Source organism: Corynebacterium uropygiale (genome assembly GCF_021568315.1).
Lineage (GTDB): Bacteria > Actinomycetota > Actinomycetes > Mycobacteriales > Mycobacteriaceae > Corynebacterium > Corynebacterium uropygiale.
In genome coordinates this window covers 228287-285129 of sequence record NZ_JAKGSI010000002.1, presented here as the reverse complement: position 1 = coordinate 285129, position 56843 = coordinate 228287, and the positions used below count along the sequence as shown (strand labels likewise).

At 65.3% G+C, this 56843-nt stretch carries 53 protein-coding genes and 1 pseudogene (2 of these 54 running past the window's edge); 30 read left to right on the top strand and 24 right to left on the bottom strand.

The features are described 5' to 3' along the window. The 4 genes from dxs to dut form a co-directional block, all read right to left on the bottom strand. Positions 1-1856, bottom strand: partial view of a 1-deoxy-D-xylulose-5-phosphate synthase gene (dxs, locus tag L1O03_RS04810; protein ID WP_236118302.1) — the 5' portion only. It extends 64 nt beyond the left edge of the window; 1856 of the gene's 1920 nt are visible here — the first part of the coding sequence; it begins with the start codon at positions 1854-1856; the stop codon falls past the left edge of the window. Positions 1857-1939: 83 nt separating this feature from the next. Beyond that, complete coding sequence (locus L1O03_RS04805) at positions 1940-3199, bottom strand: class I SAM-dependent RNA methyltransferase (RefSeq protein ID WP_236118301.1); 1260 nt, start codon at positions 3197-3199, stop codon at positions 1940-1942. A 32-nt stretch (positions 3200-3231) separates the two neighbouring features. Further along, complete coding sequence (locus tag L1O03_RS04800; protein ID WP_236118300.1) at positions 3232-4023, bottom strand: DUF3710 domain-containing protein; 792 nt, start codon at positions 4021-4023, stop codon at positions 3232-3234. Positions 4024-4086: 63 nt separating this feature from the next. Beyond that, entirely contained in the window at positions 4087-4521 is a 435-nt protein-coding gene (gene dut, locus L1O03_RS04795) for a dUTP diphosphatase (protein ID WP_420830291.1), read from the bottom strand. 57 nt (positions 4522-4578) lie between these two features. Here dut and L1O03_RS04790 point away from each other — a divergent pair, with 57 nt between their 5' ends. Next, positions 4579-5094 (top strand): DUF3093 domain-containing protein, encoded by a 516-nt coding sequence (locus L1O03_RS04790; RefSeq protein WP_236118298.1) that lies wholly within the window; start codon positions 4579-4581, stop codon positions 5092-5094. On the opposite strand, the gene L1O03_RS04785 is transcribed toward L1O03_RS04790, so the two are convergent. Then, the gene (locus tag L1O03_RS04785; RefSeq protein WP_236118297.1) at positions 5091-5378 is read right to left on the bottom strand and encodes a DUF4193 family protein; all 288 of its coding nucleotides are present in this window, start codon (positions 5376-5378) and stop codon (positions 5091-5093) included. The genes L1O03_RS04790 and L1O03_RS04785 overlap by 4 nt on opposite strands. A gap of 64 nt (positions 5379-5442) precedes the next feature. Beyond that, complete coding sequence (locus tag L1O03_RS04780; protein ID WP_236118296.1) at positions 5443-6279, bottom strand: inositol monophosphatase family protein; 837 nt, start codon at positions 6277-6279, stop codon at positions 5443-5445. A gap of 29 nt (positions 6280-6308) precedes the next feature. Here L1O03_RS04780 and ppgK point away from each other — a divergent pair, with 29 nt between their 5' ends. Together ppgK and L1O03_RS04770 are read left to right on the top strand one after the other, a co-directional pair. Beyond that, entirely contained in the window at positions 6309-7070 is a 762-nt protein-coding gene (ppgK, locus tag L1O03_RS04775; RefSeq protein ID WP_420830290.1) for a polyphosphate--glucose phosphotransferase, read from the top strand. 232 nt (positions 7071-7302) lie between these two features. Continuing rightward, positions 7303-9048, top strand: a complete 1746-nt coding sequence (locus tag L1O03_RS04770; protein ID WP_236118294.1) for an RNA polymerase sigma factor — start codon at positions 7303-7305, stop codon at positions 9046-9048. 124 nt (positions 9049-9172) lie between these two features. Here the strand turns inward: L1O03_RS04770 and L1O03_RS04765 are convergent, their stop codons facing one another. The 4 genes from L1O03_RS04765 to L1O03_RS04750 form a co-directional block, all read right to left on the bottom strand. Next, positions 9173-10480: a DUF418 domain-containing protein gene (locus L1O03_RS04765; RefSeq protein ID WP_236118293.1), complete on the bottom strand. Its 1308-nt coding sequence runs from the start codon at positions 10478-10480 to the stop codon at positions 9173-9175. A 3-nt stretch (positions 10481-10483) separates the two neighbouring features. After that, the gene (locus L1O03_RS04760; RefSeq protein ID WP_236118292.1) at positions 10484-10999 is read right to left on the bottom strand and encodes a hypothetical protein; all 516 of its coding nucleotides are present in this window, start codon (positions 10997-10999) and stop codon (positions 10484-10486) included. Between the two features lie 107 nt (positions 11000-11106). Then, entirely contained in the window at positions 11107-12846 is a 1740-nt protein-coding gene (locus L1O03_RS04755) for a DEAD/DEAH box helicase (RefSeq protein ID WP_236118291.1), read from the bottom strand. Further along, positions 12843-13100, bottom strand: coding sequence for a DUF3039 domain-containing protein (locus tag L1O03_RS04750; RefSeq protein WP_236118290.1), 258 nt, complete (start codon positions 13098-13100; stop codon positions 12843-12845). The genes L1O03_RS04755 and L1O03_RS04750 overlap by 4 nt, the downstream gene beginning before the upstream one ends. A gap of 72 nt (positions 13101-13172) precedes the next feature. Between L1O03_RS04750 and L1O03_RS04745 the strand changes: the two genes are divergently transcribed. The 6 genes from L1O03_RS04745 to galE all read left to right on the top strand — a co-directional run bounded on the left by L1O03_RS04745 (position 13173) and on the right by galE (position 18609). After that, positions 13173-13685 (top strand): DUF3099 domain-containing protein, encoded by a 513-nt coding sequence (locus L1O03_RS04745; RefSeq protein WP_236118289.1) that lies wholly within the window; start codon positions 13173-13175, stop codon positions 13683-13685. Continuing rightward, positions 13686-15275 carry a DUF7782 domain-containing protein gene (locus L1O03_RS04740; protein ID WP_236118288.1) on the top strand — a complete coding sequence of 530 codons (1590 nt, stop codon included), beginning with the start codon at positions 13686-13688 and terminating at the stop codon, positions 15273-15275. 1 nt (position 15276) lies between these two features. Next, a complete protein-coding gene (gene dtd / locus L1O03_RS04735) occupies positions 15277-15714 on the top strand; it encodes a D-aminoacyl-tRNA deacylase (RefSeq protein WP_236118287.1) in 438 nt (145 codons plus the stop codon). 89 nt (positions 15715-15803) lie between these two features. Beyond that, on the top strand, positions 15804-16802 hold the full coding sequence (locus L1O03_RS04730; RefSeq protein WP_236118286.1) for a sigma-70 family RNA polymerase sigma factor: 999 nt from the start codon (positions 15804-15806) through the stop codon (positions 16800-16802). A gap of 130 nt (positions 16803-16932) precedes the next feature. After that, positions 16933-17613 carry a metal-dependent transcriptional regulator gene (locus tag L1O03_RS04725; protein WP_236118285.1) on the top strand — a complete coding sequence of 227 codons (681 nt, stop codon included), beginning with the start codon at positions 16933-16935 and terminating at the stop codon, positions 17611-17613. A gap of 9 nt (positions 17614-17622) precedes the next feature. After that, positions 17623-18609, top strand: coding sequence for a UDP-glucose 4-epimerase GalE (gene galE, locus L1O03_RS04720; RefSeq protein WP_236118284.1), 987 nt, complete (start codon positions 17623-17625; stop codon positions 18607-18609). Here galE and L1O03_RS04715 read toward each other — a convergent pair. Beyond that, entirely contained in the window at positions 18606-19667 is a 1062-nt protein-coding gene (locus L1O03_RS04715; RefSeq protein ID WP_236118283.1) for a DUF4192 domain-containing protein, read from the bottom strand. The genes galE and L1O03_RS04715 overlap by 4 nt on opposite strands. 237 nt (positions 19668-19904) lie before the next feature. Between L1O03_RS04715 and L1O03_RS04710 the strand changes: the two are divergent. Further along, positions 19905-20885 (top strand): annotated as a pseudogene (locus L1O03_RS04710) (PAC2 family protein); the annotation flags it as partial. A 230-nt stretch (positions 20886-21115) separates the two neighbouring features. Continuing rightward, positions 21116-23671 (top strand): DEAD/DEAH box helicase, encoded by a 2556-nt coding sequence (locus L1O03_RS04705; protein WP_236118282.1) that lies wholly within the window; start codon positions 21116-21118, stop codon positions 23669-23671. 136 nt (positions 23672-23807) lie between these two features. Here L1O03_RS04705 and ahpD read toward each other — a convergent pair whose 3' ends face one another. Beyond that, on the bottom strand, positions 23808-24332 hold the full coding sequence (gene ahpD, locus L1O03_RS04700) for an alkylhydroperoxidase, AhpD family (RefSeq protein WP_236118281.1): 525 nt from the start codon (positions 24330-24332) through the stop codon (positions 23808-23810). After that, the gene (locus L1O03_RS04695) at positions 24332-24928 is read right to left on the bottom strand and encodes a peroxiredoxin (RefSeq protein ID WP_236118280.1); all 597 of its coding nucleotides are present in this window, start codon (positions 24926-24928) and stop codon (positions 24332-24334) included. The genes ahpD and L1O03_RS04695 overlap by 1 nt, the downstream gene beginning before the upstream one ends. Positions 24929-25084: 156 nt before the next feature. Here L1O03_RS04695 and L1O03_RS04690 point away from each other — a divergent pair, with 156 nt between their 5' ends. Both L1O03_RS04690 and hrpA read left to right on the top strand, forming a co-directional pair. Further along, positions 25085-26035 carry a hydrogen peroxide-inducible genes activator gene (locus L1O03_RS04690; RefSeq protein WP_236118279.1) on the top strand — a complete coding sequence of 317 codons (951 nt, stop codon included), beginning with the start codon at positions 25085-25087 and terminating at the stop codon, positions 26033-26035. Between the two features lie 90 nt (positions 26036-26125). Further along, positions 26126-30052 carry an ATP-dependent RNA helicase HrpA gene (gene hrpA / locus L1O03_RS04685; RefSeq protein WP_236118278.1) on the top strand — a complete coding sequence of 1309 codons (3927 nt, stop codon included), beginning with the start codon at positions 26126-26128 and terminating at the stop codon, positions 30050-30052. 44 nt (positions 30053-30096) lie between these two features. Here the strand turns inward: hrpA and nrdR are convergent, their stop codons facing one another. Both nrdR and L1O03_RS04675 read right to left on the bottom strand, forming a co-directional pair. Further along, on the bottom strand, positions 30097-30555 hold the full coding sequence (nrdR, locus tag L1O03_RS04680; protein WP_236118277.1) for a transcriptional regulator NrdR: 459 nt from the start codon (positions 30553-30555) through the stop codon (positions 30097-30099). A gap of 48 nt (positions 30556-30603) precedes the next feature. Then, entirely contained in the window at positions 30604-30966 is a 363-nt protein-coding gene (locus tag L1O03_RS04675; protein ID WP_236118276.1) for a hypothetical protein, read from the bottom strand. Positions 30967-31194: 228 nt separating this feature from the next. Between L1O03_RS04675 and lexA the strand changes: the two genes are divergently transcribed. Together lexA and L1O03_RS04665 are read left to right on the top strand one after the other, a co-directional pair. Continuing rightward, positions 31195-31896: a transcriptional repressor LexA gene (lexA, locus tag L1O03_RS04670; RefSeq protein WP_236118275.1), complete on the top strand. Its 702-nt coding sequence runs from the start codon at positions 31195-31197 to the stop codon at positions 31894-31896. Between the two features lie 242 nt (positions 31897-32138). Then, positions 32139-32918, top strand: coding sequence for a DeoR/GlpR family DNA-binding transcription regulator (locus L1O03_RS04665; RefSeq protein ID WP_236118513.1), 780 nt, complete (start codon positions 32139-32141; stop codon positions 32916-32918). Between the two features lie 99 nt (positions 32919-33017). On the opposite strand, the gene ptsP is transcribed toward L1O03_RS04665, so the two are convergent. Continuing rightward, positions 33018-34718, bottom strand: a complete 1701-nt coding sequence (ptsP, locus tag L1O03_RS04660) for a phosphoenolpyruvate--protein phosphotransferase (RefSeq protein WP_236118274.1) — start codon at positions 34716-34718, stop codon at positions 33018-33020. 227 nt (positions 34719-34945) lie between these two features. Between ptsP and pfkB the strand changes: the two genes are divergently transcribed. The 3 genes from pfkB (at position 34946) to L1O03_RS04645 (ending at position 38391) form a co-directional block, all read left to right on the top strand. Further along, the gene (gene pfkB, locus L1O03_RS04655) at positions 34946-35917 is read left to right on the top strand and encodes a 1-phosphofructokinase (protein ID WP_236118273.1); all 972 of its coding nucleotides are present in this window, start codon (positions 34946-34948) and stop codon (positions 35915-35917) included. An 11-nt stretch (positions 35918-35928) separates the two neighbouring features. Next, positions 35929-38019 (top strand): PTS fructose transporter subunit IIABC, encoded by a 2091-nt coding sequence (locus tag L1O03_RS04650; RefSeq protein ID WP_236118272.1) that lies wholly within the window; start codon positions 35929-35931, stop codon positions 38017-38019. Between the two features lie 102 nt (positions 38020-38121). Continuing rightward, positions 38122-38391: an HPr family phosphocarrier protein gene (locus L1O03_RS04645; RefSeq protein WP_236118271.1), complete on the top strand. Its 270-nt coding sequence runs from the start codon at positions 38122-38124 to the stop codon at positions 38389-38391. 87 nt (positions 38392-38478) lie between these two features. Here L1O03_RS04645 and L1O03_RS04640 read toward each other — a convergent pair whose 3' ends face one another. Beyond that, the gene (locus tag L1O03_RS04640; RefSeq protein ID WP_236118512.1) at positions 38479-39720 is read right to left on the bottom strand and encodes a uracil-xanthine permease family protein; all 1242 of its coding nucleotides are present in this window, start codon (positions 39718-39720) and stop codon (positions 38479-38481) included. A gap of 187 nt (positions 39721-39907) precedes the next feature. Here L1O03_RS04640 and L1O03_RS04635 point away from each other — a divergent pair, with 187 nt between their 5' ends. From L1O03_RS04635 to L1O03_RS04620, 4 genes are read left to right on the top strand one after another with little or no spacing between them, the layout of a single operon-like run. After that, positions 39908-40657, top strand: a complete 750-nt coding sequence (locus L1O03_RS04635; RefSeq protein WP_236118270.1) for a GntR family transcriptional regulator — start codon at positions 39908-39910, stop codon at positions 40655-40657. Continuing rightward, a complete protein-coding gene (locus L1O03_RS04630; protein WP_236118269.1) occupies positions 40650-41093 on the top strand; it encodes a PTS sugar transporter subunit IIA in 444 nt (147 codons plus the stop codon). The genes L1O03_RS04635 and L1O03_RS04630 overlap by 8 nt, the downstream gene beginning before the upstream one ends. Positions 41094-41123: 30 nt before the next feature. Further along, a complete protein-coding gene (locus tag L1O03_RS04625; protein ID WP_236118268.1) occupies positions 41124-41405 on the top strand; it encodes a PTS sugar transporter subunit IIB in 282 nt (93 codons plus the stop codon). A gap of 21 nt (positions 41406-41426) precedes the next feature. Then, positions 41427-42824: a PTS ascorbate transporter subunit IIC gene (locus L1O03_RS04620; protein ID WP_236118267.1), complete on the top strand. Its 1398-nt coding sequence runs from the start codon at positions 41427-41429 to the stop codon at positions 42822-42824. A gap of 61 nt (positions 42825-42885) precedes the next feature. Here L1O03_RS04620 and hflX read toward each other — a convergent pair whose 3' ends face one another. Then, positions 42886-44379 (bottom strand): GTPase HflX, encoded by a 1494-nt coding sequence (gene hflX, locus L1O03_RS04615; protein WP_236118266.1) that lies wholly within the window; start codon positions 44377-44379, stop codon positions 42886-42888. 66 nt (positions 44380-44445) lie between these two features. Between hflX and L1O03_RS04610 the strand changes: the two genes are divergently transcribed. Together L1O03_RS04610 and L1O03_RS04605 are read left to right on the top strand one after the other, a co-directional pair. After that, a complete protein-coding gene (locus tag L1O03_RS04610; RefSeq protein ID WP_236118265.1) occupies positions 44446-45198 on the top strand; it encodes a hypothetical protein in 753 nt (250 codons plus the stop codon). 24 nt (positions 45199-45222) lie between these two features. Next, entirely contained in the window at positions 45223-45729 is a 507-nt protein-coding gene (locus L1O03_RS04605; RefSeq protein WP_236118264.1) for a hypothetical protein, read from the top strand. Positions 45730-45751: 22 nt separating this feature from the next. Here L1O03_RS04605 and dapF read toward each other — a convergent pair whose 3' ends face one another. From dapF to L1O03_RS04590, 3 genes are read right to left on the bottom strand one after another with little or no spacing between them, the layout of a single operon-like run. Then, positions 45752-46645 (bottom strand): diaminopimelate epimerase, encoded by an 894-nt coding sequence (gene dapF, locus L1O03_RS04600; protein WP_236118263.1) that lies wholly within the window; start codon positions 46643-46645, stop codon positions 45752-45754. A gap of 11 nt (positions 46646-46656) precedes the next feature. Next, complete coding sequence (gene miaA, locus L1O03_RS04595) at positions 46657-47586, bottom strand: tRNA (adenosine(37)-N6)-dimethylallyltransferase MiaA (RefSeq protein ID WP_420830288.1); 930 nt, start codon at positions 47584-47586, stop codon at positions 46657-46659. Then, positions 47583-48257, bottom strand: a complete 675-nt coding sequence (locus tag L1O03_RS04590; protein ID WP_236118262.1) for a hypothetical protein — start codon at positions 48255-48257, stop codon at positions 47583-47585. The genes miaA and L1O03_RS04590 overlap by 4 nt, the downstream gene beginning before the upstream one ends. 153 nt (positions 48258-48410) lie before the next feature. Between L1O03_RS04590 and L1O03_RS04585 the strand changes: the two genes are divergently transcribed. Then, a complete protein-coding gene (locus L1O03_RS04585; RefSeq protein WP_236118261.1) occupies positions 48411-49826 on the top strand; it encodes a DUF349 domain-containing protein in 1416 nt (471 codons plus the stop codon). Beyond that, the gene (locus L1O03_RS04580) at positions 49823-51025 is read left to right on the top strand and encodes a GNAT family N-acetyltransferase (protein ID WP_236118260.1); all 1203 of its coding nucleotides are present in this window, start codon (positions 49823-49825) and stop codon (positions 51023-51025) included. The genes L1O03_RS04585 and L1O03_RS04580 overlap by 4 nt, the downstream gene beginning before the upstream one ends. Here L1O03_RS04580 and L1O03_RS04575 read toward each other — a convergent pair. Further along, positions 51022-51714, bottom strand: a complete 693-nt coding sequence (locus L1O03_RS04575; protein ID WP_236118259.1) for an Rv2732c family membrane protein — start codon at positions 51712-51714, stop codon at positions 51022-51024. The genes L1O03_RS04580 and L1O03_RS04575 overlap by 4 nt on opposite strands. A 27-nt stretch (positions 51715-51741) precedes the next feature. Further along, complete coding sequence (gene miaB / locus L1O03_RS04570; RefSeq protein ID WP_338026125.1) at positions 51742-53265, bottom strand: tRNA (N6-isopentenyl adenosine(37)-C2)-methylthiotransferase MiaB; 1524 nt, start codon at positions 53263-53265, stop codon at positions 51742-51744. Between the two features lie 245 nt (positions 53266-53510). Between miaB and gluA the strand changes: the two genes are divergently transcribed. The 4 genes from gluA to L1O03_RS04550 are packed head-to-tail and all read left to right on the top strand — an operon-like array spanning position 53511 to position 56784. Continuing rightward, positions 53511-54239, top strand: a complete 729-nt coding sequence (gene gluA / locus L1O03_RS04565) for a glutamate ABC transporter ATP-binding protein GluA (protein WP_236118509.1) — start codon at positions 53511-53513, stop codon at positions 54237-54239. A 19-nt stretch (positions 54240-54258) separates the two neighbouring features. Then, on the top strand, positions 54259-55131 hold the full coding sequence (locus tag L1O03_RS04560; protein WP_236118258.1) for a glutamate ABC transporter substrate-binding protein: 873 nt from the start codon (positions 54259-54261) through the stop codon (positions 55129-55131). 28 nt (positions 55132-55159) lie between these two features. Beyond that, entirely contained in the window at positions 55160-55846 is a 687-nt protein-coding gene (locus L1O03_RS04555) for an amino acid ABC transporter permease (RefSeq protein WP_236118257.1), read from the top strand. Beyond that, on the top strand, positions 55846-56784 hold the full coding sequence (locus L1O03_RS04550; protein WP_236118256.1) for an amino acid ABC transporter permease: 939 nt from the start codon (positions 55846-55848) through the stop codon (positions 56782-56784). The genes L1O03_RS04555 and L1O03_RS04550 overlap by 1 nt, the downstream gene beginning before the upstream one ends. A 1-nt stretch (position 56785) precedes the next feature. Here the strand turns inward: L1O03_RS04550 and L1O03_RS04545 are convergent, their stop codons facing one another. Beyond that, on the bottom strand, positions 56786-56843 hold the end of the coding sequence (locus L1O03_RS04545) for a regulatory protein RecX (RefSeq protein WP_236118255.1). 560 nt of this gene lie beyond the right edge of the window; 58 of the gene's 618 nt are visible here — the last part of the coding sequence; its start codon lies beyond the right edge, outside the window; it ends in the stop codon at positions 56786-56788.

The following is a 56843-nucleotide window of genomic DNA, read 5'->3' as shown; positions in this document are numbered from 1 at the left end:
CCAGGAGCGTCGAGCTCGAGTTCCGCCATGAGCTCGGAGCGAGAGGCATGCTGGGGGAACACCCGGGGGAAGCCGCAACACCGTCGGGGAACGTCGATGCCTGCGGCGTCCATCGCCTCGCTGAGCAGGCTGCCCACCCCACCGTGGATAAGCCCATCTTCTGCACAGACGACGAGGTCGTGTTCCTGCGCCAGCTCGAGCAGCGAGGGGGCGATGGGCACCACCCAGCGCGGATCCACCACCGTGACAGTGACGCCCTGAGCGGCGATGTCCCCCGCGATCTCAGCGAAATCCCCCGCGCAGGTGCCCACGCCCACGAGGAGCACAGAGGGGGCCTCGTGGGTGTCGACGGGTGCCTTCTCCTGAGCCAGCACGTCCACACCATCCTCATAACGGTTGAGGGCCGGCTGCTCCGTGGGTAAGCCGCCCTTCGGGTAGCGGACGATGCTCGGCCCGTCGGTGATGGCGAGGGACTCGCGGAATTGCTCGCGGAGCTGTTGGGCATCGCGAGGGGCTGCGATGCGGATGCCGGGCACCACCGAGGTGAGGGTGATGTCCCAGATGCCGTTATGGCTGGCTCCGTCGGAGCCCGTGATGCCGGCCCGATCAAGGACAATGCTCACCGGCTGCTTGAGAAGCCCCACGTCCATGATGAGCTGGTCAATGGCCCGGTTAAGGAAGGTGGAATAGAGCGCCACGACGGGCTTCATTCCACCCAGGGCGAGGCCCGCCGCGGAGGTGAGGGCGTGCTGCTCGGCGATGCCGACGTCGAAGAAGCGGTCCGGGAAACGGTCCTTGAAGGGCAGGAGTCCGGTGGGGCCGGCCATCGCCGCGGTGATGGCGACGATGTCGTTGCGCTCGGCGGCGGCGTCGAGGAGCTCCTCGGTGAAGATCTCCGTCCATCCGGGGCTCGCGGCGGACTTAGGCTCGCCGGTGATGGGGTCGATGATCCCCGTCGTGTGCATGAGCTGGTCGGTATCTGCCTCAGCAGGCCGGAAGCCGCGTCCCTTCTCCGTCACGACGTGGACGATGAGCGGGCCGGAGAAGTCCCGTGCGTAGGTGAGGGCCTCCTCCACGGCGACGAGGTCGTGCCCATTCACGGGGCCCACGTACTTCATGCCGAGCTCGGGAAACATCTCGCTAGGCAAGACTGTGGACTTGACCCCCTCTTTGAAGGCGTGGAGGGCCTCGAAGGTTCGGCGCCCCACCCATCCCATGTTGTTGAGGGTGTTCTTGCCATGCTCCATCACGCTGTCATAGACCGGCTGCATCCGCAGCTGCGCAAGGTTTTCCGCGAAACCGCCGATCGTCGGCGCATAACTCCGGCCATTGTCATTGACGACGATGACCACGTTGCGGTCATGATCTGCGGCGATGTTGTTGAGCGCCTCCCAGCACATGCCGCCGGTGAGGGCGCCATCGCCGACTACCGCCACAACATTGTCCTTGTGGTGCCCGCTGAGGGCTTTGGCCTTGCTGAGGCCGTCGGCATAGCTGAGAGCCGCGGAGGCGTGGGAGGATTCCGTCCAATCGTGTTCGCTCTCGGAGCGGCAGGTGTAGCCAGAGAGTCCGCCCTGCTGGCGCAGGTGATCGAATTGATCGGCCCGCCCCGTGAGGATCTTGTGGACGTAGGACTGGTGGCTCGTGTCGAAGATGATGGGCTCGCGGGGCGAGTCGAACACCCGGTGCAACGCGATGCTGAGCTCCACAACCCCGAGGTTGGGGCCGAGGTGTCCCCCGGTCGCGGAGACCTTCTCGATCAGAAACTGCCGGATTTCCGTCGCGAGCGTCTCCACTTCAGAAGCCGAGAGGCGGCGCAGATCTTCGGGGCTGCGAATCCCTGCGAGAACATCCATCGAGTGTTCCTCAATCCTTCCTGCCGAATGCTTGAGGGAGAGTCACAGCCGCCCCAGAGGAAGGGCGGCACGCTGCTCTCATCCTACCGAGAGTCGTCCTGGGTCCGTGCGAAGAGGCCGAGAACCTCGAAGTGGTGCGTCCCGGGGAACGCGTTAACGAGGGTGAGCCTGAGCGCCTGGTACCCCTCCTCGGACCATTGGCGTACATCGCGCGCGAAGGTTGCCGGATCACAGCCGATATGGATGACCAGCCCAGGACCCGCCGAGGCCACAGCGCTAATCACCTGTGCACCTGCTCCCGTGCGCGGCGGGTCGAGTACGACGACGTCCGGACGCTCCAAGCCCGGGATCGCCTTCTCCACGGACGTGCTGTGGAAGGTGACGTCATAGTCAGCCAGATCGGGCTGCTCGTGGCGCGCGGCGCGGGAGAGCTCGACGGAATCGATATGCGCATCCTCGCCGAGGGAGTCCCCCAGCACCGGGACGAACAACCCCACCCCGCCGTAAAGATCCCACGCGACGGGCCGCTCCCCGTGAAGCTCGAGGTCCTCGATCTCCTCGTAGAGCCACGTCCGAATGAGCCCGGAATAGCATCCGGCGGCGTTGCGGTGCGCCTGCCAGAAGGCCGTCGCGGGGACGTGGAAGGTCCGACCCAGCACGCGCTGCACAGCAATGCCGCTGCCCTCGATGACGTCCTCCACCCGCTCGACGCGCTTGCCCCGGCCGCTCTTCTTGGACTCAACAATGTGGCGCTGCCCCTCGCTATCCCCCGCGATGATGAGTTCAGACCCCGGCTGGAAGCGCCGGCCATCCGGGCACAGGATGTCCGCGCACAGCTCCTCAGGGATTTGGGAGGAGGGGTAGCCGGTGATGATCTCGTTGGAGCGAGCAGCACGGAAGCCGGCGCGCCCCTCCGCGTCCACGCCGAGGCGCACCCGCGTCCGCCAGCCGTCGGCGGGGGCAAGGTCGATCACCTCGATGGGCGGGAGCGAGACCCCCCGGGCCATCCTCGCGAGCTGGTCCGCAAGGATCTCCTTCTTGAGCGGGGCTTCCTTCGTGGGGTCGAGGTCACCAAAGTCCGTGCACCCTGCTCCCGCCGCGGTGGCGGGACAGCGCTGGGGAACACGAGAGGGCGAAGGCGTCACAATGTCGACGATCTCCCCGCGGGCAAAATTCTTCTTCACCTGGCGGAGTTCGACGCTCACCTCGTCCCCCGGATACGCGCCCCGCACGAAGACCACGCGGCCGTCGAGGGTGCCAATTCCTTCGCCGCCGTGGGCCATCCGCGTGATTCTGAGAGTGTGCTGCTCCCCAACCGCCGGGGCCGGCTTCTCCTGAGGCATTCCTTGAACTCCTTGGGTGTGTCTCGGTAGGGCTAGTTCTCGGTGGGCTGGGGGCCTGCCGGGGTAGCCCCTTCCCCACCAGCGGGCGGCTGGGCGCCATTCTGGCCATTCTGCTCAGCCTGGGCACGCCGCTGCATCTCCTGGCGGACCTGGTCAGCGAGGAGATTCGGCAAGACCACCGGGAGCGAGCTTCCCGCCAGGATGGCGTTCTCACCACGATAGACGAAGGTCCGCGCGGCGATCTCGCGGCTGAGTTCTGCGAGGTTCTCGGCGTGCTCCGCCGGGGCAGCCGTCGTGAAGCGAAGGAGCCACCGCGGGCCGTCGATACCGATGATGCGTACCTGGCCACCCTCGTTATCCGCCACGACCTCCCGGCCCCACGGGCCCTGCTCGATGCGCGGCTGGAGGCCCTGCTCCCGCATGCCCTCGCGGATCTCGACGGTGGATTCTCGCCACATCGACTCCGAGCGCGGCTCGGCAAAAGCCACCGGAGTGATCCGCCCGTAGCGGGTGACGATGTGAATCATGCGCGGACCCTGCGGCCCCATCTCCACCTGCACCTGGGATTCCTTGGGAAGCGGGATCTTCAGGCTCGAAAGGTCAAGGACCGCGTCGGAGAAGTCCGAGAAGTCGAATTCCTCAATGTCGACGGTGTCCCCGTCAAAGGGGCCGACGGCGCCCTCGGGACGCGGGGCCGCGTCCTGGGCTCCGGCCTCTTCCGGTGTCTCTGCCTCGGGGGCTTCTGACGGCTGCGGAGTAGCGGCCTCCTGCGCCTGATCGTCCTGCGGTTCGTCCTTCTTCTTCGATCGTGAAAACCAGCCCATGCTGTGCTTTTCCTCCGTGCGTCGTGGTCGTTCTTCTACTGGCTACTACTACGTCTACTGGGTCTACTGGGTCCCGGTGGAGCCGTACCCGCCGGTGCCGCGCTCGGTGGCGTCGAGCTCAGTGACCTCCTCGAAGGAGCAGAGCTCCACCTTCTGGACCACCAGCTGCGCAATCCTCATCCCGCGCTCGATGGTGATGGGCCGAGAGCGGTCAAGGTTGATGAGACACACCTTGATCTCGCCGCGGTAGTCGGCGTCAATCGTGCCCGGGGTGTTGACGATGCTCAGGCCCTCCCGCGCGGCCAGGCCCGAGCGGGGGTGGATGAGCCCCACGGTGCCGAGCGGCAGCGCAATGGCGATACCTGTGCTCACGAGGACCCGCTCCCCCGGGGCGATGGTGACGTTCTCCGCGGAACGGAGATCGACGCCCGCATCGCCGCGGTGCGCGCGTTCGGGCAGGGGAAGATCGGGGTCGAGCCTCTGAATCTTTACGGTCACATCACTCACGCCTTCCCACCCTACGGTCTTTCGGGCCCATGAGTACACTGACATCCTGTGAGTGCCGAAGATCAATCGTCGACCAGAACCCTCTACCACGAGCGCCAGTGGGTCCCCTTCTACTGGTGGATCCTGGGCGCCTGCGTCGTGGCGCTGATCAGCGGGCAAATTGGTCACAACCGCTCCGTGATGTGGTACATCATCCCCGCCGTGGTGCTGGGGGTGCTGCTGATCTGGTGGCTGCTCAGCATGTCCTCCACCAGGCTCACCGTCGCCGAAGATGCTCGGGGCACCAGGTGGCTGCACGTCGGCCAGGCCACACTGCCCTCGACAGTCGTCTCCCGCTGCCTCGCCGTTCCCCCCTCGGCCCAGCGCAACGCGATGGGGCGGCAGCTCGATCCAGCGGCCTTCGTCGTCTCCCATGGCTGGGTGAAAACGATGGTCATGCTCGTTCTCGACGACCCCCAGGACCCCACACCCTACTGGCTCATCGGGGCCAAGAACCCCGATGCAGTCCTGGCGGCCTTCGTGCCCGATCTCGCCGCGAAGGCATCCACGGCAAAGGACGCTTAGGCGCAGTCGCGGCAGATCATGCTGCCATCGCTCTCGACGTGCGCAATCATGCTCTTCTTCTGCACGAGGAAGCACTCGGAACAGGTGAACTCGTTGGACTGACGCGGCTTCACCGTGAGGTTGATTTCCTCATCGCTCACGTCGCGGGGGTCGAGCTGCAAAGGCTCAACGACATCCCCGTCTTCATCCATGACGGTGCTGTCAGATTCGGATGCCTTGAGCCCCTCGAGGGACACGGTCTCTTCGCTGCTCATCCTTTGTTCCTCCTCTGCTGTTGAGGTCATCGGGAGGGATCATAGCGAGCCATAAAAACCTTGTCATCCGAGCAGCTCACCGGCCATTTTCCCGCTATCTCTGGCGCAGCGGCGCAAGCGCCCCCTCGGCCTCCATCGCTGCCCGGAAATCCTCAGCGACGCTCGGCGCCGCCGCCCACACCAGATTCCCCTCGGAGCCCGGGGCAGACAGGGCCGGAGTCTGAACCCTCGCCCCCGCTTCCTCGGCAATGAGCGCGCCCGCCGCATAATCCCAGCAGTTGATCCCGTGCTCGTAATAGATGTCGACGCGACCCGCCGCGAGAGAACACAGGTCCAGCGCGGCCGAGCCTTCGCGTCGAATATCCCGCACGCGCGGCAGAACCGAGCTCAGGATCCTCGCCTGCGCCTCGCGGCGCGCGGAGGTATAAGCAAATCCGGTGGCCACGAGGCTCTCCCCCAACGATCGGGGCGCATTCACCCGGAGCTCGTGCCGCTCACCATCCACGTCCACGAAGGCTCCGCCACCAGCCACCGCGTGGTAGACAGCGCGGCTGCTCACGTCGATCACTGCTCCCGCGATGACCTTCCCGTCCCGCGCGGCCGCCAGCGACACCGCGAAGTGCGGGATCCCATAGAGGAAGTTCACCGTCCCGTCGATGGGATCGATGATCCAGGAGATCCCCGAGCCCGAGGTGTGCCGAGACCCCTCCTCACCGATGAGCCCATCCTCCGGGCGCCGGCGCCCCAGCTCCCCCGCGATGTACTCTTCCGCAAGGGTATCGACGACGGTCACCGGGTCCACGGCGCTGGATTTCGTCGTCGCATACTCTCGGATGTCCCCCAGCGCGCGGCGCTTCTCCACGATGATCTCCGCCGCTCCCCGCGCAATATCGACGGCCAGGTCTCGCAATTCTTCAGCCAGATCAGTCATGGCTCCATTGTGCAAGCTCTCTCGGTACGATGCGTGGTATGAGCACAATCAGCTTCGGAATCGACGTCGGTGGCTCCGGAATTAAGGGAGCGAAGGTCGACCTCGACACTGGCGAGTTCATCGGGGACCGCATCAAGATTCTCACCCCTCACCCTGCGACGCCGGAGGCTGTCGCACAGACAGTCGCGGAGATCATCGACATCGCGGAGTGGGATGGGCCCGTCGGCATCACACTCCCCTGCGTGATCCGCGATCACGTGGCCCGCAGCGCCGCAAACATCGATCCGAGCTGGATTGGCACGAACGTGACGGAGCTCTTCGGCGCGCACCTCGGGGACCGCCCCGTGAGCGTCCTCAACGACGCGGATGCCGCCGGCCTCGCTGAGGCGCGCTACGGAACCGACGCCGCCCGGGAGGGCGCTGTCATCTTCCTCACATTCGGGACCGGCATCGGTTCGGCCTTCCTCATGAACGGCCACCTCTTCCCCAATAGTGAAATTGGCCACATCGAAGTGGACGGCAAGGAGGCCGAGCACCGCGCCTCCTCGGCGGTCAAGGAGAAGAAGGACCTCTCGTGGAAGAAGTGGGCCAAGCAGGTGAGCAAGGTGCTCATCGCCTATGAGAAGCTCTTCTCCCCATCCCTCTTCATCGTGGGGGGAGGCATCTCCCGCAAGTTCGACAAGTGGGTGCCCCTCCTCACCTGTGAGACACCCGTCGTGGCCGCCGAGCTGAAGAATCGCGCGGGCATCGTCGGCGCGGCCATGGCGGCGAACGAGGAGTTCCAGCCTTAAGGCCGACGGCCAAGCGGTGGACACTGTGCACCCATTCCCTGGGAATCCTCTACAATGGTCCACCGTTCCTTAGCCGCATGACCCACTCCTCGCATCAGAGCGGTTCCGTTGACGTCACCACAACACACGTGAACGGCTCTACAATTGCTAGGGTGGGTCCCGTTTGACCGCGAAGAACGCGGTGCCGGTAGGACCGTATCGTGAGGATACGTCCCGGTGCGGCTTCACCCCAATGAGTACGAGTACATGCGAAAGGGCGTACGTGGCAGCCACTGAATCTTCCGAACAGGGTCTCGCTCACGACGAGGGCGGTACCGCTGTGCCTCGAGCTAAGTCCGTAGCGAAGAAGAGCACCGCGAAGAAGACGGCGCGAAAGGCCTCCCGCTCAGCAACAGCTCGGAAGCCCCGCTCCGCGGCATCGTCGAGCTCGGCAGAGGCCGCGTCGTCGGCGAACTCTGCGGCCAGCACGCCCGCCTCCTCCTCGTCCTCCGCTGACTCCTCCGCCGAGTCTGCGTCGGCGTCCTCCTCCACCGCGAAGAAGAGCGCCAATAAGTCTGCGAAGAAGACGGCCAAGAAAACCGCGAAGAAAACCGCGCGCAAGTCCACGGCAAAGAAGACAGCCAAGAAGAGCGCGAAGAAGACGACGAAGAAGTCCACGCGGAAGTCCACCGCCAAGAAGGCGACGAAGAAGAGCACGGCCAAGAAGACGTCCACGCGCTCCACGAAGGCAAGCACCTCGAGCAAGGCGACGTCTCCCGAGAAGACCTCTGAGAATCTCGACGACGAGCTCAACGAGGAGCTCCACAACGATGAGGACTTCCTCAACGAGGACGTCGACTCGGAGGATGATATCGACGGGGTCGCCGATGTCGACGAGCTCGATGAGGCCAGCGACGAAGACGACTACACCCCTCCGCTGGGCGAGGACGATGACTCGGACAGCGATGACGAAGAGGATGACTCTGAGGAGGAGTCCTCCGTCTGGGACGAGGACGAGTCCGCCGCCCTGCGCCAGGCCCGCAAGGACGCGGAGCTCACCGCCTCGGCGGACTCCGTGCGCGCCTACCTCAAGCAGATCGGCAAGGTCGCGCTGCTCAACGCGGAGCAGGAGGTCTCCCTCGCCAAGCGCATTGAGGCTGGCCTCTACGCCACTTATCGCATGGAGGAGATGGAGAAGGCGCTCAAGGCCGGCGATAAGAAGGCCAAGCTCACCCCCATGGTGAAGCGCGATCTTCGCACCATCGCCCGCGACGGCCGCAAGGCGAAGAACCACCTCTTGGAGGCGAACCTCCGCCTCGTTGTGTCGCTTGCCAAGCGCTACACGGGCCGCGGCATGGCTTTCCTCGACCTCATTCAAGAAGGCAACCTCGGCCTCATCCGCGCGGTGGAGAAGTTCGACTACACCAAAGGCTACAAGTTCTCCACCTATGCCACCTGGTGGATCCGCCAGGCCATCACGCGCGCGATGGCCGATCAGGCCCGCACCATCCGCATCCCCGTGCACATGGTGGAGGTCATCAACAAGCTGGGCCGGATCCAGCGAGAGCTTCTCCAGGACCTTGGCCGCGAGCCCACCCCGCTCGAGCTCGCCAAGGAGATGGACATCACGGAGGAGAAGGTCCTCGAGATCCAGCAGTACGCCCGCGAGCCGATCTCCCTCGACCAGACAATCGGCGATGAGGGCGACTCTCAGCTTGGGGACTTCATCGAGGACTCCGAGGCGGTCATCGCCGTCGATGCCGTGAGCTTCACCCTCCTCCAGGACCAGCTCCAGGACGTCTTGAAGACCCTCTCCGAGCGCGAGGCCGGCGTTGTGCGCCTCCGCTTCGGGCTCACCGACGGGATGCCGCGCACCCTCGACGAAATCGGCCAGGTCTACGGCGTAACAAGGGAGCGCATCCGCCAAATCGAGTCCAAGACCATGTCGAAGCTGCGCCACCCCTCCCGCTCCCAGGTGCTGCGCGACTACCTCGATTAACCCCGAGCGCCGAGCCCCTCATCAGGCCAGGATCGACGCCGACGCCCCGCTGGATCACTCCCAGCGGGGCGTCGGCACATATCTGGAGGCGTCGGGGACGTCAGGGACGCTCCTCAGATCAGGCTCACGGTGACTCATTCCCGGGATAGACGAGCGCTCGCTCCCCCACCGGCGGCTCCACCGGCCCCTCATAGCGCGGGGGCAAGCCTTGACGCCCATACGCCAAGTGACGGTGGAGCCACTCCAGAGGACCGGGCTTGCCCAGAGCCTCGCACAGGCACGCACCCAGGAGGGTGAGGAACCAGACGAGGATGGCCATGAGCGTCACCTTCCACGCCCCGCTATCACGCGTGAGACCCAATCCATAACTGGTCACAAGGATGCTAAAGAGGACGGATTGCCCCACGTAACCGCTCATGGAGCGCTTCCCCAACGCGGCAAAGGGCCAGAGGGCACGGGGAATGCGTGGGTGCTCGCCTCGCGCCTCGGAACGGGCGACACGACGCTGCAGCGGGTCGAGGGCCAGCGCCAATCCGGCCACGATGCCCGGGCCGGTGAGGACGCCGAAGCTCTGGTTGAGCATCTCCCACTGGGCAGCCCCGCCGATCACCCCGATTTGCGCGAGGCCGAGGGGCAGCCCCACGCACAGGATGACGAGCAGCGCCACAATGACCCACGCCCACAGCAGCTTCCGGTGCGCCTGGATGTTGTGGATAATCCCTCGCTTCGCAGCGAGGTAGCCAAGCACAATGGGAAGCCCGAGCAGGACAACCTCCATCGGGAAAGAAATGACCTGAGCCAGGGCAATAGCCAGGCCGCCGCCGACTTGCCCCAGGTAACTATGCGTGGTCAAAGACACATCGCCCGCGCTGCCGAAGAATGAGGAGGCGTCCCCTCCCACGTCCGGATCGGGTATCAGCGAGGCGATCACCGTCAGCACCAGGCTCACCACCCACACCAGCGAGCCCAGGAGGAGGAGCACCTTATCCCGGAACCCAATCATCAGCGCAAGAAGGATGCCCGCCAGCCCGTAGAAGCACATGATGTCTCCCCAGAAGAGGAAGACAGTATGCACGACCCCGAACAGGGCCAGGAAACCATAGCGGCGAATGAGGAGCCGACGCGCAGCGGAGCGCGGATATCCTCGCCGCATGAGGCTCACCGTGATCATGCCGAAGCCGATGCCGAGGAGCGTCGAGAACATCGGCAGACCACGCACGTGGAAGAACAGGCAGCCCACCACCACGGCGATCCGATCCCACAGGCTGTCGCCGTACACTCCCCCGTAATCGCGCGCCATGCTCGCCCCCTGGGTGCTGACCCAGCCTTGGGTCGCATTGGCCCCGGCGATGCCCAGGAGCATGAGCCCCCGGGCAACGTCGGGGAAGTAGAGGCGTCGAGACGCTGCACTAAAACGCGAAGAAGACATCATGCCTTAGACGTTGGACTCGCCGCGCTTTTCCAGCTGCTCCTGAATGCACTGCTCAAACTGGGTCGAGTCATTCTGGTACTGCAAGCAGGAGTCGGTGGTGTCCGCAATCATCCCGGCGAAGGAGATGATGACGATCGACACGATCGCGGAGATGATGAGCGCGATGATCGACACCACGAGCCCCGCGATGGCCATCCCCTTCCGGGCCAGCAGCGGGTGAAAGTTCTTCGCCTTGGTCAGGCCCAGCGCGGAGACGATAATGCCGGCGATGGACACGATGAATGCCAAGGGCGCGGGAATGACGAAGAAGCTCAGCACGATGGCGATGATCCCGAGGATGAGCCCCCACAGCGCGAGGCCGTTCTTCTTACCATTCGGGACCGTCGCACCGGGAGCCGTCGGGTAACCCGTGGGCTCCCCGTTTCCCGGGTAGGCGTGCTTGCCGGCGGACGGGTACTCAGGATATCCCTGACCGTTTTCATCAATGGGACTGTCATAGTCTGGGTACGAGGATGACATAGTCACCTTTCATTCGTTGTTGTGAACTCACACGTCTCCCCACACGTTACGGGAGGCGGGCGCCAAGGGCTACCCCTCGCGCCCGCCGAGCACCCCACTGTAGGCTCCTACCAGCGGCGCAGATAGGCGATGCGGTCACGCAATTGCTCCGCGCTACACAGGGCGGTTGGTGGCCCGCCGCAGGCCCGGCGCGCCTCATTGTGAATCGCCCCGTGGGGACGCCCCGTCCGCCCCGCGGTGATCGACACGAGCGTGTTGAGCTCCTTCCGGAGCTGGGGGATCTCCTGGCTCGCGACTCCCCCGCTCTCCTCCTTCGGATCCCGCGTCCCGGACTGCGCGGCGGCCGCGGGAGCCTTCGCCGCCTCTGCCTCCGCCTCCTTGGCGCGCTTGGCCTCTGCATCGCGGGCGTCGAGCTGTTCCTCCTGCCGCTTACGCAGGAGCGCCTTCATCTGTTCGGCATCGAGCAAGCCAGGAAGGCCGAGGTAGTCGGCCTCTTCATCGGAGCCGGCGAAAGTGGCCGTGCCATAGGTGGAGCCGTCGTAGATGAGGGAGTCGAGCTCCGCATCCGCTCCGAGGGACTCGTAGCGGGGCGCCTCGTCGGGCTCGTTCTCCTCGCGGTTGGCCTGCTGGAGCAGCTCATCATCCCAGCCGTCTTTGTCTCGGTGCGGTTTGCCGAGGACGTGGTCGCGGCTCGTCTCCAGCTTGGCCGCCAGGTCAAGGAGGACAGGCACGCTGGGCAGGAAGACGCTCGCGGTCTCTCCGGGCATGCGCGAGCGCACAAAACGCCCAATGGCCTGCGCAAAGAAGAGCGGCGTGGAGGCCGAGGTGGCGTACACGCCGACGGCCAGCCGCGGGACGTCCACACCCTCCGAGACCATGCGCACAGCGACCATCCACTCATCCCGGCTCGCTGAAAACTCGGCGATGCGCTCGCTCGCTCCCACCTCGTCAGACAGGACGACGGTCACCGGGGTGCTCGACAGCGTGCGGAGAATCTTCGCGTAGGCGCGGGCTGTGGTCTTGTCCGTCGCGATGACGAGGCCGCCGGCGTCGGGCATGTTGCGTCGAAGCTGCTGGAGCCGGGTGTGGGCGGCCTGGAGCACGGCGGGGATCCATTCGCCCTTGGGATCCAGCGCTGTCTTCCACGCGCGGGCCTGCTGCTCGGGGTTGAGAGGCTCGCCGAGGCGGGCGGCGTATTCCTCCCCGGCGCTATCACGCCAGCGGGCTTCTCCCGAGTAGGCCAGGAAGACGACGGGCCGGACGACGCCATCGGCCAGCGCATCCCCGTAGCCGTAGGCGTGATCAGAGCGGCTGACCAGGTGTCCTTCCCCGTCTTCCTCGTAGCGGACGAAGGGGATGGGGGAATCGTCCGAGCGGAACGGGGTGCCCGTGAGGGCGAGGCGGTGTTCGGCGTTGCGATAGGCCTCCCGGATGCCATCGCCCCAGCTCTTGGCGTCACCTGCGTGGTGGATCTCGTCGAGAATCACGAGGGTGCGCTTGTTGCTCGTGAGAGCATTGTGCTTGAAGGGGTGCATGCCCACCTGGGCATAGGTGACGACGACCCCGTCATAGGAGGGGTTGATGGCGTCGGTGTTTTTGAATTTGGGGTCCAGGGAGAGCCCCACGCGCGACGCCGCCTCCGCCCACTGCACTTTGAGGTGTTCGGTGGGGACAACAACGAAGACCCGCTCCACACTGCGGTCGCGGGTCAATTCGGTGGCCACCCGGAGGGCGAAGGTTGTTTTGCCGGCCCCGGGCGTCGCTACCGCGAGGAAATCTCGCGGCTTCGTGGCGAGAAACTTCTGGAGGGCCTCACGCTGCCAAACTCGGAGATCCTCAAAACTCACTTCTTGCGTAAACCTCGGTAGATGCGTTCACAATCGGGACAGACGGGGGATCCGGGTTTTGCCTGCTTGCGCACCGGAAATGTCTCCCCACACAGCGCCACCACCATGGTGCCATTCACTGCGGACTCGACGATGCTGTCCTTCTTCACGTAGTGGAAGAACTGTGGGGTGTCATCCCCCGTGCTCGTCCTTTCCCGAGTGTCAGGGCGCTCGATGGTTTTTGTGGCCGTACTGCTATTCACGACGTCCATCATGCCGTACCTCCCTTTCTCTCCGTGCGCCAGGGTTCTGCTTCCCCTCTTACTCTAGGACGCTACCCTGAGAGCATGAGTGAGGAGACTATCGACGGTACTCCCGAGGAACCGCAGGGGCACATCCGCCCAGCTCGTCGCTGGTGGCGCCATGGGATTCTCGGCCGCCACCGCGCGCAGCTCATCACTGATGCCCGACGCTCCCCCGTGGAGGATCTCCATCACCGGGAGCGCGTCTACGCGTGGATCCAGGCCTCACGCATCCCCCTCATTATCGTGGCCTTGCTCTTGTATTGGTGGTGGGGAAACATCTGGCTAAGCGGCGGGATCTTCTTCATCTCCATCCCGCTGCCCTGGATTGCGGTGGTCATCGCGAATCTTCGGGGAGAGCCGCGCGATCCCCGGGCCCCCAAGGTGTATAAGCCCGCCCTGGCGCGCGAGCAAGCGGAGTGGGAGCTCGAGCAGACCCGTGCCGCGGCCCTCGGCGCCGCGCCGGACGAAGCAGACAACCTCCCCGATGTCATCGATCACTCCGATCCCACAGCCCCCTCCGACCCCTCCTCGTCTTCATCGAAAGGGACAGACTAAGTGACCTCCTCGCAGGACCACACCACCCTCGGCGACGACGCCGAGCGGTGGGTACCCGCCCTCGTCGCCCGCTTCCGCGCTGATGGTTATGACTCCGACGGCCTCCTCGACCTGTTAGGCCCCACCACCATGGCCACCCTCCACCGCGGCGAGCCGGGCGCCGTCCGGTACCGCTGCGCGCGCCGCCTCCGCGAGGACCCCTCCCTAAAGCGCCGCGTCCAGTGGGTGCGTCTTCTCATCCTGGGTGATTCCATGGCATCCGATGAGCTCGTCGCCCTCCTCGGCGAGGAGCTCACCGCCGACGTGCGCGCAGCCACGATCCTCCGCCCATCCCCCGAGGATCCTTCCTCCCTCCAGGCCGGCATCGACATCCGACCCCACATCATCGACGGTGCCCAGCACTGGGTGTTCTCCGACCGCGATGCCTCCTTCACCCGCCACGTGCCCGGCCGGGATCACGTCCTCGGCGTGGGGGCCGCCAGCCTCTCCCTCCTCGACGCCACCCCCACCACACCGACCGGCCGCGTCCTCGACCTCGGCTGCGGTTCGGGGATCCAGACGCTGGGCCAGTGGCGCTGCGCCCGGGAGATCGTCGCCACCGACGTCCACCCGCCCGCCCTCGCCTTCGCCCGCGCGACCTGCCTCGCCGCGCCCCAGGAGGACGCCCCCTCGCTCTCCGTGCGCTGCGGCTCCTGGTTCGAGCCCGTGGCCGGCGAGCTCTTCGACCGCATCGTGGCCAATCCGCCTTTCGTCGTCGCGACACCCACCGTGGGGCACGTCTATCGCGACTCCGGGTTCGACCTCGACGGCGCAACCGAACGCGTCATCCAGGGCGCCTGCGAACACCTCGCGGAGGATGGACAGGCCTTCCTCCTCGGGGCGTGGGTGGATACGGAGAGTACCCCGTGGCAGCAGCGCGTCGCGTCGTGGATGCCCGAGCAGGGAGTTACTGCCTGGGTGATCCAGCGGGACCTCGTCGACCCGGAACTCTACGTGGGAACGTGGATCGCGGACGAGGGCCTCGATGTCCGCGACCCCGCCGCCCAGCAGCGAACCCAGGAGTGGCTGGAGCACTTTGAGCGCGCCGGGGTGCGGGGTATCGGCATGGGGATCATCGCGATCGAGCGCATCGGGGATGCTCCGAGCGAGGTTCTCGCCGAAGACCTCCCTCAGGGCATGAGCGACCCCCTCGCCCCCGAGATTGAGGAGTACTTCGAGCGCGTGCGCTGGCTGCGCGAGCAGACGCCAGATTCTCTCCTCGACGCGCGCTATCGCCTGCGCCCCGGGCTCGCGAAGGAGGACATCGCACTGCCCGATGAGGAGTCCGGGATGGGTTTCCAGCGCGCAACGCTTCGCATCACGCGGACCGATGGGCCCAGGTTTAGCCACGAGATCGACGAAGCCTTGCTGAGCATCCTCTCCGGCCTTCATCCCCAGGGGATGACGCTGCGCGATGTCCTCCAGCTCTGGGCGACTGTTCACGGCGTCGACCCGCAGGCGCGCTCGCCCGAGGGCAGTAGCGTGGAGGAGGATGTGCGGGCGGCTGTCGTCGACTGTGTCCGCCATGGGATGATACTTCCGGAGGTATGACATGAAAGCAGTACTGACCCGAGTGACCGAGGCGGCGGTGAGCGTCGACGACGAGGTCGTCGGCTCCATCGACGCGCCGGATACGGGCGGCATTCTCGCCCTCGTGGGAGTGGGCCGCGAGGACTCCGACACCGCCTGGGAGACCATGGTCCGCAAGATCGCGGAGCTGCGCATTCTCGACGGCGAGCGCAGCGCCACCGAAGCAGGCGCCCCCATCCTCCTCGTCAGCCAGTTCACCCTCATGGGGCGGACGGCGAAGGGCCGGCGCCCATCGTGGTCGGATGCCGCCCCCGGCCCCGAGGCTGAGCCCGTCATGAAGAAGATCGCGGCGGGTCTCCGCGAGCGCGGACTGCACGTCGAGGAGGGCCGGTTTGGCGCGATGATGGCCGTGTCCTCGGTCAACGATGGCCCCTTCACTGTCCTGGTGGAGTGCCCCTAAATCCCCGACCCCCTGATAGGGGGTGAAGGAACTATTTCTCACTCCGCCGCGTTGAAGCGGTAGGAAAGGCTAAACCTGAGGAGGCGTACATGACGCAGGCGTCCCTGCACGACCATGATGACGAAGTAGATCAGGACAATGACCGCGGAAGTCGCCGGGGACAAACCAACGATAATCCCTCACAGGACCTCGTCCGCGTTTATCTTAATGGCATCGGGAAAACCGCCCTGCTCAGCGCAGAAGATGAAGTAGAGCTCGCCCAACAAATCGAAGTCGGGCTTTATGCCGAATATCTCCTTAATGACCCCAACCGGAAGCACACCCGCGCGATGAAGCGTGACCTCAAGGTCCTCGCTCGCCAAGGGAAGAAGGCCCGGTCCCACATTCTTGAGGCCAATCTCCGGCTTGTTGTCTCCCTGGCCAAGCGTTATACCGGCCGCGGAATGCCGCTCTTGGACCTCATCCAGGAGGGGAATCTCGGGCTCATTCGCGCCATGGAGAAATTCGATTATTCCAAGGGATTTAAGTTCTCCACCTATGCCACCTGGTGGATTCGCCAGGCAATTACCCGCGGCATGGCGGATCAGTCGCGCACCATTAGGCTCCCCGTCCACCTCGTTGAGCAGGTCAACAAGCTGTCGCGCATTAAGCGGGAGCTCTACCAGAACCTCGGCCGGGAGGCCACCAATGAGGAGCTCGCCGAAGAATCGGGCATCGAGGAATCCAAGATCGAGATGCTCCTTCGCCAGTCCCGCGATCCGGTGAGCCTCGACATGCCGGTGGGCGCCGATGAGGAAGCCCCACTCGGCGACTTCATTGAGGATGCGGAAGCGACCGACGCGGAAACCGCCGTCGTCGCCTCCCTGCGCCACTCCGACATCCGCTCGGTCCTCTCCACCCTGGAGGAGCGAGAGCAAGACGTCATCCGTCTCCGCTACGGGCTCGACGACGGAGTCCCCCGCACCCTTGACCAGATTGGCCGCCGCTTCGGGCTGTCACGCGAACGAGTGCGACAAATCGAGCGCGAAGTGATGAGTAAGTTGAGGGATGGAGATCGCGCGGCACGGCTTCGCGATTATGCCCAATAACTGAAAGAGGGTGAGCATTTAGCCAGGATTTAGCACCCGGCCCAGCGGCAATGCGTGTAATCTCTCAGTTACTGGTTCATCCCACCCAGCCGTGCCTCGTTGCCCTCACTCCCGAAGAAAGGTCTCAGACGTGAATGACTTGGTTGATACCACCGAGATGTATCTGCGCACCGTGTATGAGCTGGAAGAGGAAGGCATCGTTCCGCTTCGAGCCCGTATCGCGGAGCGCCTCGAGCAGTCTGGCCCCACCGTCTCCCAGACCGTCGCCCGTATGGAGCGCGACGGCCTGCTCATCGTCCGGCCTGATCGCAGCCTCGAGATGACGGCCGAGGGCCGTGCCCGAGCCGTCGCGGTGATGCGCAAGCACCGCCTCGCTGAGCGCCTCCTCACCGACATCCTGGGGATGGATCTCCACCAGGTTCACGATGAAGCCTGCCGCTGGGAGCACGTCATGAGCGATGAGGTTGAGCGCCACATGCTCGAGAAGCTCGATGACCCCACCTACTCCCCCTTCGGAAACCCCATCCCCGGCCTCGAGGAGCTGGGCTACACCGGGTCCACCCCCACCTCCCCCGGCATCCGCGCGGCGGACATCCCGATCGGCGAGTCCTGGACCTGCAAGCTCCTCCAATTCAACGAGATTCTTCAGAATGATCGCGACCAGTACTCCGAGATGACCCGCGCGGGCGCGGTGATCGGCTCAGAGGTCGAGATCGCCAACAACTATGGGCACATCGTCCTCACCGTGAACGGCAACGAGATTGCCCTCTCCGATGACATGGCCCATGCCATCCGTATCGAACAGGTGTAAACCCCCATCATGAAACTCCTCGTCACTGGCGCTGCCGGCTATGTCGGCAGCGTTTGTGCTGCTGTACTCCTAGAGCACGGGCACGACGTCACCGTTATCGACAACCTCAGCACCGGCAATCGTGAGGCCATCCCCTCCGGAGCGCGCTTCGTCGAGGGAGATGTCAAGGACTGCGTCGATTCCGTCCTCAGCGAAGGCAACTTCGACGCCGTCCTGCACTTCGCCGCGCGTTCCCTCGTCGGCGAGTCCGTCGAGATGCCCGAGGAGTACTGGCACGGCAACGTGGCCACCACCCTCGCTCTCCTTGACTCCATGGTGGCGCACAACGTCTCCAACCTTGTGTTCTCCTCCACCGCCGCCACCTACGGCGAGCCGGCCTCCGTACCTATCACGGAGGACTTCCCCACCGCCCCCACGAACCCCTATGGGGCAACGAAGCTCTCCATCGACTACGCCATCACCTCCTATGCCCACGCTCATGGCATCGGGGCGACGAGCCTGCGCTACTTCAACGTGGCTGGGGCCTACGGCAGCATCGGTGAGAACCGCGAGATCGAGACCCACCTCATCCCGTTGATCCTGCAGGTGGCCCTCGGACATCGGGAGAAGATCTTTATCTTCGGAGATGACTGGCCCACCGCAGACGGCACCGCCGTCCGCGACTACATCCACATCCGGGATCTTGCCGACGCCCACCTCCTCGCCCTGGAGTCCAATGAACCGGGAACCCACCGGATCTACAACCTGGGCTCGGACGATGGCTACTCGGTGAAGCAGGTCATCGAGGCCTGCAGGACGGTCACCGGGCATCCGATCCCGGCTGAGGTTGCACCGCGCCGCGCCGGTGATCCGGCGGTGCTCATCGCATCCTCCGAGAAGATCATGCGCGAGCTCCACTGGAACCCCACCCGCACGGACCTGAACACCATCGTCCGCGACGCCTGGGAGTTCACCCGTCAGCTCGGCGAGCGTGCCCACTCCGCCCCTCGCGGCTAGGAGCGGGTCACCGCCGAGACAATTTTTTCAAAGGCCCCGGTCATTCCCGATCGCAAGAGGAGATGTGTGAGGGAGTGGCCGGGGTCCTCGTCGAGAGAGGCCACGAGAGCCGGGTAAAGGCGCATGGGGAATCCCTCCACGATGCTCGCCGCCGAATAGGCGCAGAGCGCATTACACCGGATCACCCCGCGGAAGGTGCGGGCGGCCACGATGGAGGCCGCGAGAACCTCCTCGCTGTGCTCCCCGATGAGGGTCATGAAGAGGTCCCGGGTGGCGTCCACGGACAAGATGAGCCCCAGCCGTGCCAGGAGATCCTCGCGGGCGCTGAGCTCCGCCTTGGACAGGCGCGCGACCTCGGCGAGCAGCTGGATCATCGTTTCGCGCCACTCCTCCCTCCAGCCCTCGAGGTGTCCAGAGTGCTTGGCGTCGGCCACCTCGCGGAGAAGATCGGGCGTGTTCTCATTGATGCGGAGTTCGATGGACTCTCGCTGCTCATCGTCCATGTGGGGGTTGCCGTGATCGAAGAAGCGGTAGGCGGATTCCCGGTCGAGGTCGGGAAGCTCCCCCTTGCGTCGGAAGGGTTCCATCGCCGGGGCGGCGACGACATTCCCGATGAGCCCGCACCGCCAGGCTTCGGGCAGCACGCCGTCTGTCCCGGACCAGGAGAGCCAATAGGGCTCGCGGGTGCAGATCTCCACCGCCTCAAAGCAAGCGACGACGTGCACCTCCCCCACCCGCTCGCGATCCACCTCGTAGAGCCGCCGGGCCGAGCGGAATCGGCGGCGGGGGTCCGTCGAGACAATGAGGGCAACCATGAACTCGGCCCGGACGTTCTCCATGTGTGTGAAGGCGGAGTGGAGGGCGGCGCGGCCATCGTCGTGATCGATGGCTGCGCAATCCGAGCGGAGGATGGGACCCAAGGTAAAACGGTCCGGCTCCTGGCGCAGAAAGCCCAGGAGGATGACGGATTCGTGGGGATAGTAGCCAAGGATGGCGGGGAGGTTCGCGAAAATTGTGCTCGGCGAAGACACCGGCGAGAAAAACTGTGCTGCTGTCATAGCTGGCATTCTTGAGGGGATCGCCCCCGCTGGCCAGAGCCCTCCGAGCAGATGGGCCATTTCTGTGGAGAACCGGATTTATCCACAGGCGACGGGCGAGCCGCTGGACAAATCGGTCCTCGTGTGCCAGTGCGTTAGAATGATAGGCCACTGTGGAATGAATTCCGTGCCGATGCCGTTATAGAGCATGGATCCTCCACCGGGGATAACACCGTGAGACGAGGAAGAAGGTGACTCATGACAAACCCGAATGGGCGCATGTATGAGCTGGAGTACCCTTCTCCGGTTGTTGACACTCACGTCTCCCAACCCACCCCGCTCATCGTCGCGCTCCAGGGTTATGCCGACGCCGGCCACGCCATCGAGATCGCATCCGATCACCTGCTGACCTCCCTGGACAGCCGGCCGCTCGCCCGCTTCAACAACGATGAGCTCATTGATTATCGTTCTCGACGCCCAGCCGTGACGATCGATCACAATCGCCTCACCTCTACCGAGCCGCTGGACCTGGACATGCGCGTCGTCAAGGATCTGAAGGACAGGACCTTCTTGCTGCTCCGGGGCCCGGAGCCGGACCTGCGCTGGGAGGCGTTCTCCCATGCGGTGGCGGACCTGGTGGAGCAGTTCGGGGTGACGCACACGATCAGCCTCTACGCCGCTCCTATGGCGGTCCCCCACACGCGGCCGCTCGTCGTGTCCGCGCATGGCAACGACCCCGACTTGGTGCAGAACCTCTTCGGCTTTGATACGCGGCTGGTGATGCCGGGCTCGGCCGCCATGCGTTTGGAGTGTGAGCTCCATCACCGTGGTCTCAACGTCGCGGGGTACACGGCGCAGGTGCCGCACTATGTGGCGGCCTCCCCTTACCCGGAGGCCTCGCTCAAGCTCCTCGAGGCCATCTCGGAGAACCTTCCGCTCGACTTCCCGCTGGCCACCCTCGAACAGGATGCGCAGCGCATCGCGGAGCAGATTCGCGAGGGCATCGCGGATAATGGGGAGATCCAGAACGTCGTGGCCTCCCTGGAACAGCAGTATGACGAGGAGATGGGCCGCTACCGGGAGGACCACCCGCAGGCGATGCTCCCCGGGGAAACCAATCTCCCCTCGGGAGAGCAGATCGGCGCGGAGTTCGAGCAGTTCCTCGCCGAGCTCGACGGCGGGTCCCCGCAGCCTCCAGTTGAGGACACCCCACCTGCCGCGGACGAAGACGAGGAGGACTGGACCCTTCCGCTCTTCGATCTCCCGGAGGACCCGCAGCCTCGGGGCCTCATCAACCCGCACAGCTACCCGGATGACATGCCCTCCCCCGGCCCCCTCGACGGCTACCCCTACGAGGCGGAGTCGCCGTGGGGGGACGAGGAGCAGGACAACGGGGACGATGGCTCCCAGTCGGAGGATGATTCCTCCTCCGACTGATATCCGCCTCGCTGACCAGTAGGCTAGTCGCTGTGAATCTTTCTGCGATGCTGCCTGACCTTGAGGATGTTCCCGACTCCCTCCTCGATGAATCGATCTTCGATTCTTTTCTCGCCTGGACGCGGGAACGCGGAATTTCGCTCTATCCTGCCCAGGAGGAGGCCTCTCTCGCGGCGCTCGCCGGGGATAATGTCATCGTCGCCACGCCGACGGGTTCCGGTAAATCCATGGTGGCTAACGCGGCCCATTTCTTCGCGCTCGCGCGTCGCCAGCGGAGCTTCTATACCGCCCCCATTAAGGCACTGGTCAATGAGAAATTCTTCTCCCTCTGCGACACATTCGGCCCCGAAAACGTGGGAATGATGACGGGCGATGCGACGGTGAATGGCCGCGCCCCGATTATCGCGGCCACAGCGGAGGTCGTCGCCAATATCGCCCTTCGCGACGGTGCCGAGGCCAATATTGACCAAGTCATCATGGACGAGTTCCATTATTATTCCGACCCCGACCGCGGTTGGGCCTGGCAAGTTCCCCTCCTCGAACTGCCCCGGGCCCAATTCATCCTCATGTCCGCCACTCTGGGGGATACGAGCGCACTCGAAAAGGACCTCAGCGAACGCACCGGGCGCACCACCACGCTCGTCTCTCACGCCGAGCGCCCCGTGCCCCTCGATTTCTCCTATGTGTATACGCCGGTCCACGAGACCATTGAGAATCTCCTCGAGGCCGGCAAAGCCCCCATTTATGTCGTGCATTTCTCCCAACGGGAAGCCACGGAGCGCGCCCAGGCTCTCACCTCGATGAGCATCATCGATAAGGAGACCAAGGAGAACATCGCAGCGGAGATCGGGGATTTCCGCTTTAGTTCCTCGTTTGGGCGCACGCTCTCCAAGCTCCTCCGCCGCGGAATTGGCATCCACCACGCGGGAATGCTGCCGAAATACCGGCGGCTGGTGGAAAAACTCTCCCAAACGGGTCTCCTCAAAGTCATCTGCGGAACGGATACCCTCGGCGTGGGTATTAATGTTCCCATCCGCACTGTGTTGATGACCGGGCTCGCGAAATTCGACGGACATAAAGACCGCATTATCCAGTCCCGCGAATTCCACCAAATCGCCGGGCGTGCCGGGCGAGCCGGATATGACACGGAGGGGACCGTCGTCGTCGAGGCCCCCGAGCATGAAATTGAGAACTGGCGGCTCCGGGAGCGCGCGGGCTCCGACCCGAAGAAGCTCAAGAAGCTGCGGAAGAAGTCCGCTCGACCGGGCGAGGTCACGTGGACGGAGAAAACCTATGAGCGGCTCACCCACCAGGAGCCGGAAGACCTCACGTCCCAATTCCAGGTATCGAACTCCATGCTCCTCAACGTGCTGGCGCGCCCCGGGAACCAGTACGCGCACCTCAAGCACCTGCTGCGCGGGAGCCACAACACGCGCACGCGGCAGAATCATGACATCCTCACCACCATCGACCTCGTGCGAGGCATGCTCAATGCCGGCATCGTCACGCGCGAGGAGGGTGCCGACGGCAGCAAGGTGCGCTATCACCTCACCGAGGACCTCCCCAGGGACTTCGCCCTTAATCAGCCGCTGGCTCCCTTCGCGCTCGCTGCGCTCACCCTCCTCGATAAGGAGAAGGACTCCTTCACCCTCGATGTGATCAGCGTATTCGAGGCGATCCTCGACGACCCGCGCCAGGTCCTCCAGGCGCAGCAGCGCGCCGAACGCGGCGAGGAAATCGCGGCGCTCAAGAACGAGGGCGTGGATTACACGGAGCGGATGGCGATCGTCGAGGAAATTACCTACCCCATGCCGCTGGTCGAGGAGCTTGACCAAGCCTTCGCCGTGTTCGCCGAGGGGCACCCTTGGGTGAAGGAATTCGACATTTCGCCGAAGTCGGTCGTCCGGCACATGATCGAGCACGGCATGACCTTCTCCGACCTCATCGCCACCTACGGGCTGGGGCGTTCGGAGGGCGTCGTCCTGCGCTATCTCACGGATGCGTGGCGCACGCTCTCCCGCTCGGTCCCCGATGAGTATTACACCGATGAGCTTGATGACATCGTCGAGTGGCTGGGTGAGATGGTCCGCCAGGTGGACTCGTCCCTCCTCGATGAGTGGGCCCACATGGCGGACCCCGACGCTCCGGTGTCCTCCGAGGTCGTCGACAAGGAGCGCGCCTTCGGCGTCACGAACCCTGATGCCCTCAGCGCGAATCGCCGGGCCTTCACGATCATGATTCGGAACTACCTCTTCCGCATCGTGGAGCTCTTTGCCTTTGAGAAGGAGGAGCGGCTGGCCGAACTCCTCGACTACCTCGACGCCGACTCCACCCCCGAGTGGGGCCCCGCCCTCGACGACTACTTCGATGAATACGCCGACCTCGATCTCGGCCCCGACGCCCGCGGCCCGGAGTACTTCCGCATCGAAGACCGCCAGGCAAACAACGGCAGGACGTGGACAGCCCGCCAGATCATCAAGGACCCGGAGGATGACCGCTCCTTCCAGTTGGTCGCCACGATCGACCTCGACGCCTCCGACGAGGCCGGGGAAATCCGGCTCTCTGAGCTCCGCCTCGAACAGCACTAGGGCCCGAACAGCACTAGGGCCCGGGTTTCACCCCCGCCCCACCCCCGCCCCCGGGTAGGGCCTCCCCCTACAACGCAGCACCGCCGATGAGCACGAGCGCTCATCGGCGGTGCCGAGGTACACACATGGGATAGTGTTAGCGGGCAGCCTCCACCTGGACGACCTGGGCGATCGCCTGCACAACGGCGGCGACCTTCACGGCCTCCCAGACCTGCTCCTTGGTGAGCCCCTCGGAGCGGACGGTCTTGTCGTGAGCAACGGAGCAGTGCTCGCAGCCGTTGATCGTCGACACGGCGAGGGACCACAGCTCGAAGTCGGCCTTCTCAACGCCCGGCTTCGCGATGATGTTCATCCGCAGGCCGAACTTGACCTGGGCGTAGTCATCGCCCAGCCAGCTCTTCGCGCGGTACGCAACGTTGTTCATCGCCATGATGCTGGCAGCACCCAGCGCGGCGTTGAACGCCTCCTCAGAGAGGTGCTCGGAGGCCTCCTCGGAGATCTCCGAGAACACGGTGTCGTTGCGGGTCGCGGCAGCCGAGGCCAGCAGGGCGCCCCAGAGCTGCTGCTCGTTGAGCTCGGTCGAGCGGCTCAGAGAGCCAAGGTTGAGCTTGAGGTCCTTGGCGTACTCCGGAAGACCGGAACGAAGGTTATCGATGCTCATTACTTCAGGGCCTCCTGAACAACATCCATCTTGTTGATGTTCTTGGTCGGGTCGTTGGCCTGCCAGTTGCACGCGCAGACCTCTTCGGACTGGAGGGCGTCGAGGACACGGAGGACCTCGTCAACGTTGCGGCCCACGGCGTCGGGGGTCACGGAGACGAACTGGATGACGCCATCGGGATCGATGATGAAGGTGGCACGGTCGGCAACACCGTCAGCGTTCTCCACACCGAGGGCGCGGATGAGATCGTGGCGGATGTCGGAGAACATCGGGAAGGGGATCTCCTTCAGCTCCGGGTGGGTGGCGCGCCAGTTGAAGTGGGAGAACTCGTTGTCGGTGGAACCGCCGAGGATCTGGGTGTCGCGGTCCTCGAACTCCTCGTTCAGCTTGCCGAACGCGGCGATCTCGGTCGGGCACACGAAGGTGAAGTCCTTCGGGTAGAAGAAGACAACCTTCCACTTGCCCTGGTACTTGTCCAGGGAGACGGTCTCAAAGTAATCCTCAGGCTGCTGCGCATTAGCCTGGTGGAGGTCACCGCCCTTGAGCGCGGTGAGCTCGAACTCGGGGAACTTCTCGCCAACAGTCAGAATCGACATTGTGAAAACTCCTTTTCAGGGATCTGTCTGTCCACCGAAGCGGCAACTCTCTTACGGTGGCGACGGCCCGACGGGCCGCCAACGAGTCCCATTATGCACAAGGTTCCAGGAAGCGTCAATAGGACTTTCTGACCAACATCCGTTATAGTTATAGGCGTGCTTAATAAAGACTACCGACCAACCCTGGCCCAACTCCGAACCTTCGTGACGGTGGCCGAGAACCGCCACTTCGGCGTCGCGGCGTCGAAATTGGGCATCTCCCAGCCTTCGCTCTCCCAGGCGCTCGTCGCCCTCGAGCACGGCCTGGGTATTCAGCTCATTGAGCGCTCTACCCGCAAGGTGCTCGTGACCCCCACGGGCCTGGAGCTCCTTCCCCTCGCGAAGGCCACCCTCGATGCCGCCGACGCCTTCCTCTCCCGCTCCAAGGGGGTGCAGGGAATGCTCACCGGGACGTTGACAATTGGCATCATCCCGACAGTCGCGCCGTACATCCTCCCCCGGCTGCTCGAACTCATTAAGCAGGATTATCCAGACCTCGAGCTCAGCATCGTGGAGGACCAAACCCATCACCTCGAGGACCTCCTCCGCGATGGCCACATTGACGTGGCACTCATGGCCGTCCCCAGCGAGATCACGGGCATGAAGGAAATCCCCCTCTACCACGAGGATTTCGTCGTGGTTGTGCCGGAGGACCACCGCTTCGCCGGGCACACGAACCTCTCCCTCTCTAGCCTTGAGAAGCTCGACCTCCTCCTTCTCGACGACGGCCACTGCCTCCACGACCAGATCGTCGAGCTCTGCCGCCAGGCCAATGTCAACCCCTCCGAGGCGGCTCACGCCATTACCCGAGCCTCCAGCCTCACGACGGTGATGCAGCTGGTCATCGCCGGCTTGGGCTCCACCCTCGTCCCGATCTCCGCCCTGGCCACGGAGTGCCAGCGCCCCGGCCTCGCCACCGCGACCTTCGCCCCGGAGGTCACCGCGCGCCGCCAGATCGGGTTGGTCTACCGCCACTCGAGCGCCCGGGAAGACGAGTTCCACGCTTTTGGCGTGCTCATCTCCCAGGCTTTCAAGGAGACCGCCGAGGAAAGCTCCCACCTCCTCTAATCCCCGCTCCAGCCGCAGGGCATCCCGCTGGGTTTGTCTCCGAGGGGTCGCGCGTCGTTCCCACTGCGGGAAGTACACTGAAGGGCCGATATGTCTTCGCACTCTCCATCTTCGTCTCCCCGCCCGCACGCGCCGTCGAAGGCGGAGCTCTACCGCCGCCTGGACGGGGTGAGCATCGCTGAGGAGCGTCGCTTCCGTCGCAGGCTTAAGAAGGCCCGCTCGCCACAGGCGCTCAGCGCTATTGAGAAGGATCTTGCCCACGCTGAGCAGCGTGTTGCGCGCCGGGACGCGCTGATCCCGGAGATCGCGTATCCCTCCCAGCTGCCGGTGAGCGAGCGGCGCGACGACATCGCGGAGGCGATCGAGAAGAACCAGGTCGTCATCATTGCCGGCGAGACGGGGTCGGGAAAGACGACCCAGATCCCCAAGATTTGCCTCGACATCGGCCGTGGGCGCCGAGGGCTCATCGGCCATACGCAGCCGCGACGCATCGCCGCCCGGACAGTCGCCGAGCGCATCGCCGACGAGCTAGGCCAGAACATCGGTGAGGCCGTCGGCTATGCCATCCGCTTCGACGATCGCGTCTCGGCCTCCACGTCGGTCAAGCTCATGACCGACGGCATCCTCCTCGCGGAAATGCAGCGCGACCGCTACTTCGAGGCCTATGACACCATCATCATCGACGAGGCACACGAACGAAGCCTCAACATCGACTTCCTCCTCGGCTACCTGAAGAAGCTCCTCCCCCGCCGCCCGGACCTCAAGGTCATCATCACGTCGGCGACCATCGATCCGGAGAGTTTCGCCGAGCACTTCGCAGCCCCCGACGGCACCCCCGCGCCCATCATCGAGGTCTCCGGCCGCACCTATCCCGTGGAGGTGCGCTATCGCCCCCTGGAAGTCGAGCGCGGAGAGAAACTCGTCGACATCGACCCCCTCGATGGCGTCCTTCAGGCCTGCGAGGAGCTCATGGCCGAGGGCCCCGGCGATATCCTCTGCTTCTTCCCCGGCGAGCGCGATATCCGCGATGCCGCCGAAGCCATCGAGGGCCGCCGCTGGAAGAACGTGGAAGTCACCCCGCTCTTCGGCCGGCTCTCCAACCAGGAGCAGCACCGGGTCTTCTCGCCCCACTCGGGCCGACGCATTGTCCTGGCCACGAACATCGCGGAGACCTCGCTGACCGTCCCCGGTATCCGCTATGTGGTTGACACCGGGACCGCACGCATCTCCCGCTACTCGGTGCGCACCAAAGTTCAGCGATTACCTATTGAACCGATATCTCAGGCGAGCGCGAATCAGCGCTCCGGGCGCTGCGGCCGAGTCGCCGAGGGCATCGCGATCCGCCTCTACTCCGAAGAGGACTTCCTCTCCCGGCCGGAGTTCACCGACCCCGAGATTCTCCGCACCAATCTCGCCAGCGTCATCCTCCACATGGCGCACCTCCGCCTCGGGGACATCAGCCAATTCCCCTTCGTCCAGCCGCCCGAGCACAAAGCCATCCGCGATGGCCTCCTTCTCCTCCACGAGCTCGGCGCGCTGAGCGGGGATGAGCAGCACAATGAGCCGGTGCTGACCCCTATTGGCTCGACGCTCGCCCAGATCCCCGTCGACCCCCGCATGGGCCGCATGCTCATCGAGGCCGACCACTGGGGGTGTCTGCGCGACACGATCGTCATCGTCGCTGCGATGACCATCCAGGACGTGCGCGAGCGACCCCTCGAGTTCCAGGCCCAAGCGGATCAGAAGCACGCCCGGTTCAAGGACAAGAAGAGCGACTTCCTCGGCACGCTCAAGCTCTGGGACTACATCTCCGAGCAGCGGCGCGAGCTCTCCGGCAACAAGTTCCGCAAGCTCATGCAGGCGGAGTACCTGCACTATCTCCGGATCCGGGAGTGGCGGGACCTCGTCGCACAGCTCCATGACGTCATCCGTGACCTCGGGTGGACGCTGCCCAGCGAGCGCGTCGAGGAGCGCGATCCCGACGCCATCCACCGTTCCCTTCTGGCCGGGCTTCTCTCCCACATCGGTATCCGGGAGTCGGAATCGCACGAGTTCCGAGGGGCTCGCCAAACGCGCTTCCGTATCTTCCCCGGTTCCGCCCTGGCGAAGAAGCCCCCGCAGTTCGTCATGGCGGCAGAGCTCGTCGAGACCTCGCGCCTGTGGGCGCGGCAGGTCGCGGCCATCGATCCCCAGTGGGCCGAGAGCATCGCCCCCCAGCTGCTCAAGCATCACTATTCTGAGCCCTCGTGGTCCAGGAAGAAGGCCGCCGCGCAGGTACACCAGCGCTCCACCCTCTACGGAGTTCCCGTGGTAGAGGACCGCGTGATCCCCTATCACACCGTGGACGCGCGGGCGGCCCGCGAGATCTTCATCCGTCATGCCCTCATCGAGGGTGACTGGAGCACCCACCACGCGTTCTTCCACAAGAACCGGGAGACTCTCGCGGAGGCCACGGAGGTGGAGGAGCGGCTCCGGCGTCGCGGCATCGTCGCCGATGAGGACGTGCTCTACCAGTTCTATGACGAGCGCCTCCCCGAGTCCATCACGACGGGAGCCACCTTCGACCACTGGTGGAAGAAGACCCAGCGGAAGAAGCCCCATCTCCTGGACCTGGACCTGGAGGCGCTCCTCAGCGATGAGGCCTCCGCCGCCACCGAGGTGGATTTCCCGGGGACGTGGACGCACTCCGAGCACGAGTTCGCCCTCTCCTACCGCTTCGAGCCGGGCCACCCCGAGGACGGAGTCACAGTCCATGTGCCCCTGCCCATGCTCGCCAGTGTCGATCCGACGCCCTTCTCCTGGCTCGTTCCCGGATTCCGCCACGAGCTCATCACCGAGCTCATCCGTTCCCTCCCGAAGGTCTGGCGGCGCGGCCTCGTCCCCGCCCCGGACTATGCCACGAAGGCGCTGTCCCAGCTCACTCCCTATGAGAGCTCGCTCTATGAGCAGCTCGCTGATGTGCTGCGGACCTTCGGGGCCACCGGGGTGAGCGCCTCCGATTTCGATCTCACGAAGCTGCCGCCTTATCTCCGGATGAATATTGCGGCCGTCGACAAGCGGCAGAAGGTCGTCGATTCTGATCGAGACATCGAGGCACTCCGCCGGCGGCGCTCTCAGCAGATTCGTTCCTCTGTGAGCAAGGTGAGCCGCACGATGGAGTCGGATGTCGCGAAGGAATGGACCGAGGATACCCTCGGCACCATCCCCGAGACGGTCATGACCACCGTCGACGGCCAGCAGGTGGAGGCGTATCCCGCCCTCGTCCTCGATGAACGCGGTCTTCGCATGAAGGTGCTCCCCACTCGTTCCGCCGCCGACGCTGCGATGATGACCAGCACTCTCGCGCTCCTCATGCGGGCGGTGACGATCGCCCCCAACCCTATGATTAAGGGCCTTCCCTTGCAGCAGAAGGTGGCGGTGGAGCGATACCCCCATGGCGGGGCAAAGGGCCTGGTCAACGACGCGCGGATCGCCTCCCTCCGCGATCTTCTCCTCGAGCATGGCGGCCCAGTACGCTCTCCCGCCGAGTTCCGGAAGCTCAAAGATAACGTCGTGCGCGAGGCGCCCTCTCTGGTCCGACGCACGATCGTGACGGTCGCCCCTGCGCTGGTCAGCTATGACCGCCTGCGACAGGAGCTCGACGGGTGGACGGGCGAGGCCATCGAGGACATGCGCCAGCAGTTGGACTTCATGTTCCCCCCGAATGCTCTCAGTGTTCACGGGCTGAGCCGGCTTCAGCATGTTCCCCGCTATCTCCAGGCCATGGAGATCCGGCTGGAGGATATGGACCGCGATCCTGATCGCGATGCCGATCGCCAAGACATCGTGTGGGAGGCCCAGGACTCCTTGGAAGACAAGCTCAAGCAGTTGCCAAGCACCCGGGCCACCAGCACGGCGGTTCGCGACATCCAATGGATGATCGAGGAGTTGCGCGTCAGCCTCTTTGCTCAACGGCTCGGCACCGCGCAGCCGGTCTCGCTCAAGCGGATTCGCAAGGCCATCGACAAGCTCCGCTAGCAGCCCGCCTCCGATCCAGCCGCCCCTACCTGCTGCGCTGGCGATTATTCCTCATGGCGGAAGCGCCGGCGCATGAGGCGGATCTCGCTCTCGAAGTCCTCGGCAGATTCAAAGGACTTGTAGACGGAGGCAAATCGGAGGTAGGCGACCTCATCCAGGCGGCGGAGCGGCTCAAGGATGGCAAGCCCGATCTCATTCGTGGGTACCTGCGAACTCCCCTTTCTCCGCACAGCCTCCTCAACCTCAGCGGCGAGTCTCTTGAGAGAATCATCCGAGACGTCCCGCCCTTGGCACGCTCGCCGGACACCCGTGATGAGTTTGTCCCTACTGAAAGGCTCGGTCACCCCGTTGCGCTTCACCACGAGAAGGACGGCTTTCTCCACGGTGGTAAAACGCCCCCCGCAGCGCGAGCATTCTCGACGCCGACGGATCGTGGTACCGCCATCGACGACGCGAGAGTCAATCACTCGCGATTGAGAATTCTGACAGAAGGGACAGAGCATCGACCACGCCTCATTCTTCTCGGACCTGACCCTCCTATCCTAAGGGCTTCACTGCGCCGAGAAAGAACTCTGAGGCATCGGGCCCACCGGTTGCAGGTCATCGGCAGAATCCAGGAAGAGAAGGCCACCCATGAGCGCCAATCCGAACACACCACCGATGAGGAAATGGACAATCCCCTGCGAGGCGACCTCGGATTTCCCTATCCCGCGAATGCCGGAACTCCCCTTAGTCCGAGAATGAAGCGGGTGTGCGGATGTTCGATCATCAACACTGAGCGTTCGAACATGCGCCGAGAGAGGCTGGACAGCCATGCGGCTCGCGGGATCCCACACCTGCCCTTTCACAGCCTGCGGCCGGGGCATCGACGCAGCAAGAGAGTGATTTTTCGGCATATTCACAGTGATCGACATTGTTCCATCCTTCGCGTGTTGTGCTCCAAGGACGGTCCCACACTAACGACCACCCTGGACGTGAACCGGGCCGTATCGCCCGTCTGTTCGATTTATAACACGGATTCGAACACCTGTCCAGAACTTCGCGACATTTTTCGAACAGCCGTACCATTTCCCCCTCCCTTCATGTAGAGTGAGGAACAACAACACGACCCGGCATGTCAATGGAAGACGAGGAGACGACGTATGGCACGCAAGAAGGGGGAGCGTACCTCCAAGAACAAGAAGGCCGACTGGGACAGCCTCAGCGAGCGTCAACGACGGATTCTTCAAGTGATTCACGATGCCCTCGTGCTTCGCGGCTACGCCCCCAGCATCCGTGAGATCGGCGATGCCACCGGCCTGCAATCAACGTCGTCCGTTGCCTACCAGCTCAAGGTTCTTGAGGAAAAGGGCTTCCTCCGGCGGGATCCCAACAAGCCTCGGACCGTCAACCTTCGCCTTCAGGATCAGTTCACCACCCCCCAGCAAAAGGCGAAGCTTCCTGCGGCCGAGCAGCCTGCCGATCGCTCCCCGGCCAGCTACATCCCCATCGTGGGTGACATCGCCGCCGGCTCCCCCATCCTTGCCGAGGAGAATATTACCGACTACCTCCCCCTCCCCCAGGACATCGTCGGCGACGGGGACCTCTTCATGCTTCACGTCGTCGGGGAGTCGATGAAGGACGCCGGGATCCTCGATGGCGACTGGGTCGTCGTCCGTTCCCAGCCAGTCGCAGAAAACGGCGAGTTCGTCGCAGCCATGATCGACGGAGAAGCGACCGTGAAGGAATTCCACCGTGACAGCTCAGGGGTGTGGCTCCTTCCCCACAATGACAGCTTTGCTCCGATTAACGGCGATCACGCGGAAATCATGGGCAAGGTCGTCAGCGTTCTTCGGAAGCTCTAGACGGATTCCCACACCGCTCTTCCCCCCAAGTGTGGGGAGCATGACCGGCCCCTTTCCCTGTCACGGCGCTACGATCCTCCCGCAACGCGCCCATCTCTGCACATTCCTCAAGGTCGGGGCTATTTGACGTATAATCGGGCATAACCAAGCTCAGATCCCACCAATAACAACATTGTTCGGGGTCTGAGCATGACCATGCCTCCGCCATGCGACTCCCCGGGGGCACAGAGCGAAGGATGATGATGTACGCAGAGGAACGCCGTCGCCAAATAGCTTCCCTCACAGCTGTCGAGGGGAGAGTGAACGTTACGGAACTCGCCGGGCGCTTTGACGTGACGGCTGAGACGATCCGACGCGATCTCGCCGTTCTCGATCGCGAAGGCATCGTGCACCGCGTCCACGGAGGCGCCGTCGCTAGCCAGAGCTTCCAGACAACAGAGCTCAGCCTCGATACGCGCTTCCGCTCCGCCCCCACCGCCAAGTCCGCCATCGCGCGGGCGGCGCTCGAGTTCCTCCCCGAGCCCCACGGTGGCATGTTCCTCGACGCCGGCACGACCGTGACGGCGCTGGCCAGCCTCATCGCGGAGCAGCCGCACGCCAAGGATTGGTCCATCGTCACCAACTCCCTCGCCACCGCGCTCGACCTCGCGAACAAAGGACTCAGTGAGGTCCAGCTCCTCGGGGGCAGCGTCCGGGCCATCACCCAGGCGGTCGTCGGCGACACCGCCCTGCGCACCCTCGCGCTCATGCGCGCCGACGTGGCCTTCATCGGCACGAACGCCCTCACCCTTGACCACGGGCTCTCCACCGCGGACGCCCAGGAAGCCGCGATCAAGTCCGCCATGGTCACCAATGCGCACAAGGTCGTCGTCTTGTGCGACTCCTCCAAGATGGGCAATGACTTCCTCGTGAGCTTCGCCTCCATCTCCGACATCGATGTCGTCATCACCGACACCGGAGCCGCCGAGTCCTTCGTCCACGCCCTCCGCGACAATGACATCGAGGTCGTCCTCGCGGAATAAGCCTCACCCCCGGCCCCCGCTTCATCATCCCGAGCCCCGCACGCTCAAGCGCCCGCCCTCCATCACGGAGAGCGGGCGCTCGCTGTTTACGCCGCGCGGCTAGGACGCCGGGCCCACGATGATCTCGCGGACAGCATCGCGGGCAGCCTGGGCGCCGGAGGCGTCGACGGCTGCCTCAGCAGCACGGATGCAGGTCTCCATATCAACCTCGGCGAGCTGCGCACCCACGCCAGCCACGGCCGTCGAGGCCGCCGAGAGCGAATCCACGCCAAGGCCAGTGAGAACGCAGGCGAGCAGCGGATCCGCCGCCGCCTCGCCGCACACGCCCACGGCGGTCTTCGTCCGCTTGCCCTCCGCGCACGTGTGCTTGATGAGGCGAAGGACCGCGGGCTGCCACGGGTCGGTGAGGTAGGCCAGCTGCGGGGACATCCGATCCGCGGCCATCGTGTACTGCGTCAGATCATTCGTGCCGATGGACACGAAGTGCAGGTGAGGCATGATCTTGTCCGCCATGAGGGCCGCGGCGGGAACCTCGATCATCGCGCCGGCGATAAGGCCGCGCTCCTCACAGAGGGAGGCGAACCACTGGGCCTCGCGGGCCGTGGCGACCATCGGGGCCATGACCCAGGTCGGGGCGTCCTCGCCACGGCCGAGGTTGCGCGCGGCCAAGGCGATGGCGTCGAGCTGACGGGTGAGCAGGGCCTCGTTGTCGCGCGCGATGCGCAGGCCGCGGACACCGAGTGCCGGGTTCTCCTCCTCCGCCATGTTTGCGTAGGCGATGGGCTTGTCGGAGCCGGCGTCGAGGGAGCGCACGACGACCTTGGACTCCGGGAAGGCGCCCAGGACCTTCTGGTAGACGGCGGCCTGCTCCTCGACGCTGGGCTCCTCCGTCGCGCTGAGGAAGCAGAGCTCCGTGCGGAAGAGGCCAATGCCCTCCGCCTGGGAGCCGGCGGCGATCCGCGCCGCGTTGCCATCCTGGACATTCGCGAGCAGCTGGACGCGGTGCCCATCCTTCGTCTGGGCGGGCCCCTCCCACCGGGCGATGGCCTCGGCCCGGGCGCGGGACTCCTCGACCTGGCGGCGGGCATCGTCGGGGTCTGCTTGGAGGGTTACGGTCCCCAGAGCGCCATCGACGAGGGCCTGCGTCCCGGCCTCGATCTCGCGGAGAGCGGCGCCAGCGGCGACAATACAGGGGACGTTGAGCTGGCGGGCGATGATGGCCGTGTGGCTCGTCGGGCCGCCCAGCTCGGTGACGAGACCCACGATGCGGCTGGTGTCCAGCGCGGCGGTGTCTGCCGGGGAGAGGTCGTCGGCAAAGAGGATCGCCTCGCCCTGGACGTCCGGCAGGCCGGGCTCGGGCTCACCGCGCAGCTCGGCGATCACGCGGTCGCGGATGTCCTTGAGGTCCATCGTCCGTTCCGCCATGACGCCGCCGGCGGCCTCGAACATGGAAACGAACTTATCCGTGGCGGTCACCACGGAGTACTCAGCCGAGTGTCCCCCTCTCACGTTCTTTCGTACGGCTTTTTGCCATCCCCGGTCGCGGACCATGCCGGCCGTGGCGGTCAGCACCTCCGACGCAGCGCCCTCGGCGCTCGCGGCCCTGGCCTCCAGGCGCTCGGCCACCGTCGCTGCGGCGGCCTGGAAGCGCTCATACTCTGCCTCGCGGGACTCTTCCGGAATGGACTTCCCGCCCTTCGGCAGCTCAGGCCGCGGACGAATCCAGACAACTTCGGCATAGGCCACACCGGGCACAACTCCGGTACCAGACACGGGCACAATGGGCGAAGAAGGAGACATAAGGGGGCCACCTACCTATCGAAACGAAGGGGATTTACTCCTTCCAGGACACCATAATTTTGCCCAACCTGCAACGACCCAAAAAGAAAACGCTTGACAAACGGGCACAACCAAACATAAAATGGGCACAAACAAAAAGGTATGTGGCGAAAAACTCATCCCCGCCCCTCAGGTGATGCTCCCGTCACAGCCTAGCGAATCCGATCTCCGTCTCAGAGGTATCCGCAGTGATTGTCACCCTCACCCTCAATCCCAGCATCGATGCCACGCTGGCCCTCGCTGAACCCCTCCACCGCGGCAGCGTTCACCGCCTCCAGACCGTGACTCGCGTCGCGGGAGGAAAAGGTATCAACGTCTCCCACGCCGTCCACCGCGCTGGCCACCCCACGCTCGCGGTCTTCCCCTCCGGCGAGCGCGATCTCTTCTCGACGCTCGTCGGGGACATCAACCTCCCCCACCACGCTCTGCCCATCGCCGATTCCGTCCGCACGAACACGACGGTCACCGAGCCCGATGGTGAGACCACCAAGTTCAATGGCCCCGGCCCCACCCTCAGCGACGCCGAGCTGCGCAACCTCATCCAGATCCTCCTCCGGGAGCTCGAGGACGCGGAGTGGCTCGTCATGGCCGGCTCCCTTCCTCCGGGGTGCCCGAAGGACATGTACTCCCAGATCATCACCGCCGTGCGCGAGGCGCACCCCCGGGTGCGGATCGCCGTCGACACCTCCGACGCCGCGATGGTGGAGCTCGGCAAGAACCTCGGCACCGCCACCCCCGACCTCATCAAACCCAACGGCATGGAGCTGGGCCAGCTGGCCGGCCTCAATGGCCACAAGGCTGAGGACGATGCCCAGCACCATCAGTTCTCCGCCGTCCTCGATGCCGCCGCGACTCTCCTCGACAAGGGCCTCAAGGACGTGCTCGTCACCCTGGGTAGCTCCGGCGCCGTCCTCGTGAATCGCGAGGGTGCCTGGCATGCCGCCCCGCCGCCCATCACCGTCGTCTCCACGGTGGGCGCTGGCGATTGTTCTCTCGCCGGATTCATCCTCGCCCGCACGCAGAATCTGTCCTCTGAGCAGTGCCTCCGCCAGGCCGTCGCCTATGGTTCCGCCGCCACGAGCCTGCCCGGCACCTCCATCCCCGACCCCGCGGACCTCGATCTCGATCGCACTCGCATCACCCCCCTTCCTTTCGATTAGGACCCACCACCATGAGCACCCCACTCATCACTGAGGACCTCGTTGCCCTCGATACCTCCCTCGGCGCCACACCCGATGACGTGATCGCCGCACTCGCCCAGCGCGTCGCCGACGCCGGACGCGCCACCGACGTCGCCACCCTCACCGCCGACGCCCAGGCCCGCGAGCACCGCTCGCCCACCGGCGTGCCCGGCGGCGTCGCCATCCCGCACTGCCGTTCCGCCGCCGTGACGGAGGCCTCCCTCGCCTTCGCGCGGCTGAGCGAACCCGTCGACTTCTCCGGCCCCGACGGCCCAGCGCGCCTCGTCTTCCTCATCGCCGCCCCGGAGGGCGCAGGCAAGCAGCACCTGGTTATCCTCTCCGCGCTGGCACGGGCGCTCGTCCGCAAGGACTTCCGCGCTCAGCTCGAAGGCGCAGCCTCCCCCGGCGAGGTCGTTGGGCTCGTGGAGAATGTCATTGCCGCAGCTGCGGCGAAGAAAAAGAAGAAGGCCGCGGCACAGAAGCAGACCGCCGCGGCCCCCACCGCGCCGGAGGAAACTCCCGCCGAAGGCTCACGCGTGACGAGGATCGTCGCGATCACGGCCTGTCCCACCGGCATCGCTCACACGTACATGGCCGCGGACTCCCTGACGCAGACCGCCGCTGAGCGTGCTGACGTCCAGCTGGACGTCGAGACCCAAGGCTCCTCCGCTGTCACTCCCCTCGACCCGGACATCATCCGCCAAGCCGACGCCGTCATTTTCGCGACGGATGTCGGGGTGAAGGACCGCGAGCGCTTCGCTGGCAAGCCGGTCATCAGCTCGGGCGTCAAGCGCGCGATCAATGAGCCGGCGCGCATGATCGACGAGGCCATCGCTGCGGCCGCAGATCCTCACGCCCCGCGGGTCCACGCCCAGGGCGCGGGCGCGGCCGAGGGCTCCTCCCCGGACTCCTCGCCCAGCGGGGAGCTCAGCTGGGCGAAGCGGATCCAGCAAGCCGTCATGACCGGCGTGAGCTACATGATCCCCTTCGTCGCCGCAGGGGGTTTGCTGCTGGCGATTGGCTTCCTCGTGGGCGGCACCGACGTGGCCCACGCCTGGCAGACTCTGGCCACGGAGTACTCGCTGACGAATCTCCCCGGCCACTCTGTGGTGGTCGACGGCCAGACCGTAGAATTCGCCCGCTCGGGTCTGCCGCTGTACCTCGGCGCCCTCTTCTTTGCCACGGGCCAGATGGGCATGCAATTCATCGTCGCGGCGCTGTCGGGATACATTGCCTACGCTCTTGCTGGGCGCCCGGGCATTGCCCCCGGCTTTGTTGGCGGTGCGGTGTCCGTCCTGGTGGGCGCCGGCTTCATCGGCGGCCTCGTCACCGGGATCATCGCCGGGCTCATCGCGATGTGGATCGGTTCCTGGAAGGTGCCCAAGGTGGTGAGCTCCCTCATGCCGGTAGTCATCATCCCGCTGCTGACCTCGCTCATCGTGGGGCTCGCGATGTTCCTCCTCCTCGGGCGCCCGCTGGCCGCCGCCATGCTGGCCATGCAGAACTGGTTGGGCAGCATGTCCGGGTCCTCGGCCGCGCTGCTGGGCATCATCCTGGGCCTCATGATGTGCTTTGACCTGGGCGGACCTGTGAACAAGGCGGCCTACCTCTTCGCGACGGCCGGCCTCTCCTCCGGTGACCCCGCCAACGCCAAGATCATGGCCGCTGTCATGGCTGCCGGCATGGTGCCGCCGATCGCGCTGAGTCTTGCGACCTTCCTCCGCTCCTCCCTCTTCACCCCCGCGGAGCGGGAGAACGGGAAGTCGGCATGGCTGCTCGGGCTGAGCTTCGTGTCCGAAGGGGCGATCCCCTTCGCCGCGGCGGATCCCTTCCGCGTCATCCCCGCGATGATGGCCGGCGGTGCCGTCACTGGTGCGCTCTCCATGGGGCTGGGCGTCGCGACCCAATCCCCGCACGGCGGCATCTTCGTCATCATGGTGATCAGCCCCCAGTGGGCGTTCCTCGTGGCCCTCGTGGCGGGTGTCGTGGTGTCGACGGCAGCGGTCCTCGCGCTCAAGCACTTCTGGCGCTCCACGCCCAGTGAGAACACCATCCCTGCCCCGGCCGAGGTCACAGCCTGAGCCTCTGGCAGGAGCCCCCAAGTCCACCTACACTGAAACAAAAAGCAGGCCCGGCTCGACCATTCACCGCCAGGCCTCAGATCTAGAGGAAAGGAAACACCCATGGCCTCCAAGACCGTAACTGTCGGATCCTCCGTCGGCCTTCACGCCCGCCCTGCCTCCATCATCGCGGATGCCGCCGGCGAATACGATGAGGACATCTTCCTCACCCTGGTCGGGTCCGATGATGATGAGGAGACGGACGCCGCCTCCTCGCTCATGATCATGGCCCTGGGCGCCGAGCAGGGTGACGAGGTCACCGTCACCTCCGAGAACGCCGAGGCTGTTGAGAAGATCGCCGCTCTCATCGAGAAGGATCTCGACAACGCCTAAGATCCCGTGGTCGAGCCTCGACCAACCACAATCCCCCTCCTCCGCTCTGGAGGAGGGGGATTGCTTGTGTGCGAGGGTGAGGCGGGCTTAGAGGCTCCGGTTTCCCTCTCCCACATGCCGATACAGCCAGGTCAACGCCGGATAGGCCACAATGATGCCAGCAGAGCCCCAGGCGATGCCCTCGAGGCTGATCGGGCCGACGGCCAGCGTGAGGTTTCCAATCCCGGCGATGAGCGCAATCGCCGCGGTGAGCAGGTTCACCGGGTTGTTGAAATCCACCTTGTTGTCCTGCCAAATGCGGATGCCGAGCATCCCGATGAGCCCGTAGAGGACGATCGTCGCGCCGCCGAGGACGCCCGTGGGGATCGTGAAGATGAGCGCCCCGAACTTCGGGATGAAGGCCAGGGCGATCGCCGTGAATCCCGCCACCCAGTAGGCGGCCGTCGAGTACACGCGGGTGGCCGCCATGACCCCGATGTTCTCCGCGTAAGTCGTGGTGCCGGAGCCGCCGAAGGCGCCGGCCAGCGTCGTCGCGATGCCATCCGAGAAAAGGGCGGTCCCAGCCAGATCGTCGAGGTTGCGCCCTGTCATCTCGCTCACGGCCTTGACGTGCCCCACGTTCTCCGCGATGAGGACGATAATGACCGGCAGCGCCACGAGGATCGCGGAGGCCGAGAAGGCGGGCGAGTGGAACGTCGGGAAGCCAATCCACGGAGCGGCGGCCACCGTCTCCCGCGCCCCATCTGCGAGGTTGCCCGTCAGCGCAGCGAAGATCCATCCGACAATCACGCCGATGAGAATCCCGAGCCGAGAGACCATGCCGCGGCCGCCGATCGTCGCGAGCACGATGACCACCATCGTCACCGTCGCGACGAGGGGCTGCTCCTGGTAGTTCCCCGCTGCAGCGGGAGCCAGGTTCAGCCCGATGAGGGCGACGATGGCGCCAGTCACCGCCGGGGGCATGACGGCATCGATGACCTTCCGCCCCGCGAGCTTCACCACCACGCCGACGAGAATGAGCGCCACACCGGCGCAGAGGACCGCGCCGGTCTGTGCCCCGGGGCCCTGCGCCTGGCTGGCGGTGAGCGGCGCGATGAACGCGAAGGAGGACCCCAGGTAGGAGGGCAGGCGATTCCGCGTCATCATGAGGAAGAGCAGCGTGCCCAGGCCGGAGAAGAGGAGCGTCGTGTTGACCGGGAAGCCGGTCAGCGTGGGGACGAGGAGCGTCGCCCCAAACATCGCGATGACGTGCTGCATCCCGATGCCAATCGTGCGCGCCCAATTCAGCCGCTCCTCCGGCGCGACGACCCCTCCCGGCGCGATATGCACACCATCGCCGTGAAGAGTCCAACCAAAGAGGCGCCCTTTCTCGTGATCCGCCGGCGCCGTGGCGGGGGTCCTGTCTTCTCGCGTGTTCACCCTGACAGTATGACCTATCCCCTCTGTGAGAAAGAGCATGAGATCCCCCAAGGGATTCATCATGACAATATGATGAATCAGTGAGGAGGCGGTTGCCATGTCCGAGCCGAAGTATCTCATCGCGCAACGGGTCATCACCCGGCTGTGCCGCGATGCCGGCGTCGGCGGGCAACTGCCCACCGAGCAGGAACTGTGCCAGCTCCTCGGGTACTCCCGCATCACGGTGCGCCGCGCTGTCGACGTCCTCGCCGCGCAGGGCATTGTCCGGCGGCGCCAGGGCAGCGGGACCTATGTTGAGGCCCTGCCCGGCCCTCCCCCGGAGGTCATCAACCCCCTGGGATTCCACGCCCAGATGACGACGCGCGGCCACCGCGTGCGCTCGCGGGTGTGCTTCCTCGCGACGGTGCCCGCCGCCCCCGAGGCGGCCTCGGCTCTGGGCCGGCCTCTCGGTACGCCCCTCGTGAAACTCGTGCGGCTCCGATTTCTCGACGGCAGCCCGCACCACCTCACGACCTCCTGGTGGGATCCGCAGCTTCTCCCCGCTGAGAATCCCGGAACCTACGAGGATCACTCGCTCTACGGGCTCTTCCGCGAGCGTGGCGTCGAGCTCATCCGCGAGGACGTCTCGGTCTACCTCGGGCACCCCGCGGCCGATACCGCCGCTCTTCTGGAGATCCCGGCGCGCGAGCCCCGACTCATGAGCGATTCCATTGTTTTCAGTCCCGACGATCACCCGGTGGCCTTCTCCCGGACGCTGCGCCGTGCCCCCGACGCGACGGTCTCCTTCAGCATGACCGCGGTGGAGAGCCCCCACACCCCCACAGAACAGGAGCATTCCCTTGGCTAACCTGGGAATTCCCGAGCACCGCATTGCCGTCGTGGAGCCCACGGAGTGGGCCAGCGCCACCCGCACCTGCCTGGAGCTTCTCCGGGAGGACGGGCTCATCGAACAGCGCTATATCGACGCCGTCCTCGACAGCGTGCGCAGCGGAAGCGGCCTCTACATGGACTTGGGCAAGGGCGTTATGCTGGCCCATACCCGCCCCGAGAATGGCGCGAAGGGGACGGGGCTCGCCCTCGTCGTCCTGTCCACGCGGGTGGATCTCAATGAGGATCCTGCTCACCCCATTGACCAGATCTGGGGCCTGTGTGCGGAGGATACGCACTCCCATCAGGAGCTCATGGCGGCGTTCGCACGTGTGCTCATGAATGAGGAGATTCGTTCGCAGATCTCCGCCGCGCGCACCCCATCCGACATCATCGCTCTTCTCGACCAGGCCTAGTCCCGGTCCCCTCACAGAAAGGATCAGCCCATGAAATTCATGGCGATGTGCAGCTCCGGCCTCGGCTCTAGCTTCATGGTGGAGCTCAACATCAAGAATGCGCTCAGCGAGCTTGGCGTCGAGGGCGCCGAGGTCACCCACTCCGACCTCGGCGGGGCCTCCCCGCAGGATGCCGACGTCTTCGTCGTCGGCCGGGATCTCGCCGACGCGACCACGCAGTTCCCCAACCGCGTCATCCTCGACAGCATCATCGACAAGGAGGAGCTCAAGGAGAAGCTCCGGGCGGTGTGCGCTGACAAGGGCCTCCTCTAGGCGGGATGGGGTGAGCAGACCATGAATTCCGTCCTCAAGTTCTTCGTCGACGTCTTCAGCCAGCCGGCGGTGATCATCGGCCTCATCGCGCTGCTGGGGCTCATTCTCCAGCACAAGAGCTTCTCCGACACGATGAAGGGCACCATCAAGTCCTTCGTTGGCTTCCTCGTCCTCGCGGCGGGGGCCGGGTTGGTCTCCGATTCGCTGACCCCCTTCGGGGACATGTTTTCCGACGTGTTCGGCGTCCAGGGCGTCGTGCCGAATAACGAGGCAATCGTCGGCCCCGTGCTCATCGATTACGGGAGCACGGCCGCCCTCATTTTCTTCTTCGGCATGATCGTCAACGTGTGCTTCGCGCGCCTCACGCGCTTCAAGTACATCTACCTCTCCGGTCACGTGGCCCTCTACCAGTCGGCCATGCTCGCGGTGATCCTCATCGTCGCAGGCTTTAGCCCCTGGCAGGCGATCATCCTCGGCGCGATCGCCGAGGGAGTGATCACGACGGTCTCCCCCGCCGTCGTTCAGCCCTTCATGCGGCGCGCCACCGGAACCGACGACGTTGCCCTCGGGCACACCGGCGGGTTCGGCGTCGCCTTCTCAGGCCTGCTCGCGACACTGACGAAGGGGGACCCGAAGAAGTCGACGGAGAGCATGAATGTTCCGAAGAACCTCAGCTTCGTCCGCGACACGAACGTCGTCATCATGCTCTCGATGGGACTCATCTTCCTCATCGTGGCGCTCATCGCGGGGCCGACGTACGTCCACGAGAACATCTCGGAGGGGCAGAACTACCTCGTCTGGGCGATCATGCAGGCGGGCCGCTTCACCGCCGGCGTCTTCGTCATCCTCGCCGGCGTGCGGGCCGTGCTCAATGAGATTGTCCCCGCCTTCCAGGGCATCTCGCAGAAGCTCGTTCCCCACGCCAAGCCTGCGCTCGACGTGCCGGTTACCTTCACCTTCGCGCCGAATGCCGTCATGGTGGGCTTCCTCTCCTCACTCGTCGCGGGGATCCTGGGGATGGCGATCATGGGTGTTGCCGGCCTCACCATCATCATCCCCGGGATCGTCGCCCACTTCATGACGGGCGGCGCGGCCGGCGTGATCGGCAACGCGGTGGGCGGCCGGCGCGGGGCCATCGTCGGCGCCTTTGGCAACGGCGTGTTCATCACCCTCGTCCCGTTGCTGCTCCTGCCGGTCCTCGGTGAGATCGGGACCGCGTCCTCCACCTTCGGGGACTCGGACTACGGTGTGATCGGCCTCTACCTCGGCTGGCTCAACATGGGTGCCGGGCAGCTGGGTATCCTGCTGGGGATCTTCGTGGCGGTCGTTGGTGTCTTCGCCGCCTCCTTCTGGATGGGGCGCCGGGAGAGCCGAAGCCAGGCTGCCGTCGAAAAGGATGGCGCGCAGAGCGCTCACTAAAGGTTATCCACGTCTACCGGGCCACGGCCCTCCCCTCGGCATCGCGCCGAGGAGGGGGCCTTTAGCTCACCTGGAACTCGGCGAGCTCCTGGGCCACATCGCGGGGCAGGCGGACGTCGAGGAGCGTGCCCTCGGGCTGGTACTCCTCGGAAAGGACGGTGCCGAACTCGTGGATCCGGGCGACAACGCTGCCGCGGGTGTAGGGAACGAGGAGGGAGACGTGGGCGTCGAGCTCATTAAGGAGGAGCTCGATGCGGGCCTCCAGGTCCGCGATCCCCTCCCCCGTCTTCGCTGAGACGAACACCGCGCCATCGATGTGGTGGCGCAGCTCAGCGAGCGTGAGCGGATCCGCCGCATCCACCTTATTGACCACCACGATCTCCGGCGGCATCGCATGACCAGAATCCCGCACGATGTCCACCAGCACCTCGTTGACCGCGTGGATCTGCTTGAGGGGGAAGGGGTCGGAACCGTCGACGACGTGGAGGACGATATCCGCCTCGATCACCTCTTCGAGGGTGGACTTGAAGGCCTCGACGAGCTGGGTGGGCAGGTGCCGCACGAAGCCCACCGTGTCGGTCATGACGACGGCCCGGCCATCGGCGAGCTCCGCGCGCCGCGTCGTGGGGTCAAGGGTGGCAAAGAGCGCGTCCTCAACGAGCACGCCCGCACCCGTCAGCGCGTTGATGAGCGAGGACTTCCCGGCATTCGTATACCCGGCGATGGCGATCTTCGGGATGGCGGAGGACTGACGGCGCTCCCGTTTGATGTCGCGGGAGGTCTTCATCGCGGCGAGCTCGCGGCGCAGGCGGGCCATCTCGGCGCGCAGGCGTCGACGATCCGCCTCAATCTTCGTTTCCCCCGGACCGCGCAGGCCCACACCGCCATTCGACCCGGCTCGGCCACCCGCCTGGCGGGACAGACTCCCGCCCCACCCGCGCACGCGCGTGATGAGGTACTCCAGCTGGGCCAACGCCACCTGCGTCTTGCCCTCGCGGGACTTCGCGTGCTGAGCGAAGATATCGAGGATGAGCATCGTGCGGTCGATGACCTTCACGTTGAGCGCATTCTCCAGCGCCACGAGCTGGCCCGGCGCGAGCTCACCATCACAGACGACGGTATCCGCCCCCGTCGCCGCCACAATGTCCTTGAGCTCGTGCACCTTGCCCGAACCGATGTACGTGCCCGGATCCGGCTTGTCCCGCCGCTGGTAGAGCATGTCGATGACTTCCGCGCCAGCGGTCTCCGCGAGGGCCGCCAGCTCATCCATGGTGGCTTCGACCTCCGCGGTCGTGCCCTCAGTCCACACGCCCACGAGGATGACCCGCTCCAGACGCAGCTTGCGGTACTCCACCTCATAGCCGTCGTCCTGTTCCTCGGCGCGGATGGTGGTGTCACGGTGCACCCGACGGAAGGCGTTGCGCTCCGCGAGGTCAAAGTCTCCGACGGTGGGCGCTTCCCCCTCCGAGGATCCGCGCTCCTCCTGCAGGCGGCCAACGGGGGCATTGTCTTTAAAGGCCTGCGCGAGCAGATCCTCGTGTTCCTGACTGGTCATTGTCTCCTTCGGCTTAAGGTCTGACGCCTGGACAGTAGCACACGGCGACGGGGTAGAATCACGACCATGACAACCGACCTCAAGAGTATTGGCCTGGACTTCCCACGGTGGCAGGATGCTGTCGAAGCGGCAATCGCCACGGATAACCTCGCTGTGATTGGCGAAGTGCGGGGTGGACAGCTGATCCAATACTCAGATGCGTCGGGTGCACAGATCATCATCCTGGCGGTGGAGCCTTTCGCCACCTTTGCGGGCTTTGAGTCCACCGCCCAGGTCTTTGGTCATGTGTCCATGATTAACGATGTTCTCGCTTTTGTCGAGGTGGTCGATGCCTTCGGGCATCAGCTGGCTTCGGTGACGCTCAATCTTGCGCAGGGGCCACTCCTCGTCGATGCGCCCGCGCAGCAGTGGCAGCAGCTTCATCTCACCGCCCTCGCCCTCGACTACACGGTGTACCCCACCCCCGAGGCCTACACGGCAGCCACCGGCACCATGCAGCCGGCGCAGCTGAACAGCCCGGGTGCGGAGATCATCGAGTCCTCCTCCGGGGCCGCAGCCCCGGACGCCAGCGTCACCTTCGCCGGCCGCGTCATTGAGTCGGAGTACCGCACCAGCGAGCTCACCGGCCAGCGCTTCATCCACGTCGTTCTGGATAGCGTCGTGAGCTTTGACGTCTGCCTCCCCGACGCCCCGGAGCTCCCGGAGAAGGGGGCCATCCTCGAGGGGAAGGGTGTTCTCACCGGCTCGGTTATTGTGGCCTCCGGCTGCGGGGGCAGCGGAGGGTGCAGCTGCGGCAGCGGCGGATGCGGGAACCATTAATCGCCCAGGCTGGTGGTGTTATCCATGCGTGTACTGAAGATCGTGCTGATCGGGGCTCTTATTGTGTGCTGCCTCGCCCTGCTCAGCGTCGTTGAGCTCACGGTCCTCGGTCTCTGTATCATCATCCCCCTCGTGGGGATTGCGTACTTTATTTTCCGGCAGGACCCCGACACGGCGGAGAGCGACTCCCTGCGCCAATCTATCCACGCGAGCGCCCAGGACATTCGCGATCTCCTCGCGGAGTATGACACCTTCCTCTACTCCGCGGACGCCGATCACCTCGCCGACCGCACGCTCTATCGCCCCGCCCTTGCCGACGACGACTGCCGCATCCCCGCCATCCGCACCTTCTTCCAGCAGGCTGAGCGCTCCCGCCGATTCCTCACCCGCCTGGAGGGCCAGCTCAGCGGGAAGCACAACCTCTCCTACCTCGAGCGTCTGCTGTCCATGACCGACCACCGCTACCAGGAGCTGCGCACCGCCTGGGACAATGCCCGCCAGGTGGCACGCCTCCACGGGGCAAGCTACTAGCGCCGCGTTCTGCGGCGCCGGGTTAGGTCGTCGTCGTCAATCCCGGAAGGCCGCGCACAGTTCCCTCCGCGAGGATCACCGAGGGCCCGCGCAGCGTCGAGTTGTCTCCCTCGATACCCACCGTCACCTGTCCCCCGGGGACGTTGACGGTGACGCTGCCGTGTTCGCGCCCGGCGTCAGCGAGAGCCGCGCGGGCCGCAGCCACCGTCCCGGTCCCGCAGGAGAGAGTCTCCCCCACGCCGCGCTCGATGACGCGCATGTGCACAGCATCCTCCGCGTCGAGTTCGGTGAGAATCTCAATGTTCACGCCCTCGGGGAAGAAGTCCGTGTCGATCGTGGCCGGACTCCCCAGCGCAAGCCCCGCCAGCCGCTCGGGCGTGAGCCCCGGAATCACGCAGGCCAGGTGCGGGTTCCCCATATCGACGCCCAGGCCCGCATAGCCCTGCCCGCCGATGAAGCAGGTGGAGAGCCCCAGGACCTCCGGCGTCCCCATTCCGACAGTCACTTCCGCCCGCAGCTCATCGGCAGCGTGCACGCTCACGGTGCGCACCCCGGCGCGCGTGCCGATGTGGAAGCTCCTCTCCGTCACTCCTTCGCGGGTGCACAGCCAGTGCGCGAACACGCGGACGCCGTTGCCGCACATCTCCGCCAGGGAGCCATCGGCATTACGGTAGTCCATGAACCACATGTCCCGTTCGACGCCCTCAGGCAGGCTGTCGATCTCCCCCGCATCGAGGAGGGCCCCTGAGCGGACGACGCGCAGAATCCCATCGCCCCCGATCCCCCGCCGCCGATCACACAGCCACGCGACCTGCTCGGCGCTGATCGGTGTGGCGGCCTCCGGGTCAGAGAGAATGACGAAGTCATTTCCCGTCCCGTGGCCCTTCGCAAAGCTCAACTGCGCAGCGGTATTCATAGGTCCCGAGCCTAGCGTTTCTCCCCCTCGATGAGAGCACAGGCCTCGCTGAGGGTGTCGCCGCTCGCGTCGATCCAGTGGATTCTCGGGTCTCGACGGAACCAGGCACGCTGGCGGCGGACGTAGCGGCGTGTCCCGGTGATGGTGCGCTCGAGCGCCTCGGAGGGGCTCAGGATGCCCTCCATCATGTCGAGGACCTGCGCGTATCCGATGGCCTGGCCGGCCGTCGAATGCCGACGCAGACCGCGCTCACACAGCCCCTCCACTTCCGCGATGAGCCCCTTCTCAAACATGAGGTGGGTGCGCTCCTCGATGCGCGGGTTGAGCCACTCCGCCTCCGTGCCCAACCCGATGAGCAGGGTGTCCCAGTACGGCGTCTCGCGCCGGATGGGTTGGCTCGCTGCGTAAGGCTGCCCGGTGAGTTCAATGACCTCCAGGGCGCGGACTGTCCGCCGCGGATCACGGTCCTCGATGATGGCAGCGGCCTGCGGATCCTTCTCCGCGAGCTCCGCGTGGAGGCGCTCTACCCCCACCTCGTTGAGTCGTTTCTCCCAGCGCCCACGCACAGCGGGGTCCGTCGGCGGAAACATCCACCGATCCATGAGGGATTGGATGTACATCATGGACCCGCCCACGATGATGGGAACGACGCCCCGTCGCCGGATCTCCTCAATGTCCGCGCTGGCCTCCCGCTGATAGCGGGCGACCGAGGCGGTATCGGTCACCTCGAGGACGTCGAGCTGGTAGTGGGGAATCCCCTCGCGCTCGCTCTCGCTGAGCTTCGCCGTGCCGATGTCCATGCCCCGGTAGAGCTGCATCGAATCGATGTTGACAATCTCCGCGCCCAGCCGGTGGGCCAATGCAAGGGAGAGCGCCGATTTGCCGGAGGCCGTGGGGCCCACGATGGCAATCGGACGAGGCAGCGTGCTCTGCGTCCTCATGCGCACACACCCCCTTCTTCCGGGTCCGCGGCCGAGGCGTCTGTGGTGGGCTCGACGCTCGCCACCGCGACATAGCGCCCCACGCCCGTGCTGTGCTCGGCGGCGAGGAGACGACGCCGCGATGGAGCAAGCGCCGCCACTTCACGCCAGAGTTCGGGTTCGAGGATCCCGGCTTCGCGAAGCTCGGCGGGCTCCGGCAGCTGGGGACTGCCCGTGCCGCCCAGAACGTCGCGGCACCAGAGATCGGCCCACTCCGCCCCGTCGAGCAGTGCGAGGGGGGCGCGAGGCGTCATGCCCGCCGAGCCGTCGAGCGCCACCACCGTGAGCGCCTCCGGATCGAGGGGATGAAGAGAGCCACGCACGTCGCTCACAAGCTGCTCGCGCTCGGGGCCGAGGAGGATGCGCTGGAGGATTTCGGGCAGCACGTACCCATCTGCCGCGACGGGTGCTTCGGGCGGGGCGCCCCACGCGCGAAGGCTCCCACGGTGGGCGGTGCGCCAGCGCGCATCTCGCGAGCCGACAAGGTGGATGCCGTGGGCCGGGGGTATCCGGAGGAGGTGATCGAGGCGCTCCTCGATGAGCGCGCGCAGACGGATTCCCTCCGCGTCTCGCGGCGAAAGCTCGCGCAATAATGCTGGACTGCCTGGGACAATGAGAAGCTGATCCGTCACCCTCACCAGGGTACCGAGGCTGCGGGACGTCAGTGGCGAAGGGTTCGGGCCTCTGACACTCCCCTCGCGAAGGCGGTATGTTGAACGTGAATACTGAGGAATACTGAGGCGTCGCTGCGCGCGACTTCCATCCCAACCCGCGAGGAGTACACCATGACCGAGAACCCTGCGTCCACCCAGGCCACCCCGGGAGGAGAATCCTCGCCCTCCACTCCGAAGCCCACGCCGCGGCCTGGCGCCCCGAAGCCCGGCCCGCGTCCTGGCCCCCGGCCGGGTCCTCGCCCTGGTCCTCGCCCGGGCGCTGCGGGAGCAGGCCTGCGCACCCCCGCCCCGCTCCCCCAGCAGCCGAAGAATGATCCTTCCCGCTGGGGCCGCATTGCCGAGGACGGCACGGTCTACCTGCGCACCGCCGAGGGAGAGCGCGTGATCGGCTCCTGGCAGGCCGGCACCGCCGAGGAGGGGCTCACCCACTTCGGGAAGAAGTTCGACGACCTCGCCACGGAGGTCGAGCTCCTCGAAAGCCGCCTCCGCGCCCACCCCGAGGAGGCGCACAGCATCCACCAGACCGCGGAGGAGCTCCAATCCTCTCTCGATTCCCAGGCTGTGCTCGGCGACATTGAGTCCCTGCGCCGCCGGCTCGGCGATATCCAGCAGCATTCCACCCAGGCCGAGGAGCAAGTGCACCACGACCGCGAGGAGCGCCGGGCCAAGGCCATCGCCCGGAAGGAAGAGCTCATCGCGGAGGCGGAGGAGATCGCCGCCCACTCCACCGAGTGGAAGGCCGCCGGGGATCGCATCCGTGCCATCCTCGACGAGTGGCGCACCATCCGCGGGATCGACCGCAAGACAGACGACGGCCTGTGGAAGCGCTACGCCAAGGCCCGCGACGCCTTCAACCGCCGTCGCGGCTCCCACTTCGCGGAGCTGGACCGGAACCGCGCAGCGGCACGCCGCGCCAAGGAGGCGCTCATCGTCCGGGCCCAGGAGCTGCAGGATTCCACCGACTGGAACCAGACCGCCCGCGCATACCGGGACCTCATGAGCGAGTGGAAGGCCGCCGGCCGCGCCTCCCGGGACGTCGATGACGCCCTGTGGGAGCAGTTCCGCGCCGCGCAGGACCACTTCTTCTCCGCCCGCAACGCCGTCCACGAGCAGCGTGACCGCGAGTTCGCCGAGAACGCTGCGCAGAAGGAGGCGCTGCTCGCGAAGTACGATCCGAAGATCAACCCCACGGAGGATCTCTCCGGCGCCCAGGCTGCCCTCCGCGAGCTGCAGGAAAAATGGGAGGCCATCGGCTACGTGCCGCGCCAGCGCGTGCACGAGTTTGAGGAGCGCATTGCCGCCATCGAAAAGAGGGTCGCCGATGCCGCCGACGCCCAATGGCGACGGACCGATCCCGAAGCCCAGGCCCGGGCCGCGCAATTCGCCGCCCGCGCCGCTGAGCTCGAACAGCAAGCAGAACACGCCGCAGCGCAGGGCAAGGACTCCCAGGCTGCGAGCCTGCGCGCCCAGGCAGAGCAGTGGGCCGAGTGGGCGAAAACCGCCGAGGAGGCCGTCGAAAACCGATGATCACCTGGCTGCGCGTCGCCGAACCTGCCGCCTCCTCTCCGGCGAGCGGCGGGGGCCGTGGCGTCGAGCAGCCCACGACGGCCCTCATCAACCGGACATTCGTGTCCAATCTGGCGCTCGCCGAGGCGACGGGGAGCGACATGCAGGCGATCACCGTCGATCGTTTCCTTGAGAGCCTCCGGCCCACCCAGGAACAGCGCCGGATCTTTCTCATAGCCCTCGAGCTACCGGAGGGCGCCCTCCCCGAGGGGCTTCCGCGCGATCCCTGTGGCTTCTCCACCGTCCCGTCTACCGGGGATGATCCGGTCTGGCTCCTCGAGCACGAGGCGCTCGCCTACCTCGTCATCAGCGTGCCTCTCCTGCAAGACACGTCCTCGCTGTGGTGGCAGGTTGACCTCGACGCCGAGTTCCTGCCCCTCCCCGGCGAGCGCTACTCCCCGGAGGCCGAGCGGATCCTCGATAGCGCACTCGGTGTACTCGACGAGGTCGCCGCCGCTCTTCACCGCACCCACCTCTATCTCTGGAACACCGTGGGTGCTCATTGCCCTGTGGAGGAGGCACCGCTTCCGGCCTTCCTCGCGTCCCGGGGATGCCACGCCGTCCACCGCGAGGCCCAATACTCGATTGAGGTCGAACGCGGGAATCATGCGCCGGAGGCCCCTGACATCGAGGCGAAGGGTGTGAGCCTGATCCTCTACACCGAGGACGGCTGCCCCGAGCACGCCCTGCCCGCGCTCTGCCAGCTCTCCGATACCGCCGAGTGGGATATTCCCGCCGGGGATATTCAGCTGGAGCCAAGCCCCTGGACCCCCGAACGGATCCGCGACGCGGAGCGCATCGCCCGGGCGGGAGGCCACCGCAGCATCAGTGCGCTCCTCATCGACGAGGACGGCGCCGGCGTGGCGCTCAGCACCATCGCCCAGCACCGCAGCGCGCGCCCAGAGATCGCGGAGCAGAACATGACCGTCGTGGCCCGGAACTACCGGGGCCGCGGCCTCGGCGCCGTGGTGAAGAAGGCCGCGCTCGCAGAAGCGGCGCGACGCTGGCCGCGACTCCGGCGGGTGGGGACCTCGGTGGCCGTCGAGAATGCCGCAATGAACCGCATCAATGAAAGCATCGGGATGCAAAAAATCAGCCAGGCGAGCGCCTGGCTGAAACAGGCTCCCCTCCGTACGGACGGGGAGTTGGGGCGAGCCTAGTTCGCGGGGCGGGTGGAATCCGTGCTCTCCTTGCCGCGGGCGCGGGCGTGCGCCTGGGCGCGTCGATCATCGATGAGCAGCGGGTTCGTCTCCCAGTCTCGCTGATTCTGGCTCTTGAATTCCTCGGCTTGGAGGAGGCCGACGCTATCCAGGTGGTCCTCCGCGCGGCGGCGCTCCGCCATGGACAGCTGCTCCGGGGTCCGCCGCAGGATGATGTTGCTGCTCACGACCACGCAGATGAGCACCGGGAGGATCGCAAGGTACATCCCGAAGGAGGCACTGCCCGCCGGATTATCCACTGCCGTGTGCCTCAGCCACAGCGCCAAGACGATAAAGAAGGCGCTCACGCAGCTAAACATCCAGAGCAGCCACGAGACAATCGTGGAGCGCGTGAGAAGGAGAATGAGGTTGAGTACCCCGGGGCCGATCGCCGTGAGAATGACGAAGACGAACTCGGTGATCGTGATGCCCGCGGCCCGCGCCGTGCCGCTCACCAGCAGGATCTCATAGGTGCGGACGCTCGACTCACCATTGGGGCCGCCCGTCGTAAAGGGCAGGACGAGCGAGACGATCCAGAGGAGAAAGGCGATGCCCAGTGCGAGCCGGATCGTCGGCCACGCATCGGACGTCAAACTCCGCGCGAGCTTCTTTTCCTGCTGGCCAAGGCCCTCATTCTGCTGGGATGTCATCGCGTGAACTATTCTCCTTCGATACTCTTAGCTCCGCACTCGCGGCATTCCCAACCCTACCCCGACGGGAGCGGTGGTTGGGACCTTCCCGGCCTCGCTCATGTCCCCTGCCCGGGTGCGCCGGTGCGAGTGCACCCCGGAGTCCGCGATGAGGAAGTGCGGCTTCGACTCGGTGACGGTGACGTGCACGACGTCTCCCGGGCGGATCGAGCCGTCGATCGCCCCCTCCTCCGCGGCTTCGGGCGTGAAGTGCACGAGCCGGCCGTCGCGAGCCCTCCCGCTCATGCGGTGATTCTGCTTGCTCTTCTTGCCCTGATCCTCCTGGACGAGCAGCTCGAGCTCGCGACCAAGGAAGGTCTCATTCTCCTCTGCGCAGATCCGCTCCTGGAGTGCGATGAGCCGCTCGTAGCGCTCCTGCACAACCTCCTTGGGGACCTGCTTCTCCATGGTGGCCGCCGGGGTGCCGGGCCGCGGCGAGTACTGGAAGGTAAACGCGGAGGTAAAGCGCGCCTTCTCCATGACGTCGAGGGTGGCCTGGAAATCCTCCTCGGTTTCCCCGGGGAAGCCGACGATGATGTCCGTGGTGATCGCCGCGTGGGGGATTTTGGCGCGGACCTCGTCGAGAATGCGGAGGAACTTCTTGGTTCGGTAGCTGCGCCGCATCTCCTTGAGGATCCGGTCCGAACCGGACTGCAGCGGCATGTGCAGCTGGGGGCAGACATTCGGGGTCTCGGCCATGGCGTCGATAACATCCGAGGTGAACTCGGCCGGGTGGGGGCTGGTGAAGCGCAGGCGCTCCAGACCCTCAATCTCCCCGCAGGCGCGCAGCAGCTTGGAAAATGCGGAGCGATCGCGCTCCATGTCCGGGTCAGCAAAGTTCACGCCATAGGCGTTGACGTTCTGCCCGAGCAGGGTCACCTCGCTCACGCCCTGGTCGACGAGCGCCTTCACCTCTGCCAGAATATCGCCTGGCCGGCGGTCCACTTCCTTCCCGCGCAACGACGGCACGATGCAGAAGGTGCACGTGTTATTGCAGCCCACCGAGATGGACACCCAACCCGAGTACGCCGATTCCCGCTTGGCGGGCAGCACGGAAGGGAACTGCTCGAGGGATTCGACGATCTCCACCTGCGCGGACTCATTGTGGCGGGCGCGCTCCAAAAGCGCCGGCAGGGAGCCAATATTGTGCGTTCCGAAGACGACGTCCACCCACGGCGCCTTCTCGATCACGACGTTGCGATCCTTCTGCGCCAGGCATCCGCCCACGGCGATTTGCATACCGGGGTGCTGTTCCTTCGTGCTCTTCAGGAGCCCCAGGGTTCCGTAGAGGCGCGTGTCCGCGTTCTCTCGCACGGCGCAGGTATTGAAGACGACGAGGTCAGCCTCCTCCCCCGCAGGAGCGGGGGCATAACCGGCATCCTCGAGAAGCCCAGAGAGACGCTCCGAATCATGGACGTTCATCTGGCACCCGAAGGTGCGCACTTCATAAGTCCGGGGCCCTTCGGACGCCGCCCCGAGGGCATGCTGTAGCTGGCTGGATTGCTGAGTCACGTTCGCTCATTGTAGTGATCCCCTCGCCCCTCACCAATTTCCTGGAATCCGCACTGAGCCGCGGTTTTCCGGCGCGCGGCGCAGTGGTGAGCCCGAGCGCCTCACCGACCCACGCGCTCCCTTCCCCGGTGTGAGGCCCACGACCACCACGGGTGATATACCCCACAATGGGGGTGGTATTGCATGAGAAAATCTTAATATGAGATGGCTTATTTTAAGCTACGCCCATGACACAGAACACACCCATGATCCGGATGTCCGGCGTCAACAAGTATTTCGACGACTACCACGCGCTCCGGGACATCACGCTCGAGATCCCTCGTGGGCAGGTCGTGGTGGTGCTGGGCCCCTCCGGATCGGGGAAGTCCACGCTGTGTCGTACCCTCAACCGGCTGGAGACAATCGACGGGGGTGTCATTGAGATCGACGGCGTTCCGCTCCCCGAGGAAGGAAAGGAACTCGCCTCCCTCCGCGCCAACGTCGGCATGGTGTTCCAGTCATTCAACCTCTTCCCACACCTCACCATTCGGGATAACGTCACGCTTGGCCCCATCAAGGTGCGCCGACAGTCCAAGGAGGAGGCCCAGAAGAAGGCCCTCGCCCTCCTGGACCGCGTCGGCATCGCCAACCAGGCTGACAAGTATCCCGCCCAGCTATCCGGTGGACAGCAGCAGCGCGTGGCTATCGCCCGAGCGCTCGCCATGGACCCGAAGATCATGCTCTTCGACGAGCCCACCTCTGCCCTCGACCCCGAGATGGTCAACGAGGTTCTCGACGTCATGGCCAGCCTCGCGGAGGACGGCATGACGATGGTCTGCGTCACCCACGAGATGGGCTTTGCCCGACGCGTTGCTGACCGGATCCTCTTCATGGCCGACGGAAGCGTGGTGGAGGACACCAACCCGGATGACTTCTTCACTCATCCCAGCAGCGAGCGGGCGAGAGACTTCCTGGACAAGATCCTCGCCCACTAATAACCCTAAGGAGATCGCCATGACCTCTACCCTTTCCCGCGTTCTTGCCGCCTGTACCGCGGCTGGCCTTGGACTTGTGACCCTCACCGCCTGCGGCGGTGGTGATTCAGCCGGCTTGCTCGCCCAGATTGAGTCCGGAAACGTAACGGCAGGCACCAAGTACGATCAGCCCGGCCTGGGCCTGCGCAACCCCGATGGCTCGATGAGCGGCCTCGACGTCGACATCATCAACTACGTCGTCAAGCACATCGCCGAGGAGAAGGGGTGGAAGGAGCCCGAGATCTCCTGGCACGAGACCCCCTCCGCCCAGCGTGAAAACGACATCCAGAACGGCACGGTGGGGCTCATCGCGGCGACGTACTCCATCAACAAGAGCCGCGCGGAGTCCGTCAACTTCGGCGGGCCCTACCTCATCACCCACCAGGCGCTCCTCGTTCGCAGCGATGATAACGCCATCAAGGGCCTCGATGACCTCGACGGACGGATCCTCTGCTCCGTGTCCGGATCTACCCCCGCGCAGAAGGTGAAAGAGGAGCTCCCCAGCGTCCAGCTCCAGGAGTTTGATACCTACTCCTCCTGCGTCGAGGCGCTGAAGAATGGCTCCATCGACGCCATTACCACCGATGCCACCATCCTCAACGGCTATTCCGCCCAGTCCCCCAACGCCTTCCGCGTGGTGGACCTCAAGAAGAAGGATGGCTCCCAGTTCACCGATGAGTACTACGGCATCGGTATCGCGAAGGATGATAAGGAGGCCACCGACGCGGTGAACAGCGCCCTCGAGGCCATGCTGAAGGACGGCACCTTCGACAAGCTTGTCACCAAGAACCTTGGCGGGAGCGAGGGCATTGACCCGGGCACCCCGGGTGACCTCTCCTTCCTCGACAAGTAAGTAGCCACCAGCAGGGAGTCCTTCAGGTATGTCCACACTATGGTCAACGCTGGGGCCAGCGCTCCTTCCCGCCTTCTGGATGACGATCAAATTGACCGTCATCTCGGGGCTCGGCGCGCTCGTCCTGGGCATCGTCCTCACCGCGATGCGGGTATCCCCCGTCGCGATCCTGCGTTTCCTCGCAGGCTTCTACATCAACACCATCCGCAATACCCCGTTGACCCTGGTGGTGCTCTTCTGCTCCTTTGGGCTCTTCCAGAACCTCGGACTTGCTCTCGCCGACCGCCAGTCCCCCACCTTCCTCGTGGACAACAATGTTCGCCTGGCGATCCTCGGCTTCATTCTCTACACCTCGGCTTTCGTTGCTGAATCGCTGCGATCCGGGATCAACACCGTGGACTTCGGGCAGGCGGAGGCCGCTCGCTCCCTGGGGTTGAGCTTCGCGCAAACATTTCGTCACGTCGTCTTCCCCCAAGCCTTCCGCGCGGCCATCGTCCCGCTGAGCAACACGCTCATCGCGCTGACGAAGAACACGACGATCGCCTCGGCCATCGGTGTCGCTGAGGCCTCGCTCCTCATGAAGTCCACCATCGAGATGAACGCGAACATGCTCTTCGTCATCTTCGGCATTTTCGCCTTGGGCTTCATCATCCTTACCCTGCCCACGGGTCTTCTCCTCGGGGCACTGTCTCGGCGTTGGGCGGTGAAGAAGTAATGTCCGTCCGCGCAACAGTTCTCTATGACGCGCCTGGTCCTCGGGGCCGACGCACGAACCGCGCCATCAGCCTTGTCGTCCTCCTTCTCGCAGCCGGGACGCTGTGGTGGATCGTTTCCACGCTCGCCGCAAACGGCCAGCTCGATGCCGCAATGTGGCGCCCCTTCATCGTCTCGCAGACGTGGACCACCTACATTCTCCCGGGCTTGTGGGGGACCATCCTTGCGGCTGGCTTCTCCATTGTCCTCGCGCTCGTGGTGGGCGTGCTGCTGGGTGTGGGCCGCCTGTCGGAAAACCGGGTGCTCCGGTGGGTCTGCGGCATCATTGTGGAGTTCTTCCGGGCCATCCCGGTGCTCCTCCTCATGATCTTCTCCTACCAGCTCTTTGCCCGCTATCACCTGGTGATGACCAAGCACATGGCGCTGGCGGCAGTCGTCTGCGGGCTCACGCTCTACAACGGCTCGGTCATCGCGGAGATCGTGCGTTCAGGTATCCACTCGCTCCCGAAGGGGCAGGTGGAAGCGGCGAAAGCACTGGGCTTGAGCCATCGGCAGACGATGCGCCACGTGCTTCTCCCGCAGGCGATTGCCGCGATGCTGCCGGCACTCATCGCGCAGATGGTCATTGCGCTGAAGGATTCGGCCTTGGGCTACCAGATCGGTTATATCGAGGTGGTGCGTTCCGGGATCCAGTCGGCCTCGGCGAACAGCAACTACCTTGCTTCCCTCGTGGTGGTGGCGATCATCATGATCCTCATCAACTATGGCCTCACGGCGCTGGCCAGCCGGGTTGAGCGGCAGCTCCGCGCCGGGCGAGCACGGAAGAACATCATCGCGAAGGTCCCCGAGCACGCCCACCAGGGCCTTGACACCAAGGACAATGTCAACGCCGATTGGCACGCGAAGGGCTATCACAAGGTGGAGAACCCGGGCGAGTAGCTTAGCCTTCCCCGTCTTCTCCGCCCGTGCTCTGCCGCAATTCCTCGAGGCGCTCGTCC

Coding starts and splice junctions, on each gene's coding strand:
- ptsP (WP_236118274.1), bottom strand. CDS start 34,718: ATGTCTCCTTCTTCGCCCATTGTGCCCGTGTCTGGTACCGGAGTTGTG.
- L1O03_RS04550 (WP_236118256.1), top strand. CDS start 55,846: ATGTCCGTCCGCGCAACAGTTCTCTATGACGCGCCTGGTCCTCGGGGC.
- L1O03_RS04580 (WP_236118260.1), top strand. CDS start 49,823: ATGATCACCTGGCTGCGCGTCGCCGAACCTGCCGCCTCCTCTCCGGCG.
- L1O03_RS04760 (WP_236118292.1), bottom strand. CDS start 10,999: ATGTCATCCTCGTACCCAGACTATGACAGTCCCATTGATGAAAACGGT.
- L1O03_RS04650 (WP_236118272.1), top strand. CDS start 35,929: ATGAGCACCCCACTCATCACTGAGGACCTCGTTGCCCTCGATACCTCC.
- ppgK (WP_420830290.1), top strand. CDS start 6,309: ATGCGTGGTATGAGCACAATCAGCTTCGGAATCGACGTCGGTGGCTCC.
- L1O03_RS04575 (WP_236118259.1), bottom strand. CDS start 51,714: ATGACATCCCAGCAGAATGAGGGCCTTGGCCAGCAGGAAAAGAAGCTC.
- L1O03_RS04785 (WP_236118297.1), bottom strand. CDS start 5,378: ATGACCTCAACAGCAGAGGAGGAACAAAGGATGAGCAGCGAAGAGACC.
- L1O03_RS04695 (WP_236118280.1), bottom strand. CDS start 24,928: ATGTCGATTCTGACTGTTGGCGAGAAGTTCCCCGAGTTCGAGCTCACC.
- L1O03_RS04585 (WP_236118261.1), top strand. CDS start 48,411: ATGACCGAGAACCCTGCGTCCACCCAGGCCACCCCGGGAGGAGAATCC.
- L1O03_RS04610 (WP_236118265.1), top strand. CDS start 44,446: ATGACAACCGACCTCAAGAGTATTGGCCTGGACTTCCCACGGTGGCAG.
- L1O03_RS04620 (WP_236118267.1), top strand. CDS start 41,427: ATGAATTCCGTCCTCAAGTTCTTCGTCGACGTCTTCAGCCAGCCGGCG.
- L1O03_RS04780 (WP_236118296.1), bottom strand. CDS start 6,279: ATGACTGATCTGGCTGAAGAATTGCGAGACCTGGCCGTCGATATTGCG.
- L1O03_RS04765 (WP_236118293.1), bottom strand. CDS start 10,480: ATGATGTCTTCTTCGCGTTTTAGTGCAGCGTCTCGACGCCTCTACTTC.
- L1O03_RS04770 (WP_236118294.1), top strand. CDS start 7,303: ATGAGTACGAGTACATGCGAAAGGGCGTACGTGGCAGCCACTGAATCT.
- L1O03_RS04665 (WP_236118513.1), top strand. CDS start 32,139: ATGTACGCAGAGGAACGCCGTCGCCAAATAGCTTCCCTCACAGCTGTC.
- lexA (WP_236118275.1), top strand. CDS start 31,195: ATGGCACGCAAGAAGGGGGAGCGTACCTCCAAGAACAAGAAGGCCGAC.
- dtd (WP_236118287.1), top strand. CDS start 15,277: ATGAAAGCAGTACTGACCCGAGTGACCGAGGCGGCGGTGAGCGTCGAC.
- gluA (WP_236118509.1), top strand. CDS start 53,511: ATGATCCGGATGTCCGGCGTCAACAAGTATTTCGACGACTACCACGCG.
- dapF (WP_236118263.1), bottom strand. CDS start 46,645: ATGAATACCGCTGCGCAGTTGAGCTTTGCGAAGGGCCACGGGACGGGA.
- L1O03_RS04555 (WP_236118257.1), top strand. CDS start 55,160: ATGTCCACACTATGGTCAACGCTGGGGCCAGCGCTCCTTCCCGCCTTC.
- L1O03_RS04625 (WP_236118268.1), top strand. CDS start 41,124: ATGAAATTCATGGCGATGTGCAGCTCCGGCCTCGGCTCTAGCTTCATG.
- hrpA (WP_236118278.1), top strand. CDS start 26,126: ATGTCTTCGCACTCTCCATCTTCGTCTCCCCGCCCGCACGCGCCGTCG.
- galE (WP_236118284.1), top strand. CDS start 17,623: ATGAAACTCCTCGTCACTGGCGCTGCCGGCTATGTCGGCAGCGTTTGT.
- ahpD (WP_236118281.1), bottom strand. CDS start 24,332: ATGAGCATCGATAACCTTCGTTCCGGTCTTCCGGAGTACGCCAAGGAC.
- L1O03_RS04745 (WP_236118289.1), top strand. CDS start 13,173: ATGAGTGAGGAGACTATCGACGGTACTCCCGAGGAACCGCAGGGGCAC.
- L1O03_RS04800 (WP_236118300.1), bottom strand. CDS start 4,023: ATGGGCTGGTTTTCACGATCGAAGAAGAAGGACGAACCGCAGGACGAT.
- L1O03_RS04645 (WP_236118271.1), top strand. CDS start 38,122: ATGGCCTCCAAGACCGTAACTGTCGGATCCTCCGTCGGCCTTCACGCC.
- L1O03_RS04730 (WP_236118286.1), top strand. CDS start 15,804: ATGACGCAGGCGTCCCTGCACGACCATGATGACGAAGTAGATCAGGAC.
- L1O03_RS04560 (WP_236118258.1), top strand. CDS start 54,259: ATGACCTCTACCCTTTCCCGCGTTCTTGCCGCCTGTACCGCGGCTGGC.
- L1O03_RS04805 (WP_236118301.1), bottom strand. CDS start 3,199: ATGCCTCAGGAGAAGCCGGCCCCGGCGGTTGGGGAGCAGCACACTCTC.
- L1O03_RS04605 (WP_236118264.1), top strand. CDS start 45,223: ATGCGTGTACTGAAGATCGTGCTGATCGGGGCTCTTATTGTGTGCTGC.
- L1O03_RS04750 (WP_236118290.1), bottom strand. CDS start 13,100: ATGATGGACGTCGTGAATAGCAGTACGGCCACAAAAACCATCGAGCGC.
- L1O03_RS04635 (WP_236118270.1), top strand. CDS start 39,908: ATGTCCGAGCCGAAGTATCTCATCGCGCAACGGGTCATCACCCGGCTG.
- L1O03_RS04715 (WP_236118283.1), bottom strand. CDS start 19,667: ATGACAGCAGCACAGTTTTTCTCGCCGGTGTCTTCGCCGAGCACAATT.
- hflX (WP_236118266.1), bottom strand. CDS start 44,379: ATGACCAGTCAGGAACACGAGGATCTGCTCGCGCAGGCCTTTAAAGAC.
- L1O03_RS04675 (WP_236118276.1), bottom strand. CDS start 30,966: ATGTCGATCACTGTGAATATGCCGAAAAATCACTCTCTTGCTGCGTCG.
- nrdR (WP_236118277.1), bottom strand. CDS start 30,555: ATGCTCTGTCCCTTCTGTCAGAATTCTCAATCGCGAGTGATTGACTCT.
- miaA (WP_420830288.1), bottom strand. CDS start 47,586: ATGAGGACGCAGAGCACGCTGCCTCGTCCGATTGCCATCGTGGGCCCC.